Source organism: Pseudoalteromonas sp. OFAV1, from assembly GCF_021532595.1.
In the GTDB taxonomy this organism is placed as follows: domain Bacteria; phylum Pseudomonadota; class Gammaproteobacteria; order Enterobacterales; family Alteromonadaceae; genus Pseudoalteromonas; species Pseudoalteromonas lipolytica_C.
In genome coordinates this window covers 1-56,003 of sequence record NZ_JAKGBG010000032.1, presented here as the reverse complement: position 1 = coordinate 56,003, position 56,003 = coordinate 1, and the positions used below count along the sequence as shown (strand labels likewise).

The following is a 56,003-nucleotide window of genomic DNA, read 5'->3' as shown; positions in this document are numbered from 1 at the left end:
GCAATGTCAAAAATCACCCGTGAAGGTGCAGAAAAAATCGTAACTTTTGCATACGAGCTAGCGGTACGTGAAGGCCGTAAAAAAGTAACGGCTGTTCACAAAGCTAACATCCTTAAATCAACATCTGGTTTATTCTTAAAAGTTGCACGTGAAGTAGCTGAGCGTTACCCGCAAATCGAATCAACAGAAATGATTGTTGATGCAACATGTATGAAACTAGTTATGACTCCTGATGAGTTTGATGTAATCGTTACTACAAACTTATTCGGTGATATCTTATCTGACCTATGTGCTGGTCTAGTTGGTGGTCTTGGTATGGCTCCTGGCGCAAACATTGGTGAAGATGCAGCTATCTTCGAAGCTGTACACGGTAGCGCACCAGACATCGCAGGTAAAAACCTTGCAAACCCAACTTCAGTGATCTTAGCATCAATCCAAATGCTAGAGCACTTAGGTATGGCTGACACTGCAGAGCGCATCCGCAGTGCAGTTGCAGATGTTATCAAAACAGGTGACCGCACAACGCGTGACCTTGGCGGCAGCCACGGCACTACAGACTTCACTCAAGCTGTAATTGAGCGTCTATAAGCGAATAATTGTTTAGGGCTTAAGACAACCTAACCCTTAAACACTCCCTACCCAAAGCCAGTCTAAGACTGGCTTTTTTATACCCTCAATTAATTGGACATCCACATTAATTAGACATCCATAACACACATAAAACTAGACACCCAACTTAATAGTTCTCACTTCTCAAAATTATGACTAAACTTACATAGTTCACTCATGGAGGAGAAGAACATGGCAACCCCTCGCAGAAACTTAATTAGCGTTTCAAACACACCCTATTATCACTGTATTTCACGCTGCGTTCGTCGCGCTTTTTTGTGTGGGCATGATCCACTAACAGGCCGCTCATATGAACATAGGCGGGATTGGGTTGAAAAGAAACTACTTCAACTTGGTCGGATATTTTGTATTGATATTTGCGCCTACGCAGTAATGAGTAATCACACACATCTGGTTCTGCACATTGATATAGCAAAAGCGAAGCGTTTAAGTAATAAAGCTATTTTGATTAGGTGGCACAAGTTATTCAACAGTACATTCCTATGCCAACGCTTCTTAAATGGCGAATTACTAACACAAGCAGAGCTCTCGGCGGTTAATGACAGAGTTAATTTATATCGAGAAAGGCTAAGTAGTATTAGTTGGTTTATGCGTGTTCTAAATGAGAGCATCGCGCGAAAAGCGAATCAAGAAGATGATTGCAAAGGGCGCTTTTGGGAAGGTCGCTTTAAATCGCAAGCCTTGCTTGATGACGCAGCACTTGCAGCTTGCCTTGCTTATGTTGACTTGAACCCTGTGAGAGCAAAAGCAGCTAATTTACCAGAGCAATCAGACTACACCAGTATAAAATCACGTATTGAGTCAGCTCAAAAAGCAAAGCAACCGAAAACACTTATGCGCTTTGCAGGTAAACTACGCAAACATATGCCTAAAGGACTCCCATTTGAACTTAAAACCTATTTACAACTTATTGATTGGACTGGCCATTCTATAAGAGAAGGTAAACCTGGTGTAATCCCCCTAGATGCAGCACCTATATTAGAAAGATTAAATATCTGCTCTGATAATTGGCTTACACTTACCACTTCCTTTACACGCTCATTTAAAAATACTGCAGGTAAAGAGCAAGCTATCACGGCTTATGCAAATAACATGAAACGAAAGCGAAGAAGCTCAATTACTAACAGCTTAGCTTTATTTGCTTAATTATAAATTAAACCTCCAGAATATAATTAATGAGCACAACCTCGTTGCAAACCTGAGGTAAGCACTCTTTACAACTAATGCTTAGCAAATTGTCCAAGAATAAACCAAATCCATCATTTTTAGTGTTAATTTGCATTTTAGTGGGCAAATATTATTCATACCTTAATATCCACACGCTCTTTTAGTTAAAGACCATATAGATTGTTAATTACGATTGAAAAATAAAACTGTGTGTCTTGTTTAGTTAAGTCGCGTATTGGCTGTAAGTAAAAGTTAAAGTGGGTGTCTTATTAAAAGAGTTTAAAAAGTGGATTTTACTAGGCTAAGTTATGCGTATCAGTGATAAGTACGCATTATCTATATGCAAAGCTCAACATTCATCACACAATCAATTTAATGCATAGTTACACCTGCAAAAACATAAAACCACACTTTAATTTGCAATAAAAACATACAAAAATGAAAATATAGAAAAATTAATGCAAAATAACACTTTTGCGGTTGACATCAGTTTCTAAAACACTTAAAAATACATCTAACATTTTTTAAACAACAGCCTTCTAGTCGGCTGTGATTTTTAGAAGAAATTAATAAACAATGAATATTAGCCGTCACCTTTTAGTCGTCAATGTACTCGTACTGGTCTTAGTAACAAGCCCAGCGGGAGTCTATTAAAAGGTGAAAGCACGCTTTTTAAAAAACCCCCGCCCTATGCGGGGGTTTTTTTATGCATTTATGCTTGCACACACAGAGGAATGAGGATGAGTACAACAGAATACAATGGATCCGAACTAGTTGTTCGGGCACTTAAAGAATTGAATGTAAAGTATATTTTTGGTTACCCTGGTGGTTCTGTACTTGATTTATACGACGCATTATTTCAGCAAGAAGATATTGAGCATATTTTAGTTCGACATGAGCAAGCCGCAACACATATGGCCGATGGCTATGCCAGAGCAACAGGTGACGTTGGTGTTGTTCTTGCCACCTCAGGTCCGGGTGCAACAAACTGTATTACGGGTATTGCAACCGCTTATATGGATTCTATTCCTATGGTGGTGCTTTCTGGGCAAGTGCCTACAGGTTTAATTGGTGACGATGCTTTCCAAGAAACAGATATTGTTGGTTGTTCTCGTCCAATCGTTAAACACAGTTACAACTGTCGCAGCGCTAAAGATATCCCTACTATTTTAGCTAAAGCATTTTACTTAGCGAGCACCGGACGCCCAGGCCCAGTTGTGGTTGAATTACCAAAGGATATGTTAAACCCTGAGCTTAAGTTTCCTTTTGAGTTTCCAAAAACAACTGAACTACGTACTTATAATCCAAATACCAAAGGTCATTCAAAACAAATTCGTAAAGCTGTCACAGCAATTTTAGAAGCGAAGAAATTAGTGATCTATTCTGGTGGCGGTATTATTTTATCAAATACCTCTGAGCAACTAACGCACTTGGTTGAATCATTAAACGCACCAATCACTAACACCTTAATGGGCCTAGGCGGTATCAGCGGCACTCACCCTAACTTTATTGGCATGTTAGGAATGCATGGTAGCCTTGAGGCAAATAAAGCCATGGCGAACGCGGATGTGATCTTAGCGCTAGGTGCACGATTTGATGATCGGGTTACGAATAACGTTAAAAAATTCTGCCCAAATGCAACCATAGTACATGTTGATGTCGATCCAACTTCAATCTCTAAAACAATTAAAGCGCATATCCCGGTTGTTGGCTGCTTAAAGACCGTACTCGAACAATTACAAGCGGCTATTGATAAGAGCTCAATATCGATAGACCGTTCTGCGCAAGAAGATTGGTGGCGACAAATCATCAGCTGGCGTGAGCAAAAATGCCTTAGCTACAGCACAGATGGCGATAAAATCAAACCACAAGCAGTTATCGAGGCAATTTACAAAGCAACCAATGGCGATGCTTACATCAGCTCTGACGTAGGCCAGCATCAAATGTTTGCAGCTCAATATTATCCATTTAAACATCCTCGCCAATGGATTAATTCTGGTGGTTTAGGCACCATGGGTTTTGGTCTACCAGCGGCAATGGGCGTTAAGCTTGCTTTTCCTGACAAAGAGTCAATCTGTGTAACTGGTGATGGTTCAATCCAAATGAACATTCAAGAGCTATCAACATGCTTACAATACAATTTAGCAGTAAAGGTTGTGTCGTTGAATAACCGCTCACTGGGCATGGTACGTCAATGGCAGGATATGATGTATTCAGGACGTCACTCATCTTCTTACATGGAATCACTTCCTGATTTCGTAAAATTAGTAGAAAGCTATGGCCATGTAGGTATTCGCGTTGATCATATTGATGAACTACAGCCTGCTATTGAAAAAGCCATGTCGATAAACGACAGACTGGTATTTTTAGATATCTGTGTTGATGAAAAAGAACATGTTTACCCAATGCAAATTAAGCTAGGGGCTGTAGATGATATGTGGTTACGTAAAGGAGTAAAAGCATAATGCGCCGTATTTTATCAATCTTATTAGAAAACGAACCTGGTTCACTATCGCGCATTGTTGGCTTATTTTCACAACGCGCTTATAACATCGACAGTTTGACTGTTGGTACAACTGACGATCATTCATTATCACGAATTACCATTACCACCATGGGTGATGATCGTATTGTTGAGCAAATCACCAAACAAGTTAATAAGCTAGTCGATGTACTAAAAATTATCGATCTAACTGAGATGGCACATATTGAGCGTGAACTGTTATTAGTTAAAGTATTCGCACAAGATGAGAATACACGTGCTGCTGTTACACGAGTTGTTGATGTATTCCAAGGGGCTATCTTAGATATGGGCCGTCACAGCTATACTCTGCAGCTTGTAGCGAGCACAGAGAAGGTTGAATCCTTCCTTGATACATTACGTCATGAAAGTGATTTGATTGAAGTAGTTCGCTCTGGCGCGGTTGGTATTGGTCGTGGTGATAAAGCGTTAAAGGCATAAGCCTTTTTCGCCACTTCGATTCAAATATAACAAATACAAAAAAAGGGCTATAAGCCCTTTTTTCAATATAAACCTAGTTACCCAATTATGGATTAACTTGGTCTTTAAGACCTTTACCCGCTTTAAAGCTTGGGATAGTTGCTGCTGCGATTTGAATTTCTGCACCAGTTTGTGGGTTACGGCCAGTACGCGCTGCACGCTCTTTTACTGAGAAAGTACCGAAACCAACTAATGCTACTGAGTTACCTTCTTTAAGAGAATTAGTAACTGCGCCAGTGAATGCATCTAGTGCACGCGTTGCTGCCGCTTTTGAGATTTCTGCATCAGTAGCAATTTTTTCAACTAATTGAGCTTTATTCATTGTTAGATTCCTATTCGTTATTATTTTGCCTTCGCAAAACCTATCTTTATGCATTTTTGAGAAGTTAGCAACAGCAAATTGCTATTTTTACGTAATTTGTTCAAAAATGACTACTATTTAACTATCAAAAACGAGGTTAGCGACGTTAATATTAATAAAGACTTAATTTAATCAACATCGCGAAGTTTTCTGGTAATTAAACGATTACTCGATTTTCTCGATAACTAAGGTTACTTCCCCGACCTCGATGCCAAACTTATCAATAGCAGTGCGGTTTATCAAGCGTGATTGTGTTACCAAGTACATCCAATCATCGAAATTTACCACTAAAGTACTATCATCATATGGAAGCTCGACAGAATATGTCCAATGGAACACACTGCCATTACTTTCACCTTTTGCTTCGCCAATAACATCTGATGCCGTACCTGTTATACTGCCATCATCATTAATGGTGATGTACCAAACACGTGTTTGCGTTTCACCGTCATCATAAACAAATTGCTCGTCAATCACGCCTTTGTTGCCATCCCAGCTTGCTTGCATGTCGACTACCAGCTTACGAGTTAATTCGCCTTTATGGTCCTGTACTACCCCATAGGCTTTTAGCTCACCACTAAAAAACTGCTTAAAGTTAAATTCAGGTTCTGTACCTCGATAATAATCAACATCGGGCGCAGAGCAGCTGGTAATTAACATTACCATAGCTAAAATAAGGATTGCTTTGAGTTTAATCATGTTTCCCTCCAATAAGCTGTTTGCGTAGTGATGGCTCAGAAGTCTCTGCGCTTAGCCAGATTGCTAAAAAGTTATCGGCAAACTTGTCATCATTTATCTGTCCAAGTGCCTTGCCATTAAAGTAAAAGGTCCCTATTGCCTGCTCATTTGTTTGAAACGTTAATGAATCGTTTTTAGAAATATCGGGCCATAAGTCCAACAGCTGTTTGTCGTAAGCCCCTACCATTTCATCTAAGCCTAAATGCTGCCATTGCTCGTTAGTGGCTTTAACAATGTCTTTGGCTTTAAAATCACGCAAATAGGTAAGTGTTAATTTACTAGGGTGTTGACCGAATGTGTAAGTGCCGTTGGGAGTCTCAAGTTTGGCGTTATAAACATCCCAAAATAAATACTCCATTTTAGCTTGGCCAACGGTTTTAAAACCATTTGCAGCAACATCTGCCATAAACAATGAGCACATAAATGCCGCTATAGTCATACACTGTTTCATCGTCTTATCCTAAAAAACTAGTTATGCAATGTTACGTAAAACCATCACTAACTGATCATTTAGCGGCTAAAAAACGCTTATTAAAGGTAATAATGCATACAAACATCGTTGCCCAGCCTAAACCGTAATACAGCCAAAAACTTACAACAGTCAGATCCGTGCTTAATACACCAAATCGTATACCTGCATAATAGCTAGCCGGAGCAAAGGCTAAACAAACCAACCAAGCGAAATACCAAGGAAGCTTTTGCAAAAACTGCATAGACGTATTAATGGTAAGTAATAGTGCAGCCCAAAGAAAAGCGAGCCATAGAGGCAATGGAGATACTTTATAATTAATTAGCTCAAAACCACTTGCAAGCCATTCATAGCCCAGCGCAATTGGTAGACCACATGCTAAAAGCAGTATGTCTTGCTTGCGTTGCTCTGATAAAAAAAGCATTAAACAAATAATAAAAGAGGCAGGGATTACCGCATCGCGCTCAAGGAGTAAGGCACTAAACCATACTCCTTGAAACAACACGAAATTAATAATCGAGCGCAATGCCATCGTCAGAGTGTCCAAATCGCGGTTTACGGGCTACGAGGTGCACAGTGCTTATTGCACGAGTTCTAAATGCACCTTCACAATAGGCTAGGTAAAACAACCATAAACGATAAAAGCGCTGATCAAACTTAACTTTATCAATTTCAGGCCAGCTGGCAACAAAGCGCTCTCGCCAATCAGCCAATGTTCTTGCATAGTGAACACCAATATCTTTTACACTATGTACCACCATGTCAGTTTGCTGTTTAATTTGCTTATTCATTTCGTCTAAGCAAGGGAGACAACCACCCGGGAAGATATACTGCTGAATGAAGTCAGAGTTTTTCAGGTAATGACTATAACGTTGATCAGCAATGGTAATGGCTTGGATCAGCATTGCGCCGCTGTCTTTCAACAAAGAGTGACATTTGGCAAAAAAGCCTGGTAAATATTCATGCCCAACAGCTTCAATCATTTCAATAGACACGAGCTTGTCGTATTTGCCCTCTAAGAGACGATAATCCTGCTTTAATAAGGTGATTTTATGCTCAAGATTTAGCTCTTTAACTTTTTCTTCAACATAGGCATATTGCTCATCTGAAATAGTTGTAGTCGTTACATGGCAGTCAAAATGCGTTGCCGCGTAAATCGCAAAGGCGCCCCACCCTGTGCCAATCTCAATTACTGAGTCACCTGGCTGTAGATCAACTTGCTCACAAATTAATGCCAGTTTGTGATCTTGGGCTTGTTCAAGAGTGGCTTGTTTTGAAGGGTACACGGCACATGAATACAACATTTCATCACTTAAAAATGCACTATAAAGGTCGTTACCTAAGTCATAATGCGCTGCGATATTTTTCTTAGAACCTTGAGCTGAATTTCGATTTCTAAAATGGTTTAAGCGATGAGCTATACCACTAAAAAAAGCGAATTTTTTCTCAAAAGCATCAAGCTCGTCTTGGTTTAAGGCAAATATTTCAATTAATTTAGTAAGGTTATCACAATCCCAGAAACCTAGAATGTAGGCTTCACCAGCGCCCACGCTTCCTGACAATGCAAACAATTTATACATAGCTGCATCGTTAACTGTAACAGTGGCGTGTATATCACTGGTTGTATCACCAAATTGTGTACGGTCATTTCCTTCAATTAAAGTAATGCGACCAATTTTGATGCTATTAAATGCACCTATTACTAATTTTTTGTATAGTTTTGCCACCCAACCTGTTGCTTGAGTCTCAGTCAAATTTGATACTTTTTCCATCACATCACCTAGTTTAATTCTCTTGTTTGCCCGAATGACCAATAAATGGCACACGTTTACAAAATAGTTTCAGCGCGTGAATATAAATACCTTTGAATATACTCAACGTCATTGCTGGAAACTGCTTGAGCACCGCACTCATCCTCTCTTTATTGAGTGGATGCTTTTGTAAACGTAGCGTTGCGTCAAACAAGAGTGTGTCGTCTTTTTTATTTTCAATATGAATCATGGTGTTATCAGGATTCATTCTGATATGCCAATAATAGTTCATATCTAAGTTCATGAAAGGTGATACGGAAAAAACCTTTTTAAAGTTCACTTTTTTTTCGAGCGGCACGACATAATAATGACGTTCATTCCACGGAGTATTACTTACTTCAGCAAGCATATGCGTGAAATTACCATCATTACTTTGGTAGAAAAAAAAGTTAACAGGACTGAAATATATTCCCATACAACGAAGTTGCCCAAGCATATACACTTTAGTAAAGGTTTGCTTTACACCTAATTCAGCTATCTTGGCGAGCGCACGTTGCTGTACTGATAGCTGCATGTTTGTCTGAAAATTAAAATAATCGCTTTGTTTAAACTTTAGAGGTTTAAAGCCTGAACAGCCCAGCCATGGGTGAATGTTATTAAGTTCTTCAGGCTGAGCTAAATCGACCCACATCATGTAAAGTGGGTATTTGAAATGATGTTTTTTAACTGCAAAACGTCGGTGTCTTACGTCACCGACATAAATGGCGCTATTCAAATTCAACCCCAAGCTGCTTTGCCACGTTGACCGCACTTCTTACACCATCTTCATGAAAGCCGTTATACCAATAAGCGCCACAGAAATAGCTATTATTTTTGCCGTCGATTAATGACTTTTGCTGCTGTGCGGCAATCGATTCTTTATTAAATACCGGATGGTGGTAGGTAAACTCGCGTAAAATTTTATCTTTATTGATACCGTCAAGGTGGTTAAGGGTTACACAAAATTGCGTGTCGCTTTGAATACCTTGCAGAATATTCATTTGATAAGTCACAACAGCCGCTTTGTCTGTGTTGTTATTCAACAAATAGTTCCAGCTAGCCCAAGCTGCCTTGCGTTTTGGCAACAACGCTGTATCAGTATGTAAAACCACTGAATTAGCAGTATAAGGAATGGCTGAAAGTACATTCTTTTCGTCTTCACTTGGGTCAAGTAATAACTTTAAAGCCTGATCAGAATGGCAAGCAAACACCACTTTGTCGAATATTTCACTATGACCATCATCAAAATGAACGTGAACACTGTCATCTTTTCGAGATACCGAGCTGATATTGCTATTTAAACGAATTTTATCAGCGAAGCCTTGGATCATGGGTTTAATGTATTCGCGAGAGCCACCCGGAATAACATACCACTGCGGACGATTAGTGATATCCAGCAAACCGTGGTTATAAAAAAACTTAACAAAAAACTCTACGCCAACTTGTGCCATTTCTTTAATACTGGTTGACCAAATAGCAGCGCCCATCGGCAAAATATAATGGAAGCGAAAGAACTCGTTAAAGTCATGCTCATCCAAAAACTCGCCTAATGTTTGATTGGCCTTGTAGTTTTGTTGTGCATGCAATGATTTACACACTTCATTGAAGCGCACTATGTCTTTTAAGAGTTTCCAAAACTTAGGACGAAAGATATTACGCTTTTGAGCGAACAAGCTCCAAAAAGTATGACCGTTATATTCAAAGCTCGTTTGCTCGTTATGCACACTAAAGCTCATTTGAGTTTTCTGACGCTCGACACCCAAACGCTTAAGTAATTTTTCAAAATATGGGTAAGTGCGGTCGTTAAATACAATAAAACCTGTGTCTACAGCGTATTCAACGCCATCAACCTTTACGTCAATGGTTGCAGTATGGCCACCTATGTAGTCGTTTTTCTCAAATACGGTTACATCGTAGTGCTTATGCAATAGGTGCGCACAGCTTAAACCCGCTATGCCAGATCCAATAACAGCCACTTTTTTCAACGTGATAATCCTTTTGCTAGCTTCAGCCAAAGTGGCGTAGGAAGCATTCTTAAAAATTTCAAAATGAAGGTAAAACGGTGCGGAAAGTGCACTTCTTTGCGCCTTTTCGCGACCCCTTTATAAATATAATTTGCCGCTTTTTCAGCACTCACCGCCATTGGCATTGGAAAGTCGTTTTTATCAGTCAGCGGCGTTTTAACAAAACCAGGGTGAACTAAAGTCACATCAACATCTTTTAAATCAACCGCTAAGCTATTAGCTAAATAACTTACACCGGCTTTAGACGCGCCATAAGCCTGGCTGCGCGGTAGCGGTAAGTAAGTCACACTAGAGCTTACAATCACCAGCTGACCACCGGATTTTATCTTTGGCAGTAATGCCTCAAGGCAATAGCCCATACTGAGTAGATTAGTGGTGATCACACGTTCGAATAAACTGCTATCAAAATTACGAGCATCATCAATATATTCACAATTGCCTGCATTTAAAATGACACGATCGAATTGTGTATAGGCGACTGTGCTCGAACGTATATCCTGAAGGTCTGTTGCATCAAATTGGCAAGACTCAATGTTTTGATGTTGGCTCAATTTAGCAAGCTTTTCTGTGTTCCTGCCGCATGCAATCACATGCTCATTATTGTCTGCGTATAGCTTTGCTAATGACTCGCCAATACCTGAAGTTGCGCCTGTAATTAATGTTGTCATTATGCACTCGCCCTTTTATCAATAAATTTAACAGCCGAGCCAAGTACAGGGATATGCCTGTAAAGCATAGCGCCTACGTCAAAATAATCGCGATGATTAATTATTTTATCACCAGCAAACTTTAAACGGCTATGACCTGCAACCGAGATTGCTTGCCCTTTATTGAGCTTGGGATGACGGTATTGCATGGTCCAGTAGATAAAGGCGGTATCATCGTTGCTCTGAGTATTTTCAGTAACATAGCTGTCTTCAATAACAAATTCGCAAGATATAACGTTAGCATAGAGGTTTTTGAAATACTCACGTAGCTCGCCAAGACCATTTACCGCATGCAAGGGATCTGCAAAGTGAATATCTGGATGATAGATTTCATCCAGTAGCTGTAAATTGTCTTTATTGAGTGTTTGATAAACATCAATAAATCTATCAAGGATCGCCTTGTCCATGTCACACCTTAAATGCGTTTAGCGCTCGCTCTCGCGCGGCTTTATGATCAACAATTGCTGGCCAATAACTGCTCGACTTACCCTGTTTCGCTAAATAATCATGCGGAAAATGGATTTGCTTTGCAGGTACTTTTTCCAACTCTGGTAGATATTTACGGATAAATTCACCATCTGGATCAAATCGCTCACTTTGGGTGATTGGATTGAAAATTCGAAAATACGGCTGAGCATCACATCCCGTACTTGCAGCCCATTGCCAGCCACCGTTGTTAGAGGCAAGGTCGCCGTCTATAAGGTGCTGCATAAAAAAGCGCTCGCCTTTACGCCAATCTATTAATAAGTGCTTAGTTAAAAAGCTTGCGACCACCATGCGCAAACGATTATGCATCCAACCAGTTTGCAGTAACTGCCTCATTGCAGCATCAACTAGTGGGTAGCCTGTTTTACCTTCGCACCACGCTTTAAAGTCGCTCTCATCATCACGCCATTTCACAGCGTTGTATTTATCATTGAAGTTGTCGTATTTACTTAGGCTTGGATAAATAGCAATAAGGTGACGATAAAACTCACGCCAAATCAATTCGTTAACCCAACAAAACAAGTTACTTTTGCTGCTACGTAGTACATCAGGATGGCGCTGCTGAATAAGTGCCAATAATTGCTGAACGCTAACAATACCCAAGGCTAAATATGGGCTTAATCCCGAAGTGCCTTTAATGCTTGGGATATCACGCTGGTCTTGATAAGTTGCTAGCTTTTCTTCAATAAAGCGTGCGCAAACGTGGCTGAGGGTATCATCATCAACAGGCCATTTTTCTGAGCTGCCGTCAGAGTCTAATAACTCATTTGGCTGCCATTCAATGGCCTCGAACATCTTAGGCGGCTCAGCAAAATAAAAGTGGGTGTCTTGATAAACTTTTAGCCATGCATTTTTAAATGGCGTGAATACTTTGAACATTTCGCCGCTTTGATTTTTGATGCTTCCAGGTGGCGCAATTACATCGCCGTCGTATGCATAAAAAGCAATATTTTTACTGTCAGCATGCTGTAAAAACGCTTTATCACGGTTTACTTCGTTAAGCTCATATTCGTTGTTAGCGTATACATTTTTTACCTGATGTTGCTCACAAAATGACGCTAATTTTTCAACGCACCCATCGTAATCAACCGCATCAATGACATATAATTTAATACCTTTACTGGCTAAAAGCTCACCTAAAAAGCCAAGCCTACGCTTTAGTAAATCAAGCTGTATAGTTGCCACATCATGTTTTTGCCATTGCTTTTCAGTAATAAAAAAAACTGCATTCTCGCAACCATTTTCGATTGCCTGATATAGTGCATCGTTATTAAAAAGGCGCAAATCGCGCCTAAACCAAAATAAAGTGTTCATTAAATTCCGTAGCGTAGTTTTAATTCGTTCGGATAGGGGTCTAGATAAACTTGTTTCGCCAAGTATTCATTTGGGTGAACTTTTAAATGATGCTTAATTAATGTCAGTGGAACATAAAGTGGTACGAGACCTTTACGGTATTCGTCAATTGCATCTCTTAGTTCTTGCTTTTCTATTTTAGAAAGTGACTTTTTGAAATAACCCTGTAAATGCATCAAGGTATTTGCATTGTTTTTGCGAGAAGCTGGTTTTTTGAGGGCTGTCATTAACCCTAGAATATATTCATCTGCCAAGGCTTGGATATCTTCACCATCAAAGGTGCCCAGTAAATTCCCTAAACTACGGTAAGCTTCGTAATTATGTGCCATCAATAAATACTTATATTGAGCATGGAACTGGGTCAGTCTATGAACTGTGAGTGGCTGCTCACATAGTGTTTGCCAATGCTTGTAGGTGTAAACGCGCATAACAAAGTTTTCGCGAAGATGCATATCGTTTAAACGACCGTTTTCTTCACAAGGCAACAATGGATTGTGCGCCATTATTTGCTCTGCAAAAAAGCCGACACCTTCTGAGGTGTTACCTGTACCCGCTTCGTTGTAGATTTTAATACGTTCCATACCGCAACTAGGGCTTTTGGCACAAAACACAAAGCCGCTTAACTCAGCGGTTTGCTCTGTTGCCACTCGTTTACCATATTCTGTTAGTTTAGGGCCAACATCGCCAGTACCATCAGGACGGCACACTTTAATGGTGTCGCCAACTCGCACTTGGCGAATCGTTGGTCTAGGGATTGGCAACCCTACCGCTACTTCAGGGCAAAACTTTTTATACTCAACATGGTTAGCCAACTCATCCATGCAAAAATTAGATTTTTTGTGTCCACTGTCAAAGCGAACTTTGTCGCCTGCTAAACAGGCGCTTAAACCAATTTTAATTGTCGATTGCTGCATATAAACTCTACTAATAGATTAGATTACCAATTGGATTTAGTAATTTACTAATACCTTTATTGAAGTGTAGGGCACTACTAACAACTGTAAAGCACAAGCACCCTTCAATTGTTTTTGGCGTGTGATTGTGGCGACCATCTAACATCATAAAGTCACCTGGAACATAGTGTCCGTCTTCATCACTAAACTCACCATCTAATAATAAAGTTAGCTCAAACCCCGTATGCGTGTGCTCAGGTATTTCACCACCCGCATCAATGTGCAATAGACTTGCTCGTAATGGGCCGTCGTCTAAATCAATGCGAGAGCGGGCAAGTTTACCTATTTGCATAAAGTTACTGTGACCAATACGCGTAAGTGCTCTAGGTAATGTGTAGGTTTTATCTTTAACATCAACCGATACCTGTGCTTGCTCGTATACCTCATCGATTGACTCGTCAGCTATGATGGCATCAAAAAGAGTTTTATCGAACATATGATCCATATCATTAGCAGATTCGATAAATATGTCGTCAGCATTTTTTGCCTCAAGCGCGGCTAACTCTTTTTGGCACACAGGACACATTTCAACATGAATAGCGACTGCAACACTCAAAGTGGCAGGTAAATTACCTTCACTGAACTTGGCAAGTAATTCGTTGCTAGGATGGTGCTTAATCATGGTGGTCTCCCATTTCATTGCGTAACTTCTGCAAGGCTAAGCGAAGACGGGACTTCACTGTGCCTACGGGAATATTTAAATGCTCAGCAAGTTGCTCTTGCGACATATCTTGAAAGTAAACGCCACGCACGACTTCACGTTGTGCAAGTGGTAATTTATCAAGGTATTGTTTAATTTGTTTATCTTCTAAGTGGTCACTAAATTCGTGTTGACCCGGCTGGGCTTCATCAATTAGAGGCCAAATATCTTCACTAATACACTCTTCTTTACTGCTCTTCATTTTTCTGAGCATGTCGAAAGATGCGTTACGCATCACGGTATAAACCCATGTCGTCGCCGCCCCTTTCTCTTTATGGTAAAGATGTGCTTTACGCCAAACTGAGGTTAACGTTTCTTGAACTAATTCCATTGCTTGTGCTTCAGAGCCGAATTGCTTTATCCCAAAACGTTTAATTTTTGGTGAGAAATATTGGAAAAGTATTGCAAACGCACGTTTATCACGGTGCGTAGCAACAGCAAATAATGCATCAGCAAGCTCTTTGCTTGGTGTATCTGGCATGGCAGAGTATTGACCTGTGTTAGGTTTACAACCTGTTTGAAGTTGTTGACTTACCATCTTTATGTCATCCAATTATTGTCGTTTGTAGTAATACGCCAAAAAGTTGATGTTAGATCACATTAATCAGTAAATTCGTTGTTAATTAGAGTATGGAGGAAACTTAGCAAGTTTTCAAAGCTAGATTTATAAGCAAGTTGTTGTTTTTTAACTAACGATATAGGCAGGATCTCTAGCCAACGAGCAGCGACCCAAGCAAGGTTATCAAATTGTGGAGTTTTATATAGACCCGCTAAGTCAGGCTGATTTGCAAACACAGCACGAAGTGTGTCACTTAGTAAGGTGTTTTCGTCATTAATTGGCGTGCTTACATACCACGAAGGTGACGTAGTTATTTCGATGTCAGCATGGCGTAGCTGCTGCTCGTCCTGACTAGCGTTGTGAATAGAAACCGCATGTTCAGCATAAACATCAATTAATAGTTGGCCATTATCATCTTGATTGAAATCGGTTATTTGCATTAAACAACCTATCTCGGGCAAGTTAAGGTCTGTGTCGTGTTGGTAAGTGCAAAGCACAAAACCTGTATTATCTTGCACAGCTTCTTTGACCATTGTTAAATAACGTTGCTCAAAGATTCTTAGCTTGGTGAACCCTTCAGGTAAAATAAAAACCGGTAAAGGAAAAATCGCACGCTTCATAAAGTCTACTATTCTAAAACCACATGCCTTTAATTACGTGCGCTTTCTATCCGCCGATCAATATTTCATGAAATCTTAATATCTACTTGTACTTTAGAAGTTGAACCATTGCGCAACGTTACGAAATAATTCGATTGATGCATATGCACTGAGTAAACTCAAAACCGGTGCAACCATAAGTAAAAATAAGCTGATTTCACTACTCATTGTCTTGTTTCCTTACTGCTTGTTTGTTGCTTTAGGAGCTTGAGCAACTTTTAACTCTTCTTCTTTCGAAGCAATTGCATCTTCACTCATGTAAGTATCTAGTAACTTTTGAGCATCAAACTCAATGCTGTTCATTACGCTTTGTTTCAATTCGTTACTTGCTTGTTGAACATAGCTTTTAACAGATTGTGTAATTGTGTTGCTGATATCTAATTCAAAGTCAGTAGCACTTGCTTGAGTTGACGCAAATACAAGTAACGCAGCAGTAGTTAATTTAAGTGAGTTATTCATAGTGGTATTCCTTGTCTCTTTAAGTAATTAGTCGTAATTACTTAATCAAAGGTTGTGCCACCCTGAAAATAAATTTTAAATTATTGATTTTAAAGAATTTAAAAATATATTTATTTTTTAACCTCATTCAGGGTTAGTTAATAATACCAACCAATTTAGATATTTTGACTAATATTTAGTGAAAAAATAAGCATTGCCAACTTCAGCGTACACTTGTACACTGAAACTGTTTTAATCACTCATTTTTAGTAGATAGATATGACAGAACAACTCCCCTACTCACGCCAAGAAGAACAACTTAACGTGCTCACTCACAGCATGGGAGTCCTGTTTGCGGTATATGTGCTGTGGGATTTAATATCACAATCTAACGTTATATCAGCTACGGTAAGTGCCATCGTCTATGGAGCAAGCCTACTGGTATTATTTTTAGCTTCTACTTTGTATCACGCAAGCACCAAGGAGCGTATACGGGCCATTTATAAAAAATGTGACCACTGTGCTATTTACTTGCTTATTGCGGGTACTTACACGCCTTATTTGGTTATTTCGTTATCAGGGGCATGGTCAATTGCAGCTTTAGTGTTTATTTGGTCTTTAGCACTTGGCGGCGTTGCGTATAAGTTACTAGTCAAAAACACCAATAAAAAGGTCTCACTCGCTACCTATTTATTAATGGGTTGGTTTGCATTAGCGCTTGTTTACCCACTTTATTTAAACCTTGATTTAAGCGCTTTATGGTGGCTGCTAGCAGGTGGGATTGCTTACAGTTTAGGCACTGTGTTTTACAGTGCTAAAACTCGCCATTACAGCCATGCAATTTGGCATGTATTTGTGCTGGTTGGCTGTGTTTGCCACTACTTATCAATTAGTTTGTATGTTTATTAGTGCCACTGATGCAAGCGCATATTAATTTTGGCCTTGTTAAAGGTAACGCCTTCACTGAGTAGTTTTTGTCGTTGCTCAAGATGTTTATTGCTACCCTCTGGAAACGATATTTTGCCCTGGCTATTTACTACTCGATGCCACGGAATACGTGAACCTTCAGGCATCACTTTCAATAACCGCCCTACTAACCTTGCGTTATTAGGATAACCTGCAAGCTTTGCAACTTGCCCATAACTGGCTACTTTTCCCGCTGGAATGGCGCAAATAATGGTATAAATTAAATCTTCTTTAGTTGCCTGCTGCACGACTAGACTCCAAATACTGTTTGCTGACTTCGCTAAAATCTTGCCAAATAGCTCTCGCAACAGGGCCATGATGGACAGAGTGCTGCCTAAAAACACGTATTTCAGCGCCAAACTGGTGTTCACGGTCAGTAATTTTTATTTGCTGCAACAAACCGGCTTCAATCTCAGCTTGGCAATGTTGCAAACTAATCATCGCCCAACCCGCACCAGACAGTAAAAACGACTTTACACTGGTTATATCGTCAATTTTCATTAATGCAGAGCCCAATGTATAAGACAACCTATCACTATCGAAACTCAAGTCACTCTCAAACATAGCCAAGCATGGGTAATTTTGAATATCAGCAAAGCTAATTTTACTAGGTACCACATTAGGTGCGCTGACTATACCGATATCAAATTTACCTATAGGCAAACTTTCAAGATCCCCTGTTGCATGGAACAGGTCAAACCAAGGCCCAATCCCTAAGTCCGCTTGATGACTGTTTACTTGTTCAAGGGATACAAAGCGTTTACCTGAAGAAATACTAAACTCAGTACTAGCAAAACGTTGGAAGGTTTCACTTATGACTTGATTGTAACTAGGTTGGTGGCAAAGTTGCTCGTAGCAAATTTTATAATTAGCTTCATTTCCTAGCGCCAACTCTTTAGCAAGCGAGCTCAGTTCACTGTTTGCGTTAAGTAACTGACGTGCCTCACGATAAAAAATACGGCCTTTTTCAGTAAGATGTAAGCGATACTGGCTACGGTCTAAAAGCTCAAACCCCAGCTCAGATTCGAGTTTTTTTATCGCCAGTGTTAGTGCAGGTTGGGTTTTATGAAGTTTTATAGCGGCTTGGCTCAAACTAGCACTCTGTACAATTGCATCTAAAATAACGAGTTGATTTAGGTTCATGATATAAAAACCACTATATAAATAAAATTAATGATGTTTCTAAAATTTAATAATTTTTATTTTATATGTTTGCAGCGTATCCTGCAGCTAATTTATGCATCATATCTATGGAGAAGACAATGAAATTGGCATTCGTTGCGATAACTACGAGCCTAATTTTGATGCTTGCGGCATGTTCTGAGCAGGCATCTAATACTGAGGTTGAGCCAGTTGTGCGCCCGGTAAAATTATTCACTATAAGTAATCTTTCAGATGAAACTATACGTAGTTTTCCAGCTGAAGTTGTTGCTAACCAAGGTTCATATCTCGCCTTTAGAGTGAATGGTGAGTTACTTGAGTTCCCAGCGCTTGCCGGTCAGCATGTTGAAAAAGGACAGCTGCTTGCCAAACTCGACCCTGAAGACTTTCAACTACAATATGATGAGCGCAAAGCGCGTTTTGAACTCGCAGAGTCTCAACTTGAACGTGTACAAAAGCTTTTTGACCGTTCAATCGCCAGTCAATCTGAGTTAGACCAAGCCCTTGCTAACAAGCAAGTAGCAGAATCAGCATTAAAGATAGCCAAAACGAATTTAGATAACAGTGAATTACGTGCGCCGTTTGCAGGCACTGTAGCAAAGGTGTTTGTTAAAAACTTTGAGAACATTCAAGCCAAGCAGAATATTTTACGACTTGAAACCCGTGATTTAATGGATGTTGTTATTCAAGTCCCAGAAAAACTCATTGCACGCATCGATAAAGATGTTGAATATCAACCTGATGTTGTCTTTGATGGCTATCCTAACAAATCTTATAAACTGTCTGTGAAAGAATTTGATACTCAAGCAGATCCAATCACCCTAACCTATAAAGTGGTATTTTCTTTACCGGTTCCTAAAGATTTTAATCTACTTGAAGGTATGACTGGCCGCGTTGATATTGATTTAAGCAAGATCACCAACTCACAATCACCCTATACATTATTACCTGTAGAAGCTGTTTTCTCTGAGCCAACCGAGCCTGAAAGTAACAATAGTTATGTATGGATTTATGACGAAGAAAGTGGCCTTGTCCATAAGCAAGCTGTAGAAGTAGGACAGCTACATCGTGATAGCATTGAAGTATTATCGGGTATCAAAGCAGGACAAAAAATAGTCGCTGCAGGGGTTAACTTTTTAGAAGAAGGCATGAAAGTTCGTCCTTGGCAAAAAGAGCGAGGCTTATAATGAGCTTTGCTGCACTTGCTATCGAAAGGAAAGTGGTAAGTTGGATGTTTGCGCTGTTTTTGCTTATTGGCGGAACAGTGGCTTACTTTGGCTTAGGACAACTTGAAGACCCTGAATTCACATTAAAAAAAGCCATGGTGATCACCCTGTATCCAGGTGCGTCGCCACAACAGGTTGAAGAAGAAGTTACATTTCCCATAGAGAATGCGATTCAACAACTGCCGTATGTTGATTACGTGACCAGTATTTCATCACCGGGTAAATCGCAAATTACCGTCGAGATGAAAAGCAATTATCGTAAACAAGACTTACGCCAAATATGGGACGAACTGCGTCGTAAAATCAACGACCAAGCAGCCTCAATGCCATCTGGGGTTTATCCGAGTAAAATTATGGATGACTTTGGTGATGTATACGGTGTGATGTACGCGGTAACTGGCGATGGTTACTCTTACGATGAACTGAAAGATTACGTTGATTATTTAAAACGTGAGCTTGTGTTGGTTGATGGCGTTAGTAAAGTAACTGTTGGTGGCGAGCAACAAGCACAGGTTATGGTTGAAATTTCAACCCGTAAACTTGCCCAGCTAGGTATTTCACCCAACCGCATTTATCAACTTTTACAAACTCAAAATAGTGTGTCGAACGCAGGTAAGGTGCGCGTCGGCGATGAGTCAATTCGCTTACACCCAACCGGTGAATTCAAAGACGTTAAAGAGCTTGAAAATCTTCTTATTTCAAAGCCAGGTGAAAATGAACTTATTTATTTAGGTGATGTTGCTAAGGTATTTCGTGAATACGCTGAAGTACCAAACAATATTATTCGCTATAACCAACAGCAAGCATTACTGGTAGGTGTGTCGTTTAGCACAGGCGTAAACGTCGTTGATGTAGGGGCAAATATTGATGCTCATTTAGCGTCACTCGAATACCAGCGACCGCATGGTATGGAAATCAACAGCGTTTATAACCAGCCAGCCGAAGTTGAGAAGTCAGTAAGTGGCTTTATTATCAGCCTGCTTGAAGCGGTTGCCATTGTCATTATTGTACTTTTAGTCTTTATGGGCTTTAAAAGTGGCGTATTGATTGGTGTAATACTTCTGCTTACCGTATTAGGCACCTTTATTTTCATGAAGTTGTTTGCCATAGATTTACAACGTATCTCATTAGGCGCCCTGATTATTGCCTTAGGTATGCTGGTTGATAATGCCATTGTTGTAACCGAAGGTATATTGATAAACCTCAAGCGCGGACAAACAAAACTGCAAGCAGCAACTAACATAGTTGATCAAACCAAGTGGCCGTTACTCGGTGCGACGGTTATCGCTATTACGGCATTTGCGCCAATTGGTTTGAGTTCAGATGCCAGTGGTGAATTTGCTGGCAGCTTGTTCTGGGTGTTGTTTATTTCATTATTATTAAGCTGGATCACAGCTATCACCCTGACGCCATTTTTTGCTGATTTAATGTTTAAACAAGCAACTGCAAAACAGCCACATCATGATGAAGACCCTTATCAAGGTGTTATTTTTAATGTCTATAAAGGCGTGTTACATGCGGCAATGCGTTATCGTAAAACCACATTGTTAATAATGGTTATCATGCTAGTGAGTGCTGTGTTTGGTTTTAAATTTATCAAGCAGTCGTTTTTCCCTGCATCAAATACACCTATGTTTTATGTTGATTATTGGCATACACAAGGTGCTGATATTCATACCACAATGGATGGCGTCGCAAAACTTGAAAAATTCTTACAAGCAGACCCTCTTGTAGAAGAAGTAACAACGACAGTCGGTCAAGGTGCCCCTCGCTTTATGCTGACTTACGCACCTGAAAAATCATACCCAGCTTATGGGCAATTGATTATTCGTGTAAAAGACCGTGAAGCCGTCACCACTATGATCAAAAAAGTACGTGATTACCAACACGAGCACGTACTTGATGCTCAGCTTAAAGTTAAACGTATGGAAATTGGCCCATCAACTGATGCAAAAATCGAAGCGCGTTTTTCTGGTGCTGATCCTGTGGTACTTCGCCAGTTAGCAAAAGAGGCAAAAGACATTCTGCATCAAGATGCAGGAGCATTTAACATTCGTGACGATTGGCGAGCACGTTCTAAGTTAATTCGCCCTCAGTTTAACGAGCAAAAAGCCCGTCGTTTAGGGATTGCCAAATCTGACCTCGATCAGCTGCTGTTAACCAGCTTATCAGGTAAGCAAGTGGGTGTTTATAAAGATGGCACGCAAATGCTGCCCATTATTGCCCGCTCGCCTGCAGAAGAGCGCTTAAACGTTGAAAGCCTGCGTGACTTACAAATATACAGCCCTGTGTTAGGTGTGTTTGTACCCGTTACACAAGTGGTTGATGACTTTGTGGTTGAGTGGGAAGACAGCTTGATCATGCGACGTGATCGTAAGCGTACTATCACAGTGATGGCCGACCACGATGTTATTGGTGATGAAACACCAGCAAAGCTCTTTGCACGTGTTCGCAAAGATATAGAAGCCATTAAACTTCCTAATGGCTATGAACTGCAATGGGGCGGCGAGTTTGAGTCGTCAAGCAAAGCACAAAAAGCCATTTTCGGTTCATTGCCACTTGGTTATTTAGCCATGTTCGCAATCACAGTACTGCTGTTTAACTCTGTTAAGCAACCATTAGTAATATGGGCGACGGTGCCGTTAGCAATCATTGGTGTATCGGCAGGTTTATTACTAATGAATGCAGCATTTAGCTTTATGGCACTGCTTGGCTTACTTAGTTTAAGCGGCATGCTCATCAAAAACGGCATTGTATTAGTTGATCAAATTAACCTTGAACTCGATAGCGGGAAAGACCCTTATAAAGCAGTGTTTGACTCTGGTGTAAGCCGTGTTCGCCCTGTAGCGATGGCTGCGATTACCACCATTTTAGGCATGATCCCACTGCTATTTGACGTGTTCTTCCAGTCAATGGCGGTAACCATTATGTTTGGCCTTGGTTTTGCCACAGTGCTGACCCTGATTGTTGTGCCTGTGCTTTATACCATGCTGTTTAAGATCAAAGTACCTAAACAGCGTCACGCTAATTAATACAGATTGACTCTCAACCAAAAGCCCTAACAGCAAACTGTTAGGGCTTTTTCTTTATTAGAATGACTGGTAACTAAAACCGCCACAGCATAAAAAGCTATTCAAACACTACATTTTAAAAGCTCAAGCTTACTTTTTCAGGCTTAATGTACCTGTGCGTTTGGTGCTGCTACGTTTCGTTTGATTTGGTTTTGCTGAGTGCGAATTGCCAGCCTTTGCTCTTGATTGACCTTGTTTGGCATCGTTGCGTGCTTTTTTCACGTATTTTGAAAAGTCGCGCTTTTTTTCTTCTTCATTGCGTGGTTTTTGCTTGCCGCGGGCTTGGGTTGGCTGTTTATTTTCATCAATTGAGCGCTCTTCTGTTTTACCTGAGTCGGCAATTGAGTTATTGATCTCTGCCATTTCTTGCTCGGTTAAATGACGCCACTGCCCTACTTTTAAACCTTTTAGGGTAACGTTCATAATACGTGTGCGTTTAAGAGTCACCACTTCATAACCTAAATATTCACACATGCGGCGAATTTGGCGGTTTAAGCCTTGTGTTAGCACAATGGTAAATTGCTGTGGGCCAGTTTGTTTTACCTTACACTTTTTAGTAACAGTATCAAGAATAGGAATACCATTTGCCATCTTGTTAACAAACTGGCGGTTTAGCGGTTTATCAACTGTCACTACGTATTCTTTTTCATGATTATTACCAGCACGCAGGATTTTATTAACGATGTCGCCTTCGTTGGTTAAAAAAATCAAGCCTTCTGAAGGCCTATCTAAGCGTCCGATTGGGAAAATACGCTCTGGGTAGTTAACCGCTTTAACAATGTTACTTTGAATTTTTCGCTCAGTTGTACAAGTAATACCAACAGGTTTGTTATAGGCGATATAAACTCGTTTAGGTTTTGCTTTTAATGGCTGACCATCAATCAGAACGTCATCATCATTGCTGACTTTTACGCCCATTTCAGGCAAGTTGCCGTTAACAGTTACACGACCTTCTTCAATATATTTATCTGCCTCACGGCGTGAACAAAAACCTGTTTCACTGATAAATTTATTTAATCGCTTTAACTCTGTCATGGCATACTTCTGTCTGGATTTTAAAGCCGCTAGTTTATACCAGAAGCCTTTGCCAAGCTAGGTAGAATCTAGGCTCTTTCGCAGCACTTTTAGTGCAGCGCTGCATTTTTAGGCTTTTCACTCAATAAATTATGCAGGGTATCAAAATCGAACGCGTACTCGCTACTTTTAGTGTTTTGCAGTAAAAAGGTTTCAAAGGGGATAACCGACCAGTCTTTAATATTTCTAAGCCAGCCATAACTTTTTATGTTGTGCTGTGTAATGACCCCAAGTTGAAACTTAATCGCATTATGGTTTTGCCAATAAGGATTACCATTTTTATGATCGACTAAGCTTATTAATGCCCACGCACCCATCATAAAATGCCCGCCAACACTGGCCGTGAGTTTTTGCTGTTCAATCAAGTCTAAATTTTCATCAAGCCAATCTATACCACCAATAAAATAGGCTTTCTCTGCTTTTTCTTTTACTGCTTCAAGTGCACCTTGTGCCATTAAATCAGAAGCGCACCAAATTACATTAGTATCTGGATATCGTTGTAATAAACGACTTACTTTATGCACTGCCTCTTGCTTGTTCCAGTTGGCATAAACAACTTGCTCAAGCTCGACATCTTGTTTACGTAAGTAATGAACAAGGCCATCACTGCGGGTATCTGATTCGGAGCCATAATGACCATTAATCGCAACAAAATGCGGCGTTTGCTTTGCAGCTATTGCCTCATTAAGTAAAGCTTTGCCAAGTTGCTCTCCCGCTTTAAAGTTATCGTGAAAAACCTCTCCTAACCAGTATTTAAAGCGCTGGCGAGGCTTACCAACTTCATCTCGCTCAACGCCGACAATGGTTTCTTCCAGTGTTATAAAGTTAACTTTGTGCTGCTCAAGTAGAGTCATTGACTGCTCAGCACCACCAGGGTAATTGATCAAGATAGCGTAATCTGGCTTGGGGTTATATTGTAGGTACTGTTTTAATTCAGCTAATTGAATATGACGATTACCGCCGCCGTAAATGGTCGTGAGATTGACATTATTTTGCTCGGCAGCCACGTGCATGATATCACTCACTTTTTGCCAAAATATGTCGGTTTTAACTGATGGATTAACGAGCAACACAGAAAACTGATCGCCTGCATAAAGTGGTGAACAGCAAAGCAATGTTAAAACTAACCAGCAAGTGCGCATAACCACTCCGTTTTGTTTTCTTTTATTGTAGTATACGAGACATTATCTCGACAATTTTCGCCAAATTAATTCACACGGACCATGTTTAAAGTACTGGCTATAGACTTTACAAAATACCAATTGAAAAACAAGCACACCCGCAATAACCAACCAATAATCTATTCGATCGAAATTAAGTGCAGCGCTTGAGAATGCAACTTTAAAAAACAGTATAAATATTACTGTTTGCATCAGATATAAAGTCAATGACATGCGTCCAGCCTGCTGTAACAGCAACCATTTACTGGATTTATTTTTAACTATTTTTACAATGATATGGCAATAGCAAATGACCATAGCTAAAGCTGCTAGCCAATTTATAGGCTCGACAATCGCGTACATAAATACACTACTGTTAGGGTCTATCATCAACCTTACGAGTGTTAAACCAATAGCCGCTGGAACAATCATGTTAAGCTGAGCTTTCGTTAAGCCGTCAACAAAAACCCCTTGTTTATATAGATAAACGCCCACTAGCATTAGCCCTGCGGCCATCCACATAGTGATCAGCGGCACTGCAATAAGCATCACAGTAAACATTAATATGTTACTGACAAATCCAGCAAAGTAGGAAGAATAAGCCGCATCATAAGCCATCAAAAACGCGTCTGAACTTCGCGTTAAAGGCGTTAATTCAGGTTCGACAAAGGCAAGTAAAAATGAAATAAAGGCACCGAGAAGTAAAAACAACATGCCCATACGCAGTATTTTTTCGTTATCTTGCTGGCTAAATTTAAGGGTTAACCAACCAGCACAGGCATAAATAAACAAAATATCGCCGGCCCAAAGCAAAAAGCCGTGAGCAAGGCCAATATAAGCAAGCACTTTTAAGCGATTGTGTTGTTTATCTATACTTTGCCAAAGCTGCCATTGAATAACCAATGAGGCACCAAATAATAGGCAAAAAAGGCTTCTAAAACGTCCATCAATAAATAGCACATTAATGATGTTTATGACAGTATCAGAAAGTGGTGGCGATGAGCTTGGGGTATAATCATACTCAAACATAGCAAAGGTATAGATGTTCATAAACATCAAACCTAGCACCGCAATACCCCGTAAAACATCCATATTTATATTGCGCATAGTTCCCTTATAAGTTTTGTCTACAGCTATCGCTCCAATTTACCGCATTTTCGTATATTTTGGGAAGTTCCCCACTCTCAATATTTAAATAGGCAACTGCTTGCTCCAGTGCCCACCAGCTTCCTGTTTCGTATGCTTTAACAGTTTCGAGAATGTAATAGAGAATATTCTTTTCTTGCATTAATGCTGCATGTATTTCGTCAGGAAACGGCAATCTATCCAACAGCTTTTCCATCGGCTGATCTAATATTGCATCGAGTAATGAAAACAGCCCCGTTAAAAATGCCTCTCCGGTTTGTTGTTTTGCGACACGCTGCGCTATTAATTCACAAAAACGCGCTCTGACAACACAAAGCCGAGTAAGCTCGGCTGGTTTTGATTGGGCGCTATGGGCGGTGATGATCAAACTAACAAACTTTTTCAGTCGTTCATGACCTAGGTACACAAGCGCTTGCTTTAATGAACCTATTTTACTTTTTATTGGAAATACACCACTGTTTATTAAGCGTAATAGCTTGTAGGCAAGTGCAGTATCTAAAGAAAACAGTCCCGCGATTTCGCTAATATTAGGATCAGGGCGCATTACTTCAGCATAAATCGACAAAACTAATGCATAGTTGTAATCGATATCGCGATGTTGGATCATTTTTGGTTTTGCAAAAAAGTAACCTTGGAAAAAATCGAAACCCATTTTGTAGGCTTTCTCATAATCATCGGCAGTTTCAAGCTTTTCTGCTAATAGTTTTATTTTTTTATGCTTTTTCAGCTTCTGTAAAACAGGCGCAATGTCCTCAAAGGGGGTTTGCTTCACATCGAACTTAATCAAGCGAATTAACTTTAAAAAGCGGTCCCATTCAGGTTGGTATACGAAATCATCAAGAGCAAGTTTGTAGTTATTATGGAAAAGCTCCCGACAAAATTCATAGTTTTCGTCTGTTGGCTCCATCGTTTCGAGAAGCTCAATAACCACGTCTTGAGTTGGCAAAAACGCGCATAGGTCCAGTTTCAACGATTCTGGACCTATATTAATTAACGCCTTTTTGCCCGACGTAATATGGCGAGTGCCTAGATTGAGCTGGTTTTCCATAATCAGACGCGCAGTAGCTGTGCTCTCTGAAACATCCGGGAAACTGTTTTTTAAACTATCTCTAAATAGTAGCTCATAGGCGACAACTTGTTGACGACGATTAAAGACCGCTTGCCTAGCAACAAATACAGCCACTTTACCTACTTTTGAATTTTTATATCACACTAAGTAATTAATAGCTGAAATAGACAAAAAAGTCACTTAATTACCATGAATCACGCAATATTTATTGATATAAGCCTGATAAATAGCCATCTGCAACAGATCCCCATGTAAAACGAGCATTTTTAGCTTGTTCACATATCGAGCGCCATTGCTCAGGTTGCGACTTTTTAAGGTCTAGCGCATCACTAAAACCAGTAATAAGTTCGTAGCTTTGAGAGGCTAAACTCTCACCTCTAAAACTAAAACCACTGACATTATGCTCGACCGTATCCTGTAAACCGCCAACACCATGAACTAAGCATGGCTGTCCAGCGCGCATTGCTAACATTTGACTTATTCCACATGGCTCAAATGAGCTTGGCATTAAGAATAAATCACCCAAGTGATACATATATTCACCAACCAAGTGTGCATAGCCTTTTAAAAATAGCAGATTCTCTTGGCGTGCCATGACAGTTGTCATGATTTGCTCAAGTTCAGCATCACCAGAGCCAAGAATTATCATGTAGCCATCATGTTGCTTTAAGCGTTGACATAACTCATCTAAAACCAATGCTTTTTCATAAGGTTGACGCAGTAAAAGTGCCTTTTGATCTGTTAATCGACCAACACTCGTAACAAGCGGACCCGCAAAAGGTTTTGTTTTGAACTGTAATAAACGTTGGTGAGCAAGATAATAACTTGAATCTAAGATGGGGCTCTTCGCCATCCATTGAAATAGTGCCGACTCTGCATGATGGTAAAGTGTTGCAAGGCTGATATCTTTGAGTTCCATTCCTGGATATTCACAACCATTTAGGATCCCTACCACACGACCTTCACGATAGGCTGCCTGCAAATCAGCTTCTAGTCCTTCTCCACCAAAAAAACCATTTGCAGCATCACTCGGACGCAATACTTCTTGACAGTAGGTCGGTGAAACAAGGTGCACTTTATCAACTAAATTAATCGCTGCTCGCATCGGATTAAAACAATCGTGATAACGCGGATCGCACAATTTCTCGCCGTTATAATTTAAGCCCGGAAACCATGCTTCTAAACTTGAGCTATCGCCTTTAAATGGGCGAATACCCTGCAATGCCAAATTATGAACGGTATAAGCTAAAAATAACTTAGATAATGTACGGTAACGACCGTCATTTTTTAGTAATAATGCCACACAGGCGCTATGCCAGTCATGTAAATGCATTACATCAGGGATTCGGATAATTCCTTGTAGTAAGGCTTCACACACCGCCGCATTAAACAATGCAAACTTACTCGCATCGGTTGCAAAGGGCCTGCCAGGTTCATCATTACAATACACGGCACCATTATGGCGACTGAATTCCCAATGAGAAATAATCAGTTGCGTAACACCGTGTTCACTATTGGCAAGTTTCCACACGTCTAGTTGCTGCATATGCCCTGCAAATGGAACATGTACAACACCGATATGATGACGTTCAAGATAATGAAATCCGTAATCAGGGATCACAACATCAACAGTAAGGCCTTTATCAACTAACGCTTTAGGACAGTCCCTAACAACATCCGCTACACCACCGACTTTAGCATTCGGTAATGCGTCATTCTCTGCAGCCACCATCAACACATGCATGATTAGCAGTACTCCATAACATTAATTCTTACTATGAAACAAGGAGTAGCAATTGCTACTCCTTACTACACTATGACTTTACCATTAAACAAAGTATTTATTACTTTGCTTTTGTTGCCTTTGCTTTTTTCTCAAGCTCATTCAACATGTCTCGGGTAACAAGTACGATCCCCTTTTTCGACACTCTAAAGCCATTTTCTTTATCAGCTTCATTATCAAAACCAATTTCAAGGCCAGCAGGGATCTCACAGTTACGGTCTATAATAGCACGCCTAATGCGGCAATTACGGTTAATTTTAACCCCAGGTAAGATCACTGACTCTTCGATTTCACAGTATGAATGAACATATACATTCGAAAACAGCAGTGATTTTCTAACCATTGAACCAGAGATAATACAGCCACCCGATACCGTTGAATCCACAGCCATACCACGTCTATCATCATCATTAAAAATGAATTTAGCAGGTGGTAATTGCTCTTGATATGTCCAAATCGGCCATTTAGGATCGTATAAGTCAAGCTGAGGCTCTGGCATAACAAGCTCCATATTGGCTTCCCAAAACGAATCCAGGGTACCTACATCACGCCAGTATGGCTGGCCTTCATTTTCATCTCTAAATGGGTATGCAAATACATTGTGCTCTTCAATGATGGCCGGGATAATATCGTGACCAAAGTCACGACCAGAACCCTCTGTTTCTGCATCTTTTTTTAACTGTTCAAATAAGAACTCTGTGTTAAAAATGTAGTTACCCATTGACGCTAAACAAGTACCTGGTTTACCCGGCACTGAAGTTGGCTCAGATGGTTTCTCATCAAAACGGCGAACTCTGTTATTCTCATCAACAGTCATTACACCAAAGGTACCTGCGGCTTCTTCACACGGTACTTCGATACAGCACACTGTCATATCTGCACCAGTTTCAACATGCTTAGCAAGTAAACCGCCGTAATCCATGCAGTAAACGTGGTCACCTGAAAGAATCATCACGTATTTAGGCAGCTCATGACGAATGATATCCATATTTTGGAAAACGGCGTCTGCCGTACCACAATACCAATCATCACCTTTACGTTGTGATGCCGGCAGTATTTCTACCGACTCACCGAGTTCTTTCTTAAAGTGTCCCCACGCACGGTTTACATGGCGGATTAATGAGTGTGACTTGTATTGAGTTGCTATACCAACACGACGAATGCCTGAGTTAATACAGTTTGATAGAGGAAAATCGATTATTCGATGTTTCCCGCCAAAATACACTGCTGGCTTAGCACGCCAGTCTGTTAATTCATGTAAACGAGAACCACGCCCACCTGCTAAAATGAGTGCATACGTTTCTCTTGTTAAACTACTTATGTATCGATTTGCATAACTAGGCATAACTCTCTCCGTCTTAAGTTAGCTGCTTTTCTTCTGTGTGTTTTGCTTTGCGCTAATGTCTAACAGTGGTTCCAAGTGCCAGATTTCATCACTGTATTGACTAATTGTTCTATCGCTCGAAAACATGCCACTAGCCGCCGTATTTAAAATACTCATTTGCGTCCAGTGAGCAGTGTCTAGGTAAGCTTTTTCAACTTGCTCTTGTGCCTCAACGAAGCTGGCAAAATCATGGGCAACTAACCACGGATCGTGCGGGCTCTTAATCGCAGCAATAATGTCGTCGAATAGATTTGGTTCAAACAAGTTAAAGTGACCGCTTTCAAGTAACTGCATTACCTTGTATAGGCTGTCGGTTTGATGAATAATTTGCTCAGGATTATAGTGCGCTTTGATATCATCAATTTGTTCTGCTCGAGCACCAAACAAGAAGAAATTATCAGCACCTACTGCGTCACGGATCTCGATATTGGCACCATCTAACGTACCAATGGTCAAAGCACCATTCATCATGAACTTCATGTTACCGGTACCCGATGCTTCTTTACCTGCTGTTGAAATTTGCTCAGACAAATCCGTTGCTGGGCAAATAGTTTCCATTGCTGTCACGTTATAATTCGGTAAAAAAGCCACTCTCAAGTACGGTTTTGCCAATGGATCTTTATTGATCACTTCAGCAACATTATTAATTAACTTAATTATCTTCTTCGCCATGTAGTAACCAGGTGCGGCTTTACCACCTAATAACACACAACGAGGGACAATATTTGAAGTATCACCTTGGCGAATACGATCATATAATTGAATAACATGTAATATATTTAATAATTGGCGCTTGTATTCATGAATACGTTTTACTTGCACATCAAACATCATTGATGGATCAAACTCAACGCCACAACGAGCCTTAACAAGTTCAACAAGGCGTTGCTTATTGCTATGTTTAACTGCTTGCCATTCTTTGTGGAATTTAGTGTCGTCGTATAAGCGACGTAATTGACTGACTTTACTGAAGTCACCTACCCACTCTTCACCTATGTGCTTATTGAGTAGTTTGGCTAAATCAGGGTTACAATGTGCAAGCCAACGACGTGGCGTAACCCCATTGGTCTTATTATTGAATTTTTCTGGCCAAAGCTGATAAAACTCATTGAATAAGCCCGCTTTAAGTAGCTCGGTATGAAGTGCAGCAACGCCATTTACTGAGTAACTACCAACAATTGCTAAATACGCCATGCGGATTTGTGGCTCTGGGCCTTCTTCAATAAGCGATAATGCTCGTTGTTTTTCAACATCTCCAGGCCATGCTTGAGCAACATCTGCTAAGAAGCGGGCATTGATTTCATAGATTATTTCTAAGATACGCGGTAATAATCGCGCAAATAATGATACTGACCACTTCTCTAATGCTTCTGGCAGTAAAGTGTGGTTAGTATAAGCCATGGTTTTAGTAGTAATAGACCAGGCTTCTTGCCAATCTAGCTCATACTCATCAACCAAAATACGTATCAGTTCTGCTACAGCAATACTTGGGTGTGTATCGTTTAATTGAAAAACATGGTAATCAGCAAAGTCAGAGAAATCTTCGCCATGTTTGCTAACCCACGTATCTATGATGTCTTGTAAGCTCGCCGATGATAAGAAGTATTGCTGGCGTAAACGAAGCTCTTTACCATTTTCACTGCTATCATTTGGATAAAGTACCATGGTGATTTGTTCAGCAAGGTTTTTACGAGCAACAGCTTCTGAATAACTCCCTGCGTTGAATTCGCTCAAATCAAATTCGTCAGTCGCCTCTGATTTCCATAAACGTAGCGTGTTTACGATATCGTTTTTATAGCCTGGAATTGGCACATCATAAGGCACAGCTAAGACATCGTGAGAATCAAGCCATTGACGGTGCTCACGTCCGTATTTATCAGTATAACTTTCAACATGACCAAAGAATTTTACACGCTTTGATTGCTCTGGGGCACTTAGCTCCCAAGGATGACCTTCGCGTAACCAGTTATCGGGCTGTTCAATTTGATGGCCATTTTCAATCGCTTGATTAAACATGCCATATTCATAACGAATACCATAACCAATCACAGGTAGTGCCAAGCTTGCACAACTATCCAAGAAACACGCAGCTAGACGGCCCAAACCACCGTTACCTAAACCTGCGTCGTGCTCAGCTTCTGCAACTGTCTCTAACTTTGTACAGTAATCTTGTAATGCTTTTGCAACTTGATCGTCTAAATCTAGGTTTAGAATGGCATTACCAAGAGCACGACCCATTAAAAATTCAAGAGATAAATAAGCAGTTTTACGACGCTTTTGTCCGTGAATTTGCTGATTAGTTACACGGCAACGTGCAACCAATCTGTCACGAATAGTTAATGCTAAAGCATGATATAAATATAATTGCGATTCACCGACTTTGTCACGCCCAAGGGTGTAATAAAAATGGCGAGATAAATCATCATCTAAGGTGCTTTCATCAACGGTAGGGGCATCCTGCCAGCCCTTAACAACACATACTTGATCGGCATTTTTAGCCATGATTAGGATCCTCTGAATTGGCGGTAAAAACCCAGCTGCTCATTGCAGCAATCTGTTGTTCCTTATCTACATCATAAGTTGACATAGGATGTATACTTGTCAGTGCTAAATGCCACTTCCCTTTCGCAAGAGGGGGTAATTGACAAGTAACAGACTCTGACCCAGCATTTAAAATGATCAATAAAGCTTGGTTTGTGTGTTTATCAGTCAGGCTATAAATCAACACTTGGCGATCAACTTGATGCCAATCGTCTTGTTCCATTGCAGTGCCTGATTCAGTGAACCACGCGACGTCGTAACGTGGATCATTATCATGAACAAAAAAACGATGCTTAAAGACACTAAACTGCTTTCGTAAACGCAAAACATCATCGATGAATCGGGTTAATGGATGATTAATTTGCGAGTCTTTCCATGCAAGCCAGCTAGTGCGATTATTTTGGCAATACGCGTTATTATTACCACCTTGTGAATGGGCCATTTCGCTTCCTAGTGAAAGCATTGGAACCCCTTTTGAAAGTAATAACGTCAATAGAATATTTTTTTGTTGCTGCAAACGTAATGCGTTAATTTCTTTATCGTCAGTAAAACCTTCTACACCACAATTAAAGGAGTGGTTGGCACTGTGTCCATCTCTATTTTGTTCACCGTTGGCTTCATTATGTTTCTGTTCATAACTCACTAAATCATTAAGCGTGAAACCATCATGGCTCGTCACAAAATTAATGCTGTTAAGTGGTCCTCTGAGATTATGCTCAAATAAGTCGAACGAACCATGTAAACGCTTTGCAAGCTCACCTATAACCCCCTGCTCTTGTCGCCAAAAACGTCGGATAGTGTCACGATACTTGTCGTTCCACTCACGCCAAGGTGCAGGAAAAGCCCCTAATTGGTAACCGCCCGGGCCAATATCCCATGGCTCAGCAATCAGTTTTACTTTACTCAAAACAGGATCTTGGTTGATTGCTTGGAAAAACGCATGCGCTTGATTAAAGCCATTAGGATTACGAGCAAGAATCGTTGCAAGGTCGAAACGAAAACCGTCTACCCCCATTACTTCAACCCAATATCGCAAGCTATCAAGCACCAGCTGTAAGGTTCTTGGTGAATCAATATTCACAGTATTACCACAGCCGGTATCATTGATATAATGCTGAGGTTTATCAGCCACAGTGCGATAATAGCCAAGGTTATCTAAGCCGCGTAAAGAAAGAATAGGCCCATCAGTTCCTGCTTCAGCAGTATGGTTATAGACAACATCTAAAATTACTTCGATATCAGCCTTATGAAGAGCCGCAACCATTTGCTGAAATTCGCCGATATCATCATTCACTAGATAATCTTTGTGCGGCGTGAAGAAATTAAGCGTGTTGTAACCCCAATAGTTTTGTAGGCCTTTAGCCGTTAAGAACTGCTCACTTATGAATGCGTGCACAGGGAGTAATTCAAGACAAGTCACCCCTATAGTGCGTAAATGCTCTATAAAACTCGGATGGCTTAAGCCTAAGAACTTACCTTGTAGTGCTTTAGGGATCATTGGGTGTCGACATGTTGCGCCAGTAACATGGCACTCATAAATCACCGTTTTACCCCAACTATGGTTAGGTTTTTTACCCGTATAAGGTGCAAGCTCGCGAACTCGAGACTTGGGCATATCAACAGCGTTATTGACTTGACTCAACTTACCTACAGGCATCTGACCATAATGGCGCTCACTCCAAGTAAACTCACCATGCAAGTCTCGCGCATAAGGGTCTAGTAGTAGCTTGTGATTATTAAAGAAAAGCCCTTTTTCTGGTGCATATTCACCATCTGCCCTGTAACCATACAATGCCCCTGCTTTTAAAGGGCTAACGTGCAATGTCCAAATGCCACCTTCGTTAAGGTGCATTGAAAGAGTCATTACTTCTGAATGACCGCTATTGTCAAATAAACACAATGACACATGCTGAGCTTGGGGTGCATACACAGCAAAATTAACACCGTTTTCAACAATAGATGCCCCTAGAGGCATCGTTGAACCGATTTGAAGCTCTACACTATGACTCATCGTTCACCTTCTTCAGGTAAATAGTTGCAAGCCCAGGTAAAGACACGCTTATACTTTGATTGTAACCATGACTCGCAGTAGGCTGACTAAAGATAAGTTGTTCTGTATTACCGCTAACTTCAACACCTGAACCAAAGTATTCTTCATTGTCAGAATTAAAGATAACTTGATAACGACCTGGCTTAGGAACGCCTATTACATAGTCATGATAAACTTGCGGTGTTAAGTTACTAATTACCAGAACAAAATCGTCAGCATGCTTGGCATAACGGATGAAACTAAACATGCTTTGCTCTGCATTAGAACTATCTAACCATGCAAAGCCCGCTGGGCTAGTATCTTGCTCATAGAGTGCAGGAGTCGTGGTATAAATATTATTCAGTTGTTTAATTGTTTGTTGCATACCACTATGACTAACATGCTCAAGCAAGTGCCAGTCAATTGATTGATCATGATTCCATTCACTACGCTGAGCAATTTCAGCTCCCATAAATAACAGCTTTTTACCTGGATGAGCCCACATAAATGCGTAGTATGCTCGTAAATTAGCAAACTTCTGCCAATCATCACCTGGCATTTTCTCTATCAATGAGCCTTTACCATGCACAACTTCGTCGTGACTTAATGGTAAAATGTAGTTCTCGCTATAGGCATACACCATTGAAAACGTCATTTCATGATGATGGTGGGCACGATATAAAGAATCACGCTGCATATAATGCAAACTATCGTTCATCCAACCCATATTCCATTTATAGCCAAAGCCTAAACCGCCATGATCGACCTGCCGTGTCACTCCCGGCCAAGCAGTTGATTCTTCAGCTACCATCATAATGCCAGGATTTTTACCGTAACAGCGCAGATTAACCTGCTTTAAACATTCTATTGCACCAAGATTTTCACGACCGCCATACTGGTTTGGGATCCATTGCCCTTCTTCTCGGCTGTAATCGAGATACAACATTGATGCAACCGCATCAACACGCAAACCATCAATGCCAAATTCATGCAACCAATACATTGCATTAGCTATCAAAAAGCTGCGAACTTCAGCACGATCATAATTGTAAATATAGGTATTCCAATCAGGGTGAAATCCCTGTCTTACATCTGCATGCTCGTATAAATGCGTGCCATCAAAACGATGTAAACCATGTGGATCACTTGGGAAATGACCCGGCACCCAATCTAAAATAATACCGAGATCAGCGTCATGGCATTGCTCAATAAAATATACAAAATCCTCAAAACTGCCATAACGGCTAGTTGGGGCAAATAAGCCCACAGGCTGATAACCCCAAGAACCATCAAATGGATACTCACTGATAGGCATTAATTGTAAATGCGTAAAACCAAGATCTTTAGTGTAAGGAATAAGGTTATCGGCAAGCTCACGCCATGTTAAATAGCGGCCCTCATCATCGCGTCGCTGCCAAGAGCCTGCATGCACTTCGTAAATACTGATAGGTGCATCGATACTGTTACGCTTTGCGCGATTTGCTAACGCTTCATCAGACAACTGTATCTTCTTATTTAGCTTTTGTAAGACAGAAGCAGTACCCGGCGCTTGTTGCATTTTAAATGCAAACGGATCGGCTTTATCAAGTACTTCACCAGAAGGTGTACTAATCGCAAACTTATAGCACTGATGCTCTTTTAAACCTGGGATAAATAATTCCCAAACGCCACTGGCTGGGTGAAAGCGCATAAAATGACGGTTGCGCTGCCAATAATTAAATTCGCCAATAACTGAAACGCTACTCGCGTTAGGTGCCCAAACAGTAAATCGCACACCTTCAACACCTTGCTGAGTTACAAAGTGCGCACCAAAGTGCTGATAAGCGTGTTCAAGACTACCTTCGTTAAATAAGTACATAGCTTGTTCATCAAGTGTACTTGTAAAACGATACTCATCTTCTTGAAGATACTGACTGCCATCCCCATAATTCACATCCAGTTGGTAATCAGGGATTGATTTTGCTTTGACAGTTGCAATAAATAAATCGCTGTCACCTTGCTTTTTGGCCTCAATAACCTGCTTGCCTTGCAAAATTGACAACTGGCTTGCCCCAGGTAAAAAACAGCGAATCTCAAAGCTTGATGCACTAACTTTATGGGGCCCTAAAAAACTGAAAGGATCTTTATAACAACCTGAAGACAATGCATCGATATGTGCTTGATAAACCATGGGTTCAGCAAAAGGCTTTTGACCAACACGACTGCTCATTTATTGATTCCTTATCGAAATTAAATTGGCTAAAAATGCATGCTGAGCACGAATAATTTGCTCAGTTGGGCGTGAAAGAACGCGCCGCCAATTTGGGTATTCTTTATCAGTTCCGGGAATGTTCACCGGCAAAATTTGCTGATCTAAATCGTCAATTTGAATGGTAAATAATCTGGCTGGAGCAGCTGCTAACGATGAGGCTAATAACTCATACACCACAGACGCTTCAGAATCTAATGATAAGTGCTGCCCTGATTCTCTTGCGATAAAATTAAGCATACGATGCTTTTCGACATTTCTCGCTTCATGTTGCGCAGCGCTTTGTGCACTATCAAGCAAACCATACTCTTGCTTAACAGTAATATCGTGACCAGTCCACCACCCTTTAAATGGCGGTACATCATGATTAGCAATCATCAACAAACTATGCGGTGCAAAGTGCTCTGATGCTAAAAATTCACCTTGATAATCTTTTTCAAAATAGAACAAGCCATTTGAATAAATTGCACTTGCTTTTAGTGCTTCGCGAACCTCACTTGGTACAACACCTAGATCCTCACCTATCACGACACAGTGATTAAGATGGGATTCTATTTTCAGTATCGCCAACAAATGTTCAAATGGGTAGTAAACATAACATCCATCTTGCTGGGCGTTATTTTCAAAACACCACCACAGCCTTCTGATTGCCATCACATGATCTATGCGCAATCCACCAACATCTTCCATATTGGCGCGGATCAAAGAGCGATAGAAGGCAAAATTATTTTTACTTAACTTTTGAGGATTTAAAGCTGGCAACCCCCAATTCTGACCTTGTTCAGCCCAAGGATCAGGAGGCGCTCCCACATTTGCCCCCACTGCAAATAACTCTTCTTGGCTACGAAACTCACTGCCATCACCAGCGCAACCAACAGCTAGATCGTTAATAAGACCTATCGCCATATTTGCTTCATTTGCAATATGCTGACAATGATTTAGCTGTAAATGTGCCTGCCACTGCAAGTAACTGGCATATTCATTATCTTCAACTACCAAGGTTGCTAGACTGTGCTTATGATTACTACAAAACTGCTTAAACTCTGCTTTTCGTTCAGCTGACGCTGTCCGGCAAAATTGAGTGTATAAACAACGAAATGCATCATATTTAAATCGACTAACAGCAGAATAATCTATAAAAGGTTCAGTTGTAGCGGGTTTATCACTGAGCAATTGTGATAGTGAGTCATTATTCAATGCATCTTCACACAGTGAAATCGAAATATATAGCGGGTTTAACAACGCTCGGCTGTTAGGGCTATAAGGGCTAGCTCGCTCAGGACTGTGTTCAAATAATAAATGCAATGGATTAAGTAAAATGTAATCAATTTCTTGTTGCGCCACTTCACGGATTAAAGTTGCTAAATCAGCAAAATCGCCAATACCTAATCCTTGCGCATTACACAAACTGTAAAGTTGGATGGAAAGTCCCAAACGCTTTTTATCATCAATTGAGTAACACTCTTTAGGTGTTATCCATAATTGGCTATGAGCTTGTTGATCAGCAACCGTTATCACTGCATCATGATAACCAATAGGCATAGCAGGAACAGGTAAAGCGACTTCAAGGTAACGAACCCCATTAAAGCCATAGTCTCCTGTCACGGCAAGTCCTTGCAGATTTTCACGTGTCAGATTTAAGGACAAGGATGGTATGCTAAGGTGACAAGCTCGGCTCAACAAGCGTTCATCGATACGAACTTTTAAGTAAGGGTCATGTGCCTCAATAATGCTAGTTTGAGGCAACAAAGTCAGCCACGTTCCTGCATCTAAAACAAAATTTAACTGATTTATTTGATCAGAATTAGCTGTGTCTATACCACAACAGCTTAGTGCCTGGCGGCGTGTATTTTCTTCGAAAATAACATGCTCGCCAGTATACTTCGTATATTCATAGCCTATGCCATGCAGATAATATAACTGCGAAAGTGACTGCATCAACTCACCTAAACGCGTTGGGTATTAACAATACTATTATCTGTTCCAAATTCATTTGGAATATAGCCATCAGCCTGGTGGTCGTTATCCCACTCTTGACCATTAATTAGATAACGAAAATGAAATTCTTTATCAAGTGGTAGGCGTTGTTTACATTTAAACACTTGTTCTTTTTTATTGAATTTCATTGGCACTGGTTGCCAATCTGTAAATTCTGCAACTAACTGCACGTCATCTGCATCGGGACGCTTAAACTCAAAGGTAACTTCTGTTTCGTCTTTAGTCTTAAAAAAACGTTTACTTAACATAGTGGGCTCCAATCAACCAATTGGTAAATTTATCCTTGTCACAGTACCGCTTTTAACAACTTACTGCGCGAAACTGTGCGTTTAAGGTTTATTTATCTAGATACTTATGAAAATAAGTGAACTTAGTAAATCAAACCTATGTTTACGCATTATGACAGTGCATCAGCTTATTTTTTGCACCAAAAAAGAGCAAAAAACAAACTATCTTAACACCCATCATCTTGCTAACTTGTTATGAGCAATAACTGAACCAAGTTGGCTATAAAATATAGTTTAATTTCAATATGTTTTTTAGGTGTTGCTTTTAAAGCATTGTAAAAGTAGTTAACTTGCGGACTTTGGTAAAGTGAATAAATTTGAAGCTTATTTAGAGTAAAAACACTAAATACAACATCACACTTAATACAACAAGAATAAATACAACAAACTGCATGAGTAGTTAATTTCTAAAATAAAAACACACATTCAACAGCAACGAAAACTTAACCTTTATTTTTACTTATATTTTTAGGTTAAATAAACACAATAAAAACAGCATCACCTTATTATATTGCAAACAAATATATAGAATAAAAAGACCACTATATAAGCTGACGATACAATTTACATTTTTTAAAAAATATCTCAGCAATAAAACGAAGACAATAAGTAGAAAAGCGTAAATTTTAGACTTACATGCAGTCCCTTTTGAAAAGCACTTTCCAAATCTATGCAACAAGCTAATGATTTTTCCCTACAGTTTAAAACCAGTTCTCTCACTAATCTGTAAACACTTGAAACCTTAAAAACCACCAAAAACGCAACTTTTATACAAAAACAACCACAAAGAGAAAATTATCATACATATTGTTATTATAAATAAATTGATCATGCACAAAGAAATCATCACCTCAAATGCGCTAAACTAGAATATCTGCTCGATAATACGCTTACTCTGCTGCGACACAATTCAGCAATTAGCAACAATAGAAGAATTATTTGAGAAGGAAAAAGTTAGAGCAAATATACTAAACAATGTGAAATTTCACATTTACTTACACCCATTGTTCCATTAGACAAGAAAGGCTTTGTTAATTAAATTTACAAGCAATATACTCAAGGCATTAAGCTGGTGAGTTTTATAGTAAAACATTAACACCAAAACGGTAGTAATCTATGACCAAATCTTTTCGTATAACGTGCATAACCATAATAACCGTAATGGCTTTTTGTTATGGCTGTAACATACTGTTAACCAAGCAAGTTAATGATATACAATTCAATATTAATACTGCAGAATTGAGAACATTTGAGCGAGCGTTGTTAAATGTTGAGCCATCGCCTTGGTACAATGTGATACTATATGGTCAGAAAACGTTTCTCGCTGATGACTCTCAATTTGTCGTAATTCAAGCAACCCCAGTTGCAATTAATGCAATTGAGGCGAATAAACTTATCAAACTAACACTTTTATCACCTGTTAATATTATTGTTTTTCTTCTGCTTGCATTAGCAATAAGCCTGGTAGTTACAAGAAAAAAGCAATCAAGTAGTGAAAAGTATTTGTTAAAGGAGCTAAATAAGCAAACGACAGAGCTATTAGAAAACTTAAATGTTGTCCATGTGCCATCTGAGCCTACAGTTAAACCTATTATTCAACTTAAAAAAAATGTTCAAGCACTTAGCTCGCATATAACGACCTATACGAGAGAATCTGAAGTGAGTATTCATCAAGACAAACTCACCTTATTACTCGACCGCCATGCTTATATTGAATACCTCGCAGAACAATTACAAATAGCCGAAAATAACAAACTCAGATGTTCTTTATTATTCATAGATTTAGATGGCTTTAAGCAAGTTAATGACTCATTTGGGCACAGCTTTGGGGATGAAGTGCTCATTCAAGTTGCAGCCCGTTTAAGCAGTGTATTACGTCATCATAAATTAATAAATTTGTCTCCTAAAAGTCAGCTTGAACAAAACTTAGCTCGTTTAGGTGGTGATGAGTTTTCAATATTTATAAGCCAACAACTAGATCAACAAAAAACAGTTGAAGTTGCTCAAAATGTGTTGAGAGAGATTGAACGTGATTTTGTTCTTGGTAATAAGTTAATAAAAATTAGTGCAAGTATTGGTATTGCCGTTTACCCTGATAGTGCGGCTACACCGCAATCTTTATTACAGATGGCCGATGTTGCTATGTACCGCGCTAAAACAGATGGGCGCGGTATTTTCAAAGTTTATTCACCTGAAATGGGTAAAAAGATCCGCCGTTACCACTATTTACTTGAAGAAATGCGTTTAGCAATCGCAAGTGAAAGCTTTCATTTGTCTTTTCAACCCATCGTACATGTTGAGGATTGCGCGATAGATTACTTTGAAGCGCTGATCCGTTGGGATCATCCAGCTGAGGGCTCTATTGCTCCTGACGAATTTATACCAATCGCTGAAGAATCAAACCTAATCTTAGATTTGGGTGATTGGATAATGCTTGAATCGTGTCGACAAATGTCAGCATGGCATAACGCAGGCTTAAAGAAGGTTAAAATTTCAGTAAATATCTCTGGTGTGCAATTAAAGCATCTTGATATTTATAAATTCATCACAGAAAAACTAGCTAAAACAGGTCTACCAGCAACAGCACTGATGCTTGAAATCACAGAGTCTACGCTGATAAAAGCTAGTAATAAAATCATTCATTCTCTAGAGCGCTTGCGTGAAGAAGGCGTCACTATTGCAATTGACGATTTTGGTACAGGATTTAGCTCATTGAGTACATTGGCTGAATTACCAATTGATGTTATTAAACTCGATAGAATGTTTGTCTCACAGGCTGATCAAAATCCTAAATATAACCAGATATTACATACGTTGAGTGAATTAGGGCAAAAACTTGGATTAAAAATTGTTGCTGAAGGTGTTGAAGATCACAGCCAGTTTGAGCTTGTCAAATCGCTGGGCATAAGAAGTGTGCAAGGCTATTTAGTTAGCCACCCTGAATCATCCGTTTATGTAGGCCATAAAGTTTTACAAGACAACTTAAACTTTATGTCTGTAACAGGCACTGGTGTTTGGAATATACAGTAATTATCGTTATGACTATAATAGCGTGTACTTTTCCAAATATGTGCCTTAAATGTTAAAAAAAAGCCTATTATCTATATTACTGTTTTCCATCACGTTGATGGGAATTTTTGTAGCCTCTTCAATTTACACGCTTTACAGTAAAAAGCGTTTAACTGTTGACCCTAAAGTGAAAGAAATTTCAGGAATTGAATTTGATAAATATAAACGGCTATGGGCTATTAACGACAGTGGTGACCAACCGAAGCTCTATCGGCTCAATAAAGATGGCTCTATTGCTAAAGAAATCTTAGTGACAAATGCCAAAAACATTGATTGGGAAGATATGACACAAAATAAATTTGGTCATTTTTTTTTAGGCGACTTCGGCAATAATAACAATGATAGAAAGTGGTTAACCATTTATAAAATCGAAAACCCTATTGATATCAAAGGCGACACCACTGAAGCCGAAATTATCAAGTTCACCTATCCAGAAATGGATGGTAACCCCATTACTCCAGATCAAAGAAACTTTGATTTGGAAGCGTTTGTAGCTCTCGGTCGTCACCTCTATTTATTCACTAAAAACAGAACAGAACCATTTGATGGTATCACCAAAGTATATAAAGTAGGCGATCATGCCGCTAATTTTGATGCAGAGCTAATTGACTCATTTAAAACCTGCACCACCATGGAAAAACTCTGTTGGATCACTTCTGCAGCACTTAGCCCAGACCGCTCCAAGTTAGTACTGTTAGATTCAACTAGCATCTGGCTATTTGAGAATTTTCAAGGTGATAAGTTTTTCTCTGGCGACGTTTCGCTTATAGATTTAGGTATCGTGACCCAAAAAGAAGCGATTACTTTTTATGATGACAATACGATTGTTTTCACTGATGAAGAATTTAAAGGTATTGGTGGCAACGCTTATGTGATTGAACTTGATAAGGTTGAGAAAAAAGTCATCCGAAAAGCGCCTAAACCTAATCACTAAGGGCTACTTACTTTATTTGAAAGTGCCTTTTCAATATCGATTCCCAAAATCAGCACACCAATGTGCTGATTTTCATCATCCAATATGGGTACACTAAACTGCACCTGAAAGTGCTTAGTCGACTCATCAAACTCAACCGTGTCAATGTAGTAGTCATCATCTTGCAAATACATATTTAAAAACTTAGCTTCATCACCCTGCCAATAATCGGTTGTGACTTCACTGATTATGACATTCTTGCCTTGTTTATCGGTGACGATTATTTCTGTAATTAGGCCTTGCATTTGCTTTTGCCACACTTGTAAGAATTGTGAACCCTCAAGTTTGAGAAAGCGCTCTGCAAGTATTGGTTTATTGTCAATAACTTGCTTAGCCCACTGCTGATCAATCTGCTCTAACTGTTTGATTTCAATTGGCTCTTCATTACTTTTTATTACCGCTTGTTGCACCTGTTCTGAGCTTGCTAAATGCTGTATTTTTTCTAGGAGCACTTTCACTAATGTTAGTTTTTCAATTTTTGACAATATGAAGGGGTTTTGTGAACAGCTACTTATGTAGCTATTAAATATGTTTAAAAACTCAGGAAACTCCTTGAGCGTTTTATTTGCCGCAAATAAGCCAAGTGGAACATAGCGGTAAAATGCCTGCGCGTACTCGTCAGGTTTTATTTGCAGTTGCACAGCGTTGTATTCAAATTCTTCTAAATCAAGCAAAATTCTGTCTATACGCTGCTTTTTAAATACTTTCAGTAGTTCATGTGTGGTGTTAACTTCTACTTCAATATTTTTATTGCTTAGTTGATACCAGTCAGCCTGATGGCTTCCCCTAACAACCCCATAACGAAGGTCTTCTTCAGCGATCGTCGCTGAATCTGCATGGGTAAACCAGTACCAATTTTCTAAATACATAGGTGCAGAAAGTTCACCATACTCTTGCATTTGCGATAACAGGTTTGCGGTAAAGTAACCATCGAGCCGATTTAACTGCACTTCCCTTTTTGCTCTGAGCCAAGGTAGCTTATGTAACTTAAATGGCACATTGATTTGCTTAAATATACATTCAACATGACTTATTGCATTATGAGGTACGTTAATTGGCAGATTCGTTCCTATCTGAAGCGGTTGAGCCACAGTGAGAGAAAGCAAAAAAGAAGCAAGCATTAATATCAGCCTAAACAACTAATAAATTAATTTTATTATAGACAATAAGCGCATTTTTACTTGCTAAACAATTAACGCTTAAATTTTGTCTCTAAAATCACCGACGAGGTCGTACGCTCAACACCATCTAAGTTACCAATGTCATCTAAAAGGTGGCTCAGCTTTTCAAGGTTTTGGGCTTGTACAACAGCAATCAAATCAAATTCACCGCTAATTGCATAGAGCTGTGAAATAGCATCTATCTGCTTTAGCTCTATGTTAGTTTTAGTGGTGAGTTTCTGTTTAACCTTGATTGAAACATGCGCTGACACCATTTGGTTCAAGTAGGCATCTCCATAATCAACGCTGTAGCCTTTTATTACACCTGACTCTTCTAGTTTTAACATACGACTTTGTACTGTTGAGCGAGAGAGATTAAGCGCTCTAGCTAAGTCTGAAATACTAGCGCGGGCATTAGTTCTTAAGATAGATAAGAGCTTTTCATCTTGAGGAGTTATCACTTTGTTCACTTTCATCGTTAATTTGCTTTTTATTTTAGTCATTTTTCACAAAATAGCACTGCAAATTTAAGTTCCTAACCAAGATAATAAGAAAAATAGATAAGAAAAATAATCTCATCGTGCTTAATTAGGCAGGAACGGCTTAACTGATCTAATTTTCGCAATATACTTTTTTCATACTAAGCCAGATTTAGGTGCAACAAATGCAAGTAACAAGAGAACTTTTTAACGACGTAATGGTACCAAACTACAACCCATCAGAAGTGATCCCTGTAAAAGGTCAAGGCTCGCGTGTTTGGGATCAAGACGGTAAAGAATTTATCGATTTTGCAGGTGGTATTGCCGTTAACTGTTTAGGTCATTGTCATCCAGCTCTTGTCAATGCCCTAAAAGAGCAAGGCGAAAAAATTTGGCACTTATCAAACGTAATGACCAATGAGCCTGCACTGCGCTTAGCTAAAAAATTAACAGACGCAACGTTTGCAGATAAAGTGTACTTTGCAAACTCAGGCGCAGAGGCTAACGAAGCAGCATTAAAATTAGCGCGTCGCTGGGCATTAGATGTACACGGCGAGCAAAAAAATCAAATCATCGCGTTCAACAAGGGCTTCCACGGTCGTACATTCTTTACCGTTACCGTAGGTGGTCAAGCCGCTTACTCAGATGGTTTTGGTCCTAAGCCAGCTGCAATCGATCACTGTGATTATAACGATTTAGCAGCTTTTGAAGCACTTATCAGTGACAATACATGTGCAGTGATGATGGAACCTCTGCAAGGTGAAGGCGGTATTATTTCACCTACAAGCGAGTTTATCGAAGGTGTACGTGCATTATGTGATAAACACAATGCTTTACTTATTTTTGATGAAGTACAAACAGGTGTTGGTCGTACAGGCGATTTATACGCATACCAAGGTACTAATGTAACTCCAGATATTCTTACAACAGCTAAAGCATTAGGCGGTGGCTTCCCAATTGGTGCGATGATCACAACAGCTAGTATTGCAGAGCATCTAAAAGTTGGTACACATGGCTCTACTTACGGTGGTAACCCACTTGCATGTGCTGTAGCAGAAGCTGCTTTTGATACCGTAAATACAGCAGAAGTACTTGCTGGTGTGAAAGAGCGTGAACAGCTTTTCCGTGAAGGCTTAACGGCAATCAACAACAAATATGATGTATTTAGTGAAGTTCGTGGTAAAGGTCTTTTATTAGGCGCAGCACTAAATAGTAAATTTGAAGGCCGTGCACGTGATTTCTTAGTTGCAAGCACAAAGCATGGCTTAATGAGCCTTGTTGCTGGTACAAACGTTGTGCGCTTTACGCCATCTTTAGTGATCCCACTTGAAGATATCAAAGAAGGTTTAGCTCGCTTTGAAAAAGCGGTTGCAGACGTTGTAAACGGTTAATTCTAGTTGGCGCATGCTTTTAAGTGTGCGCCATTGGAGTGCAATTAATGCAAGTATTACGTCCTATCACAGCAAATGATTTTGCTGCGTTGAAACAAATTGCTATCGAGTCAGGCCATGGTTTTACCTCACTGCCAGTCGATGATAATTTATTACAACAAAAAATCGAACGCGCAGAACGCAGTTTTGCTAAAGATATAAATAAACCACAAGACGAAACCTACTTATTTGTACTAGAAGACAGCAAGACCGGTGACGTTATTGGCACAACAGCTATCGAAGCCGCTGTGGGTATGTCGGTTCCTTTGTACCATTATCACTTAGGAAAAACCGTTCATCACTCCCCTACACTAAATGTTTATAATACTGTCGATATCTTGAGCATGTGTAATGATTACACCGGTTGCTCTGAGATTTGTACATTGTTTTTGCGTGAGCAAAACAGAAAAGGCTTAACTGGTCGCTTTTTATCACGTTCGCGTTTTTTGTTTATGGCGCAACATAGTGAGCGTTTTGCCGATACCATCATTGCAGAAATGCGAGGTGTAAGTGATGAAGACGGTCACTCACCTTTTTGGCAATGGCTACAAGAACACTTCTTTAGCATTGAATTTCCACAAGCTGATCACTTAGTTGGCCTAGGCGATAAAGTGTTTATCAGTGAGTTAATGCCTAAGTACCCTATCTATGCCAACCTGCTTAGCAAAAAAGCACAAGCTGTCATTGGTCAGGTTCATGAAAAAACCAAACCTGCACTGAAACTTTTAGAAAAAGAAGGGTTTGAGCATCGTGGTTACGTCGACCTATTCGATGCAGGACCAACTGTAGAGGCAAAACTTGGTAATATTCGCAGTGTTCGAGAGTCACAAGTATGCCCTATTACTATAGGTGAACTTGATCATATCAATGAGAAATGCTCAGACACACTGGCAATTTGTAATCAAGGCGTGAATGACTTTAGAGCCACTTTTACTAAACATGCTCATTACAATCACGCTAAGCACACCTTAATCGTCAGCCAGGAAGTGGCAGAAGCACTTAAATTAAAACAAGGGGATGCAGCACGGTTCTTCCGTCTGTAACCACTTAAGGAGTTTAAAATGAGTGTAACAACTCAACTTATAGATAACCAATGGCAAGCTGGCCTTGGTCATGATTTTAGTTCAATCAACCCAAGTAATGGCGAGGTTGTTTGGCAAGGTAAAACCGCCACCGCTGAACAAGTAGCTGATGCAATTAAAGCAGCCCGCAATGCACAGCTTGGCTGGGCTGATATGAGCCTTGAAGATCGTATTGTTATTCTTGAAAACTTTGCAGCCGAGCTTAAAGAAAACAGCGAAGAGTTTGCGACTATTATCGCCCGTGAAACAGGAAAACCACTTTGGGAAACACGTACTGAAGTAGGTGCAATGACGGGTAAGATTGCTATCTCTATTAAGGCATACCATGAGCGCACGGGTACGACAGAAAACCCTATGCCGGGTGCTAAAGCATTTATTCGTCACAAGCCACATGGTGTTGTTGCGGTGTTTGGCCCATACAACTTCCCAGGTCATTTACCAAATGGCCATATTGTTCCTGCTATTTTAGCGGGTAATACGGTTGTATTTAAGCCATCAGAACTAACGCCTCATGTTGCTGAGTTCACCTTAAAACTTTGGCTAAAAGCAGGCTTACCAGCCGGTGTCATCAACCTTGTTCAAGGTGAAGTAGAGACAGGTATTGCTCTTGCATCTCACCAAGATATTGATGGTTTATTCTTTACGGGTAGCTCAAATACAGGTCACCTATTACATAAACAATTTGCAGGTCACCCAGGTAAAATTTTAGCACTGGAAATGGGTGGTAATAACCCACTGATCGTAAAAGATGTCGCAGATGTAAGTGCCGCTGTTCACGACATTATTCAGTCTGGTTTCATTACGTCAGGCCAACGTTGTACCTGTTCTCGTCGTTTATTTATTGAGAACTCAGCAAATGGTGATGCAATTTTAGAAAAATTAATTGCTGCAACAAAAAACATCAAAGTGGCAGACAGCTTCAGCGAAGATCAACCATTTATGGGTGCAATGATCAGCGAAAAAGCAGCACTAGGTATGGTTGCAGCTCAGCAGCAGTTACTTGATATGGGAGCGACATCTCTTGTTGAGCTTAAGCATCTCGAGCCGGGCACAGGTTTTGTAAGCCCAGGTATTATTGATGTTACTGCTGTCAAAGATATGCCAGATGAAGAGCATTTTGGTCCTCTTATCAAGGTATATCGTTATACAGATTTTGATAGCGCGATTAATGAAGCAAATAACACCTCGTTTGGTTTATCTGCAGGTTTATTAAGTGATGATAGCAACGACTACCAGCATTTCTTAAAACGTATTCGTGCCGGTATCGTTAACTGGAACCGACCAATTACAGGCGCATCAAGCGCTGCACCGTTTGGTGGTATTGGTGCCAGTGGTAACCACAGAGCAAGCGCGTATTATGCTGCTGACTACTGTGCATACCCTGTTGCTTCTGTTGAAGCCGATAAAGTTAACTTACCACAGACCCTTGCGCCGGGCTTAATTATTGAATAATTGATTGGCGGCCTTGCCGCCTTAATTGAAGGAATTAAACATGCACACAGATGTAAACGCCCTATTTGAAAATCTATGGGAAAACTATTTATCAGTTACGCCTTCGGCAGTAAAAGTACACGAGCTACTAGGCTCTACACAAAAAGATGACGTGATTAACGATCACATCGCTTTACGTACTTTTAATCACGAAAAAATCGGTTTAGAAAAACTAGCTGCGCACTTTTTAGCTGTTGGCTACAAAGAATGCGGCGAGTATCATTTCGAAGCGAAAAAACTATACGCAAAGCACTTCGAACATTCAGATCCTAAACAACCTAAAGTTTTTATCTCTGAATTACTTGTTGAGCAATGCTCAGAAGAATTACAAGCTATTGTGAACGACATGGTTGATCAGATTGACGAAAGTGCAGTAACAGCTGATAACTTCCTTTACTCTGGAACGCACTGGCAAGTAAGTTCAGACACTTACAAAAAGCTGTTAGCAGAAAGCGAATATGCAGCGTGGATGTCGGCGTGGGGTTACCGTGCTAATCACTTTACTGTGAGCATCAATGAATTAGCAAAATTCGATGATATCGAAAGTGTTAACCAAGCACTTAAAGATGCTGGGTTTGCATTGAATACATCAGGCGGCGAAATCAAAGGTTCGCCTGAGGTATTGCTTGAGCAATCTTCAACCCTTGCTGATGACAGCGAAGTGGAATTCAGCGATGGCAAAATGGCTGTACCAAGCTGTTTTTATGAGTTCGCACTACGTTATGCAAAACCAGATGGCGAGCTTTACACAGGCTTTGTAGCAGCATCTGCCGACAAAATTTTTGAGAGCACCAATGCTCGATAAGTAACGGCTTGTTAGCTAAACCAATAATTAAAAAATCCCCTTTTTTGGGGATTTTTTTCGTTTAATAAAATCTGTTTCTCTAGAGTATCAAAAATTTAAATCGTTATAATTAATTAAAAATCAACAGGTTAAAAATATATTTCTGTTTTTGAAATTTTTTATTGCGCAAATAAAAAAGCAGATCTATTATCACGCCGCTTCTTGATGATAGCCAATCCGAGTACATTACAAACACTGTTTGTAGCAAGGCGATAGAGCAACTATCCAAGAGTGTATTTGATTGCACAGAACATACTGTGCGCTTAATAACACTCAACTGACTCGGACTTCCATTTTTTTCCGGGCAGTTGCTTAATTGCCGGAGAGTAAAATGGCTATTTCAACCCTTACACAAGACTTAACAATCAAAGTACCTGCAGCGTCGGTTGCTGCAAATGAATCAATTGCACAACCATCAAACCAATTTATTGAGCAACTTGTTGCACAACATGGCGCGCCATTAATGGTGCTAGATTGTGAATCTGTTCGTCATCAATACCGTGCATTGAGCCGTGCTTTACCTGGCGTTGTTTTACACTTTGCATTAAAGCCACTGCCTCATCCTGCGGTTGTTCGTGCGCTTTTAGAAGAAGGTGCCAGCTTTGATTTAGCAACCAGCGGTGAAGTAGACTTAGTCGCCAGCCAAGGCGTACCAAGTGATCGTACTATTCACACGCACCCTATCAAACGTGATCGTGATATCCGTGATGCACTTGAATACGGTTGTAATGTGTTTGTGGTTGATAACATCAATGAATTAGAAAAGTTCATTGCATACAAAGACCAGGTGGAGTTACTTGTTCGCTTAAGTTTTCGTAATGCGGAAGCATTCGCTGATTTATCGAAAAAATTTGGTTGTAGCCCAGCAATGGCCATTGAGATTATTAGCTACGCGCAACAATTAGGTATTCGTATCAAAGGGCTGTCGTTCCATGTTGGTTCACAAACAGCGAGTCCAACTAAATATGTCACTGCCATTGCTGCATGTAACCAAGTGATTAACGATGTAGCCGCATTAGGATTACCTGCGCTTAGCACGCTTGATATCGGCGGTGGTTTCCCAGTGCCATATCACAAAGACGTGCTGCCAATTGATGAATTTTGTGCGCCGATTAATGATGCCTTAGCGCAGTTACCAGAGACAGTTCGCGTAATTGCTGAACCGGGTCGTTTTATTGTTGCTAGTGCTGTAACCAGTGTTGCATCGGTAATGGGTCAAGCGGTACGTGATGGCAAACCTTGGTATTACTTGGATGATGGTATTTACGGCTCATTCAGTGGTTTATTGTTTGATGAAGCCTCGTACCCTATCGACTCGTTCAAACAATCAAACGAACGTGTTGAGTCAGTGTTAGCAGGCCCAACTTGCGATAGCATCGACGTAGTGAGTGAGTCAATCATGCTACCAAAATTAAACAATGGTGATTTAATCATCAGCCGTATGATGGGTGCTTACACATTAGCAACCGCAACAGATTTTAACTTCTTCAAACGTGCAGAAGTTATCGTGTTGAATGATGTAGTACAGGTTGACGCACTCACCGGTTAATCGTTTCCTCGACTAAAAGCATGTAAGGCAACATGCTTTAACTCTTAAAATGCAGCTGCTCATTCCAGCTGCATTTTTTTATACCAATTCGCTTAATTAAGTCTTATTGCAGGTTGGTCTTAAATAAAGAGTGGTTTGTAATCGTTTTCTAATTGCTCAAACGACAAGTTACCAATAAAACGGCCAAAGCTCAGCCATGTTGCTAGGCCTCGTAAGTCTTTAAAGTGTGGCGGAATAAATTTAGGGTCTTCAATCACACCTAGATCATGCAATTGTGATATCAGTCTAAAATCATCAATCGAAATTTTACCGACCAATAACAAGTGCAATTGATCAATTCGACCTAACTGAATGGCAACTCGTATAAGGTTATACACCAACACGAAACCTTTGATATAGGCGATATCTTTGGTAAAAGGTAAGCCTGTTGCTGTACTGCCTCTAAACACTCGTTGTGTGAGTGTATAGCTGTCGTCTTTACTCAAACCTTGCGCTACATAGTCACGATAAATATCAACAAACTCAGCGCCATCAATAACCTTAGTAATACCTTGAATACGGTTCACTAATTTTGCTAAACGTCGTGGCGTCGACTTTAAGGTAATAATTTCGGTCAACACCGCAAGGCCTTCTTGGGTGACGGTAGAGCTCGGTGTGCCTTTACTTAAACAGGTTAAATATGGCTGAGCAAGACCGTTTTGCGTCGTACCCACATGGATCCAGCCTTCATGCACTTCAAGAATATCAAGCTCACGCTGAGAGAACTTAACATCTTGATTAAGTTTAATATTATTTGCACCAGCTGCGGCATCACTGACGATACCATCACTCAGAATGACCTCAACATCAATGCCTGGCATCGTTTGAGACACTTGAGCTGCTAGAATTTTCACCGCGTCTTCTGCATCTATATTTTTTGGATCATCAGGCAAGATATCGGCATCAAGCATACTCTTTAGTGGCTGCTCAAGCATAGTTGCAAGCTCTGAAAGTGACGGCTCTCCAGCATGGAATAAATCTTTAGGATGACCGAACAGCTCTACAGACAGATCATGAAATTCAGGGGTACCACGATACTCAATCATACTAAGTACGGTTTTATATTCAGTACACATCTTGCTCATGTATTGCGCAATCGGGTTTAGTTGCCCTAGTTGGCTGATGATATCGCGATTTAAATCAGAAAACGCACGGCGCAGTTCGCTTGGTACAAAGCCAAGGTCACGCTGTTGGTAATAGGCTTGATCAACTGTTGGGTTTTTCTGGCATTTATGCTTAAAAAACTCTTCTTTGATTTGTTTATCCCAGTTGATCGCATCAAGGATACGAATGGGTGTTTGCAGTGCGATTAATCGGTCAGATAACTCGCGTGTTTTTGCTAATAATGCCTTATCTATCATGCTCTAGGCTCACTGTGTAATGAGCCTTGAGCATAGGCTAAATTTGCATAATTACAAAGCAAAATCACACGGTTTTTATTAAAATTTAGCCTGTGTTGAGACTATTTTTCCATCGTTGTAAAGAAGTAAACTGGGTACCGAATTAATGCCATTTTCGATAAATAACTCATTTCCATAATCGATTGAAACTGGCATGGTTACAGAGAATTTATCAATATATTCTTGCACTGCACTTTGATCTGTCCATAACTGACTCACTTTAACCTCGACATCTATTCCTTGCTTTGCCAACTGATTAACATGTTGCTGCGCTAATTCACACTGCTTTGCCATTGCAGGACGAGTGTCAGCTAAGTACCAGTCGCACCATGTTGCGGTGAATAGCACTGCTTTTTTGCCTTTATTCGGAATAACCAAAGGAGCCGCTTTACCTTGCTTTTCACCTAGTAATCGCACTTTTTCAACTTTACCATTGTGTGACAACAAACGTAACGTGTTATCAAGCGGCTTATCAGCTTCGTGGCCTTGAAAAATAACTTTTTCATCGCTATCAATTAACACATGAAAAGGGGTGCCCATAAATTCATAATGTTTAGCAACCCGGCCTGTATGATCGGTAAATAATGGCATGCTAAGTGAAAAACGCTCTTTAACCTTAGCAACAGCGTGTGCATCATCATTGAGGTCGATATTAATTGCTACAAATTGAATTTTATCGCCATACTGTTCGTAAGCATGCTGAAAATGCGGCATCTGCTCCATACATGGCTTGCACCAAGTAGCCCAAAACTTTAAGTAAACTGGTTTTTTGCCTAAGTAGCTTTCAAGTTTGACTATTTTCCCTGTTTCATTTTCTAAAACAAGGGGGGCTGTATTTGCTGATATGCTTTGGCTTACAAGCAACAAGCCTGTTAGTAGTATCAGTAGTATTAATTTATAACTCATTGTGCGTCCCTCAAATAAAACCAATTTTAAGTTTAAGGTAAGACAAAATATTGTAAATTTTCGACATCTGCTGGCTAAATGCAGATTTAATGATTTATCGCAAACTAAGCCATAGAAACACTCAAAACATTAAAAATAGCACTAAACTTTTTATAGATATGCAACGTACTACATTAAAAAGGAGTCATCATGAAAAATGAACTAGACGGTAAATTAATTCTTTCTGTGTATGAAAAAATCATTCAACACGGTGAAGACCATGAAGATGGAAAGCTTTACGAAGGTATTTGCGCTTTTTCTGATATCGATGGATATACAGTCTATCTAAAAGGCAGTGGTGTATTACTTCGCTTTGGTTTTCATAATACCTATCACCTTGACTATCAACACGAAAAAAACAAAGAAGACTTTATGAAGAAAGTGCTTTATATCGCAGAGCAGGAACTATAAATAAGTAATGAAACGACGGGTAAAAGCTGAATCCAAGCAGCAAGTTGCATTTATCAATCAGGTTATTAATGAATTAAAAAATGACCCAAGTAAGCTAGATATTATTCGCGACAATCTTAGCTACTATCGTGAGCAACAGTTTCTTAAACGAGGTTTTTTACTTGCTATTGAGCGTTTTGATTGGGTGTTTGAAGCAACGAATGATGTAGAGCAAATCTGTGCGCAAATTCTAGCCGATGATTACATTGGTAAGCGTTTGCGCCGCTATCCCTTGCTATATAAGGGCGTATTGGAACGTACCTATTAGATTTCCCACCGCTAAAACATGATCTGTCCGGTAAAAAATGCTAGGTTAGCGCCATTTTGAAATAACGAGAACTGGACATGTCAAAAACTATAAACTCTCACAACACCCATGAGGGTGGCAATAATGGGTTGTTTAACCGATTTTTAGCCACCGTTGAATTTTTGGGTAATATGCTCCCCCACCCAATCACATTATTTGCAATGTTTTGTGTTGCTATTATTGTATTTAGTGGCATTGCAGATTGGTATGGTTTAAGTGCCATCGACCCACGCCCAGAAGGCGCTGCTGGACGCGACCCCGATGGTGTTATTGAAGTTGTCAGCCTGCTCAGTGCCGAAGGCCTACAGCGTATCGTCACTGGTCTTGTTACAAACTTTACAAGCTTTGCACCACTTGGCACAGTACTGGTTGCTTTATTAGGTGTGAGTGTTGCAGAGCACTCAGGTTTACTTTCTGCAGCTATGCGAGGCATGGTAATGGGCGCGTCTAAACGCCTAGTTACTTTCATGGTGGTATTTGCTGCGATTTTATCAAATACAGCATCAGAGCTTGGTTATGTCGTACTGATTCCACTAGCAGCCATGATATTCCACAGCCTTGGTCGCCACCCACTTGCGGGCCTTGCTGCAGCATTTGCAGGTGTTTCAGGCGGTTACAGTGCCAACCTATTGCTAGGCACCATTGACCCTCTTCTTGCTGGTATTACTACACCTGCAGCACAAATGATTGATCCAAATTACCAAGTTGGCGCTGAAGCAAACTGGTATTTCATGATGATCTCAGTATTTTTAATTGCCATTTTAGGCACGTTCGTTACCGAGAAAATCGTTGAGCCACGCCTTGGCAAATACAACCCAGATGAAGCAAGCAATGATTTACCTAAAAATGACATTGCAGGTTTAACCGATAAAGAAAAATCAGGCCTTAAGTGGGCGGGTGTGTCACTGTTAGTGGTATCATTATTACTTGCATGGACAATTGTTCCTGAAGACGGCATTTTGCGTAACCCAGAAACAGGCCTTGTTGCACACTCACCATTTTTAAAAGGCATTGTGGTATTCATCTTTGTTACTTTCGGTATTCCGGGTTTTGTTTACGGCCGTGTTGTTGGCACTATGAAAAACGATAAAGATGTCATTGATGCCATGAGTAAAAGCATGAGCTCGATGGGGATGTACATTGTGCTGGTTTTCTTTGCCGCGCAGTTCGTTGCCTTTTTTAAATGGACTAACCTAGGCACAATTTTAGCGATTAACGGCGCTGCTCTGTTACAAGCTCTAAACCTAACAGGTCCAGAAGTATTCGTGCTATTCATTTTAATGTGTGCATTGGTAAACTTAAGTTTGGGATCTTCTTCAGCGCAGTGGGCTGTAACTGCACCTATCTTCGTGCCAATGTTAATGCTAATTGGCTACGCGCCAGAAACTATTCAAGCGGCGTATCGAATTGGTGACTCAGTTACTAACCTTATTACACCAATGATGAGCTATTTTGGCTTGATACTGGCTGTTGCAACTAAGTATAAGAAAGACATGGGTATTGGTACATTGGTTGCGACCATGCTTCCGTACAGTATGATCTTCTTTGTTGGTTGGGTGGCGTTATTCTACTTATGGGTATTTGTACTGGGCTTCCCTGTTGGCCCT

49 protein-coding genes are annotated in these 56,003 nt (G+C 40.1%); 17 read left to right on the top strand and 32 right to left on the bottom strand.

Annotation, left to right across the window (positions count from 1 at the left end; translation table 11 throughout):
• The 4 genes from L1267_RS16230 to ilvN all read left to right on the top strand — a co-directional run.
• Positions 1–588, top strand: a 588-nt coding sequence (locus L1267_RS16230) for an isocitrate/isopropylmalate family dehydrogenase (RefSeq protein ID WP_235383436.1), incomplete at its 5' end; no start/stop codon positions are given.
• 213 nt (positions 589–801) lie between these two features.
• The gene (locus tag L1267_RS16225; protein ID WP_235383435.1) at positions 802–1,776 is read left to right on the top strand and encodes a transposase; all 975 of its coding nucleotides are present in this window, start codon (positions 802–804) and stop codon (positions 1,774–1,776) included.
• Between the two features lie 761 nt (positions 1,777–2,537).
• Complete coding sequence (locus tag L1267_RS16220) at positions 2,538–4,262, top strand: acetolactate synthase 3 large subunit (RefSeq protein ID WP_135926386.1); 1,725 nt, start codon at positions 2,538–2,540, stop codon at positions 4,260–4,262.
• Entirely contained in the window at positions 4,262–4,759 is a 498-nt protein-coding gene (gene ilvN / locus L1267_RS16215) for an acetolactate synthase small subunit (protein WP_135926385.1), read from the top strand. The genes L1267_RS16220 and ilvN overlap by 1 nt, the downstream gene beginning before the upstream one ends.
• 85 nt (positions 4,760–4,844) lie before the next feature.
• Here the strand turns inward: ilvN and L1267_RS16210 are convergent, their stop codons facing one another.
• The 15 genes from L1267_RS16210 to L1267_RS16140 all read right to left on the bottom strand — a co-directional run bounded on the left by L1267_RS16210 (position 4,845) and on the right by L1267_RS16140 (position 16,056).
• Entirely contained in the window at positions 4,845–5,120 is a 276-nt protein-coding gene (locus L1267_RS16210; protein WP_036972004.1) for an HU family DNA-binding protein, read from the bottom strand.
• Positions 5,121–5,324: 204 nt separating this feature from the next.
• Complete coding sequence (locus tag L1267_RS16205; RefSeq protein WP_138557710.1) at positions 5,325–5,858, bottom strand: DUF3833 domain-containing protein; 534 nt, start codon at positions 5,856–5,858, stop codon at positions 5,325–5,327.
• Positions 5,851–6,348: a chalcone isomerase family protein gene (locus L1267_RS16200; RefSeq protein ID WP_235383434.1), complete on the bottom strand. Its 498-nt coding sequence runs from the start codon at positions 6,346–6,348 to the stop codon at positions 5,851–5,853. The genes L1267_RS16205 and L1267_RS16200 overlap by 8 nt, the downstream gene beginning before the upstream one ends.
• 55 nt (positions 6,349–6,403) lie before the next feature.
• A complete protein-coding gene (locus L1267_RS16195; RefSeq protein WP_138557711.1) occupies positions 6,404–6,898 on the bottom strand; it encodes a DUF2878 domain-containing protein in 495 nt (164 codons plus the stop codon).
• Positions 6,876–8,138 carry an SAM-dependent methyltransferase gene (locus L1267_RS16190; RefSeq protein WP_199527755.1) on the bottom strand — a complete coding sequence of 421 codons (1,263 nt, stop codon included), beginning with the start codon at positions 8,136–8,138 and terminating at the stop codon, positions 6,876–6,878. Before L1267_RS16190 ends, L1267_RS16195 begins: the two co-directional genes overlap by 23 nt.
• A gap of 13 nt (positions 8,139–8,151) precedes the next feature.
• Positions 8,152–8,892 carry a DUF1365 domain-containing protein gene (locus L1267_RS16185; RefSeq protein ID WP_199527756.1) on the bottom strand — a complete coding sequence of 247 codons (741 nt, stop codon included), beginning with the start codon at positions 8,890–8,892 and terminating at the stop codon, positions 8,152–8,154.
• Positions 8,885–10,141, bottom strand: coding sequence for an NAD(P)/FAD-dependent oxidoreductase (locus L1267_RS16180; RefSeq protein ID WP_235383433.1), 1,257 nt, complete (start codon positions 10,139–10,141; stop codon positions 8,885–8,887). Before L1267_RS16180 ends, L1267_RS16185 begins: the two co-directional genes overlap by 8 nt.
• Positions 10,138–10,848, bottom strand: coding sequence for an SDR family NAD(P)-dependent oxidoreductase (locus L1267_RS16175; RefSeq protein WP_235383432.1), 711 nt, complete (start codon positions 10,846–10,848; stop codon positions 10,138–10,140). Before L1267_RS16175 ends, L1267_RS16180 begins: the two co-directional genes overlap by 4 nt.
• Positions 10,848–11,294, bottom strand: coding sequence for a nuclear transport factor 2 family protein (locus L1267_RS16170; RefSeq protein ID WP_235383431.1), 447 nt, complete (start codon positions 11,292–11,294; stop codon positions 10,848–10,850). Before L1267_RS16170 ends, L1267_RS16175 begins: the two co-directional genes overlap by 1 nt.
• 1 nt (position 11,295) lies before the next feature.
• Complete coding sequence (gene phrB / locus L1267_RS16165; protein WP_235383430.1) at positions 11,296–12,687, bottom strand: deoxyribodipyrimidine photo-lyase; 1,392 nt, start codon at positions 12,685–12,687, stop codon at positions 11,296–11,298.
• Complete coding sequence (locus L1267_RS16160; protein WP_135926376.1) at positions 12,687–13,640, bottom strand: YbgA family protein; 954 nt, start codon at positions 13,638–13,640, stop codon at positions 12,687–12,689. Before L1267_RS16160 ends, phrB begins: the two co-directional genes overlap by 1 nt.
• A 10-nt stretch (positions 13,641–13,650) precedes the next feature.
• On the bottom strand, positions 13,651–14,301 hold the full coding sequence (locus L1267_RS16155; protein ID WP_235383429.1) for a ChrR family anti-sigma-E factor: 651 nt from the start codon (positions 14,299–14,301) through the stop codon (positions 13,651–13,653).
• On the bottom strand, positions 14,294–14,917 hold the full coding sequence (locus L1267_RS16150; RefSeq protein WP_135926374.1) for a sigma-70 family RNA polymerase sigma factor: 624 nt from the start codon (positions 14,915–14,917) through the stop codon (positions 14,294–14,296). The genes L1267_RS16155 and L1267_RS16150 overlap by 8 nt, the downstream gene beginning before the upstream one ends.
• 62 nt (positions 14,918–14,979) lie before the next feature.
• Positions 14,980–15,558: an LON peptidase substrate-binding domain-containing protein gene (locus L1267_RS16145; RefSeq protein ID WP_235383428.1), complete on the bottom strand. Its 579-nt coding sequence runs from the start codon at positions 15,556–15,558 to the stop codon at positions 14,980–14,982.
• 219 nt (positions 15,559–15,777) lie between these two features.
• Entirely contained in the window at positions 15,778–16,056 is a 279-nt protein-coding gene (locus tag L1267_RS16140) for a hypothetical protein (RefSeq protein ID WP_135926372.1), read from the bottom strand.
• Between the two features lie 258 nt (positions 16,057–16,314).
• Here L1267_RS16140 and trhA point away from each other — a divergent pair, with 258 nt between their 5' ends.
• On the top strand, positions 16,315–16,944 hold the full coding sequence (gene trhA, locus L1267_RS16135) for a PAQR family membrane homeostasis protein TrhA (protein ID WP_235383427.1): 630 nt from the start codon (positions 16,315–16,317) through the stop codon (positions 16,942–16,944).
• Here trhA and L1267_RS16130 read toward each other — a convergent pair.
• Positions 16,941–17,249 carry an MGMT family protein gene (locus L1267_RS16130; RefSeq protein ID WP_235383426.1) on the bottom strand — a complete coding sequence of 103 codons (309 nt, stop codon included), beginning with the start codon at positions 17,247–17,249 and terminating at the stop codon, positions 16,941–16,943. The genes trhA and L1267_RS16130 overlap by 4 nt on opposite strands.
• Positions 17,233–18,144, bottom strand: coding sequence for a LysR family transcriptional regulator (locus L1267_RS16125; RefSeq protein WP_135926369.1), 912 nt, complete (start codon positions 18,142–18,144; stop codon positions 17,233–17,235). The genes L1267_RS16130 and L1267_RS16125 overlap by 17 nt, the downstream gene beginning before the upstream one ends.
• A gap of 119 nt (positions 18,145–18,263) precedes the next feature.
• Here L1267_RS16125 and L1267_RS16120 point away from each other — a divergent pair, with 119 nt between their 5' ends.
• Together L1267_RS16120 and L1267_RS16115 are read left to right on the top strand one after the other, a co-directional pair.
• Positions 18,264–19,349, top strand: a complete 1,086-nt coding sequence (locus tag L1267_RS16120) for an efflux RND transporter periplasmic adaptor subunit (RefSeq protein ID WP_135926368.1) — start codon at positions 18,264–18,266, stop codon at positions 19,347–19,349.
• Positions 19,349–22,420 carry an efflux RND transporter permease subunit gene (locus L1267_RS16115; RefSeq protein WP_235383425.1) on the top strand — a complete coding sequence of 1,024 codons (3,072 nt, stop codon included), beginning with the start codon at positions 19,349–19,351 and terminating at the stop codon, positions 22,418–22,420. Before L1267_RS16120 ends, L1267_RS16115 begins: the two co-directional genes overlap by 1 nt.
• A 129-nt stretch (positions 22,421–22,549) precedes the next feature.
• Here L1267_RS16115 and rluF read toward each other — a convergent pair whose 3' ends face one another.
• The 11 genes from rluF to L1267_RS16060 form a co-directional block, all read right to left on the bottom strand.
• Positions 22,550–23,494: a 23S rRNA pseudouridine(2604) synthase RluF gene (rluF, locus tag L1267_RS16110; protein WP_235383424.1), complete on the bottom strand. Its 945-nt coding sequence runs from the start codon at positions 23,492–23,494 to the stop codon at positions 22,550–22,552.
• An 89-nt stretch (positions 23,495–23,583) separates the two neighbouring features.
• The gene (locus L1267_RS16105) at positions 23,584–24,675 is read right to left on the bottom strand and encodes an ABC transporter substrate-binding protein (protein WP_235383423.1); all 1,092 of its coding nucleotides are present in this window, start codon (positions 24,673–24,675) and stop codon (positions 23,584–23,586) included.
• Positions 24,676–24,717: 42 nt separating this feature from the next.
• Entirely contained in the window at positions 24,718–25,800 is a 1,083-nt protein-coding gene (locus L1267_RS16100; RefSeq protein ID WP_235383422.1) for a DUF418 domain-containing protein, read from the bottom strand.
• A 7-nt stretch (positions 25,801–25,807) separates the two neighbouring features.
• Complete coding sequence (locus L1267_RS16095; protein WP_135926363.1) at positions 25,808–27,022, bottom strand: EAL and HDOD domain-containing protein; 1,215 nt, start codon at positions 27,020–27,022, stop codon at positions 25,808–25,810.
• Positions 27,023–27,113: 91 nt separating this feature from the next.
• Positions 27,114–28,652, bottom strand: a complete 1,539-nt coding sequence (locus L1267_RS16090) for a glycogen synthase (RefSeq protein WP_235383421.1) — start codon at positions 28,650–28,652, stop codon at positions 27,114–27,116.
• A 100-nt stretch (positions 28,653–28,752) separates the two neighbouring features.
• The gene (glgC, locus tag L1267_RS16085; RefSeq protein WP_135926361.1) at positions 28,753–30,036 is read right to left on the bottom strand and encodes a glucose-1-phosphate adenylyltransferase; all 1,284 of its coding nucleotides are present in this window, start codon (positions 30,034–30,036) and stop codon (positions 28,753–28,755) included.
• Positions 30,037–30,054: 18 nt separating this feature from the next.
• Positions 30,055–32,577 carry a glycogen/starch/alpha-glucan phosphorylase gene (locus L1267_RS16080; RefSeq protein ID WP_235383420.1) on the bottom strand — a complete coding sequence of 841 codons (2,523 nt, stop codon included), beginning with the start codon at positions 32,575–32,577 and terminating at the stop codon, positions 30,055–30,057.
• Entirely contained in the window at positions 32,570–34,627 is a 2,058-nt protein-coding gene (gene glgX, locus L1267_RS16075) for a glycogen debranching protein GlgX (protein WP_235383419.1), read from the bottom strand. The genes L1267_RS16080 and glgX overlap by 8 nt, the downstream gene beginning before the upstream one ends.
• Positions 34,617–36,854: a 1,4-alpha-glucan branching protein GlgB gene (gene glgB, locus L1267_RS16070; protein ID WP_135926358.1), complete on the bottom strand. Its 2,238-nt coding sequence runs from the start codon at positions 36,852–36,854 to the stop codon at positions 34,617–34,619. The genes glgX and glgB overlap by 11 nt, the downstream gene beginning before the upstream one ends.
• Positions 36,855–38,831, bottom strand: coding sequence for a 4-alpha-glucanotransferase (gene malQ / locus L1267_RS16065; RefSeq protein WP_235383418.1), 1,977 nt, complete (start codon positions 38,829–38,831; stop codon positions 36,855–36,857). It abuts the gene before it with no gap.
• Positions 38,832–38,839: 8 nt separating this feature from the next.
• Positions 38,840–39,139, bottom strand: coding sequence for an isoamylase early set domain-containing protein (locus tag L1267_RS16060; protein ID WP_135926356.1), 300 nt, complete (start codon positions 39,137–39,139; stop codon positions 38,840–38,842).
• Positions 39,140–40,294: 1,155 nt separating this feature from the next.
• On the opposite strand from L1267_RS16060, the gene L1267_RS16055 reads away from it, so the two are divergent.
• Positions 40,295–42,208 carry a putative bifunctional diguanylate cyclase/phosphodiesterase gene (locus tag L1267_RS16055; protein ID WP_135926355.1) on the top strand — a complete coding sequence of 638 codons (1,914 nt, stop codon included), beginning with the start codon at positions 40,295–40,297 and terminating at the stop codon, positions 42,206–42,208.
• 49 nt (positions 42,209–42,257) lie between these two features.
• A complete protein-coding gene (locus tag L1267_RS16050; protein ID WP_199527766.1) occupies positions 42,258–43,181 on the top strand; it encodes a hypothetical protein in 924 nt (307 codons plus the stop codon).
• On the opposite strand, the gene L1267_RS16045 is transcribed toward L1267_RS16050, so the two are convergent.
• Both L1267_RS16045 and L1267_RS16040 read right to left on the bottom strand, forming a co-directional pair.
• On the bottom strand, positions 43,178–44,341 hold the full coding sequence (locus L1267_RS16045) for a cellulose-binding family II protein (RefSeq protein WP_235383416.1): 1,164 nt from the start codon (positions 44,339–44,341) through the stop codon (positions 43,178–43,180). The genes L1267_RS16050 and L1267_RS16045 overlap by 4 nt on opposite strands.
• Before the next feature lie 71 nt (positions 44,342–44,412).
• Positions 44,413–44,841, bottom strand: a complete 429-nt coding sequence (locus tag L1267_RS16040; RefSeq protein WP_135926352.1) for an Lrp/AsnC family transcriptional regulator — start codon at positions 44,839–44,841, stop codon at positions 44,413–44,415.
• 203 nt (positions 44,842–45,044) lie between these two features.
• On the opposite strand from L1267_RS16040, the gene L1267_RS16035 reads away from it, so the two are divergent.
• The 5 genes from L1267_RS16035 (at position 45,045) to L1267_RS16015 (ending at position 51,255) form a co-directional block, all read left to right on the top strand.
• Positions 45,045–46,250, top strand: coding sequence for an aspartate aminotransferase family protein (locus tag L1267_RS16035; protein WP_135926351.1), 1,206 nt, complete (start codon positions 45,045–45,047; stop codon positions 46,248–46,250).
• Between the two features lie 47 nt (positions 46,251–46,297).
• Positions 46,298–47,332, top strand: a complete 1,035-nt coding sequence (gene astA, locus L1267_RS16030) for an arginine N-succinyltransferase (protein ID WP_135926350.1) — start codon at positions 46,298–46,300, stop codon at positions 47,330–47,332.
• An 18-nt stretch (positions 47,333–47,350) separates the two neighbouring features.
• A complete protein-coding gene (gene astD / locus L1267_RS16025; protein ID WP_235383415.1) occupies positions 47,351–48,823 on the top strand; it encodes a succinylglutamate-semialdehyde dehydrogenase in 1,473 nt (490 codons plus the stop codon).
• 40 nt (positions 48,824–48,863) lie between these two features.
• The gene (locus L1267_RS16020) at positions 48,864–49,667 is read left to right on the top strand and encodes a DUF1338 domain-containing protein (RefSeq protein ID WP_135926348.1); all 804 of its coding nucleotides are present in this window, start codon (positions 48,864–48,866) and stop codon (positions 49,665–49,667) included.
• A gap of 370 nt (positions 49,668–50,037) precedes the next feature.
• Positions 50,038–51,255: a type III PLP-dependent enzyme gene (locus L1267_RS16015; RefSeq protein ID WP_235383414.1), complete on the top strand. Its 1,218-nt coding sequence runs from the start codon at positions 50,038–50,040 to the stop codon at positions 51,253–51,255.
• Positions 51,256–51,374: 119 nt separating this feature from the next.
• Here L1267_RS16015 and L1267_RS16010 read toward each other — a convergent pair whose 3' ends face one another.
• Positions 51,375–52,655: a flavohemoglobin expression-modulating QEGLA motif protein gene (locus L1267_RS16010; protein ID WP_135926346.1), complete on the bottom strand. Its 1,281-nt coding sequence runs from the start codon at positions 52,653–52,655 to the stop codon at positions 51,375–51,377.
• A gap of 78 nt (positions 52,656–52,733) precedes the next feature.
• The gene (locus L1267_RS16005) at positions 52,734–53,600 is read right to left on the bottom strand and encodes a TlpA family protein disulfide reductase (protein WP_328247986.1); all 867 of its coding nucleotides are present in this window, start codon (positions 53,598–53,600) and stop codon (positions 52,734–52,736) included.
• A 189-nt stretch (positions 53,601–53,789) separates the two neighbouring features.
• Between L1267_RS16005 and L1267_RS16000 the strand changes: the two genes are divergently transcribed.
• The 3 genes from L1267_RS16000 to L1267_RS15990 form a co-directional block, all read left to right on the top strand.
• Positions 53,790–54,050: a DUF3081 domain-containing protein gene (locus L1267_RS16000; protein WP_135926344.1), complete on the top strand. Its 261-nt coding sequence runs from the start codon at positions 53,790–53,792 to the stop codon at positions 54,048–54,050.
• Between the two features lie 7 nt (positions 54,051–54,057).
• Entirely contained in the window at positions 54,058–54,357 is a 300-nt protein-coding gene (locus tag L1267_RS15995) for a hypothetical protein (RefSeq protein ID WP_138557731.1), read from the top strand.
• A gap of 77 nt (positions 54,358–54,434) precedes the next feature.
• A partial coding sequence (locus L1267_RS15990; RefSeq protein WP_235383413.1) for an AbgT family transporter occupies positions 54,435–56,003 on the top strand: 1,569 nt, incomplete at its 3' end.

Excerpts from the sequence above, each read along its gene's own strand:
- L1267_RS16225 (WP_235383435.1), top strand. The coding sequence starts at position 802 with ATGGCAACCCCTCGCAGAAACTTAATTAGCGTTTCAAACACACCCTAT.
- L1267_RS16220 (WP_135926386.1), top strand. The coding sequence starts at position 2,538 with ATGAGTACAACAGAATACAATGGATCCGAACTAGTTGTTCGGGCACTT.
- ilvN (WP_135926385.1), top strand. The coding sequence starts at position 4,262 with ATGCGCCGTATTTTATCAATCTTATTAGAAAACGAACCTGGTTCACTA.
- L1267_RS16210 (WP_036972004.1), bottom strand. The coding sequence starts at position 5,120 with ATGAATAAAGCTCAATTAGTTGAAAAAATTGCTACTGATGCAGAAATC.
- L1267_RS16205 (WP_138557710.1), bottom strand. The coding sequence starts at position 5,858 with ATGATTAAACTCAAAGCAATCCTTATTTTAGCTATGGTAATGTTAATT.
- L1267_RS16200 (WP_235383434.1), bottom strand. The coding sequence starts at position 6,348 with ATGAAACAGTGTATGACTATAGCGGCATTTATGTGCTCATTGTTTATG.
- L1267_RS16195 (WP_138557711.1), bottom strand. The coding sequence starts at position 6,898 with ATGGCATTGCGCTCGATTATTAATTTCGTGTTGTTTCAAGGAGTATGG.
- L1267_RS16190 (WP_199527755.1), bottom strand. The coding sequence starts at position 8,138 with ATGGAAAAAGTATCAAATTTGACTGAGACTCAAGCAACAGGTTGGGTG.
- L1267_RS16175 (WP_235383432.1), bottom strand. The coding sequence starts at position 10,848 with ATGACAACATTAATTACAGGCGCAACTTCAGGTATTGGCGAGTCATTA.
- L1267_RS16170 (WP_235383431.1), bottom strand. The coding sequence starts at position 11,294 with ATGGACAAGGCGATCCTTGATAGATTTATTGATGTTTATCAAACACTC.
- phrB (WP_235383430.1), bottom strand. The coding sequence starts at position 12,687 with ATGAACACTTTATTTTGGTTTAGGCGCGATTTGCGCCTTTTTAATAAC.
- L1267_RS16160 (WP_135926376.1), bottom strand. The coding sequence starts at position 13,640 with ATGCAGCAATCGACAATTAAAATTGGTTTAAGCGCCTGTTTAGCAGGC.
- L1267_RS16155 (WP_235383429.1), bottom strand. The coding sequence starts at position 14,301 with ATGATTAAGCACCATCCTAGCAACGAATTACTTGCCAAGTTCAGTGAA.
- L1267_RS16150 (WP_135926374.1), bottom strand. The coding sequence starts at position 14,917 with ATGGTAAGTCAACAACTTCAAACAGGTTGTAAACCTAACACAGGTCAA.
- L1267_RS16145 (WP_235383428.1), bottom strand. The coding sequence starts at position 15,558 with ATGAAGCGTGCGATTTTTCCTTTACCGGTTTTTATTTTACCTGAAGGG.
- L1267_RS16140 (WP_135926372.1), bottom strand. The coding sequence starts at position 16,056 with ATGAATAACTCACTTAAATTAACTACTGCTGCGTTACTTGTATTTGCG.
- trhA (WP_235383427.1), top strand. The coding sequence starts at position 16,315 with ATGACAGAACAACTCCCCTACTCACGCCAAGAAGAACAACTTAACGTG.
- L1267_RS16125 (WP_135926369.1), bottom strand. The coding sequence starts at position 18,144 with ATGAACCTAAATCAACTCGTTATTTTAGATGCAATTGTACAGAGTGCT.
- L1267_RS16120 (WP_135926368.1), top strand. The coding sequence starts at position 18,264 with ATGAAATTGGCATTCGTTGCGATAACTACGAGCCTAATTTTGATGCTT.
- L1267_RS16115 (WP_235383425.1), top strand. The coding sequence starts at position 19,349 with ATGAGCTTTGCTGCACTTGCTATCGAAAGGAAAGTGGTAAGTTGGATG.
- rluF (WP_235383424.1), bottom strand. The coding sequence starts at position 23,494 with ATGACAGAGTTAAAGCGATTAAATAAATTTATCAGTGAAACAGGTTTT.
- L1267_RS16105 (WP_235383423.1), bottom strand. The coding sequence starts at position 24,675 with ATGCGCACTTGCTGGTTAGTTTTAACATTGCTTTGCTGTTCACCACTT.
- L1267_RS16100 (WP_235383422.1), bottom strand. The coding sequence starts at position 25,800 with ATGCGCAATATAAATATGGATGTTTTACGGGGTATTGCGGTGCTAGGT.
- L1267_RS16090 (WP_235383421.1), bottom strand. The coding sequence starts at position 28,652 with ATGCATGTGTTGATGGTGGCTGCAGAGAATGACGCATTACCGAATGCT.
- glgC (WP_135926361.1), bottom strand. The coding sequence starts at position 30,036 with ATGCCTAGTTATGCAAATCGATACATAAGTAGTTTAACAAGAGAAACG.
- L1267_RS16080 (WP_235383420.1), bottom strand. The coding sequence starts at position 32,577 with ATGGCTAAAAATGCCGATCAAGTATGTGTTGTTAAGGGCTGGCAGGAT.
- glgX (WP_235383419.1), bottom strand. The coding sequence starts at position 34,627 with ATGAGTCATAGTGTAGAGCTTCAAATCGGTTCAACGATGCCTCTAGGG.
- glgB (WP_135926358.1), bottom strand. The coding sequence starts at position 36,854 with ATGAGCAGTCGTGTTGGTCAAAAGCCTTTTGCTGAACCCATGGTTTAT.
- malQ (WP_235383418.1), bottom strand. The coding sequence starts at position 38,831 with ATGCAGTCACTTTCGCAGTTATATTATCTGCATGGCATAGGCTATGAA.
- L1267_RS16060 (WP_135926356.1), bottom strand. The coding sequence starts at position 39,139 with ATGTTAAGTAAACGTTTTTTTAAGACTAAAGACGAAACAGAAGTTACC.
- L1267_RS16055 (WP_135926355.1), top strand. The coding sequence starts at position 40,295 with ATGACCAAATCTTTTCGTATAACGTGCATAACCATAATAACCGTAATG.
- L1267_RS16050 (WP_199527766.1), top strand. The coding sequence starts at position 42,258 with ATGTTAAAAAAAAGCCTATTATCTATATTACTGTTTTCCATCACGTTG.
- L1267_RS16045 (WP_235383416.1), bottom strand. The coding sequence starts at position 44,341 with ATGCTTGCTTCTTTTTTGCTTTCTCTCACTGTGGCTCAACCGCTTCAG.
- L1267_RS16035 (WP_135926351.1), top strand. The coding sequence starts at position 45,045 with ATGCAAGTAACAAGAGAACTTTTTAACGACGTAATGGTACCAAACTAC.
- astA (WP_135926350.1), top strand. The coding sequence starts at position 46,298 with ATGCAAGTATTACGTCCTATCACAGCAAATGATTTTGCTGCGTTGAAA.
- astD (WP_235383415.1), top strand. The coding sequence starts at position 47,351 with ATGAGTGTAACAACTCAACTTATAGATAACCAATGGCAAGCTGGCCTT.
- L1267_RS16020 (WP_135926348.1), top strand. The coding sequence starts at position 48,864 with ATGCACACAGATGTAAACGCCCTATTTGAAAATCTATGGGAAAACTAT.
- L1267_RS16015 (WP_235383414.1), top strand. The coding sequence starts at position 50,038 with ATGGCTATTTCAACCCTTACACAAGACTTAACAATCAAAGTACCTGCA.
- L1267_RS16010 (WP_135926346.1), bottom strand. The coding sequence starts at position 52,655 with ATGATAGATAAGGCATTATTAGCAAAAACACGCGAGTTATCTGACCGA.
- L1267_RS16005 (WP_328247986.1), bottom strand. The coding sequence starts at position 53,600 with ATGAGTTATAAATTAATACTACTGATACTACTAACAGGCTTGTTGCTT.
- L1267_RS16000 (WP_135926344.1), top strand. The coding sequence starts at position 53,790 with ATGAAAAATGAACTAGACGGTAAATTAATTCTTTCTGTGTATGAAAAA.
- L1267_RS15995 (WP_138557731.1), top strand. The coding sequence starts at position 54,058 with ATGAAACGACGGGTAAAAGCTGAATCCAAGCAGCAAGTTGCATTTATC.